This is a genomic window from Rhizobium sp. YTUHZ044 (genome assembly GCF_051123975.1).
Taxonomy (GTDB): Bacteria; Pseudomonadota; Alphaproteobacteria; order Rhizobiales; family Rhizobiaceae; genus Rhizobium.
Window position 1 is genome coordinate 4,600,750 of the sequence record NZ_CP101426.1, and the last position, 54,713, is coordinate 4,655,462.

Annotated in this window: 56 protein-coding genes and 3 pseudogenes (2 of these 59 only partly in view); 20 read left to right on the forward strand and 39 right to left on the reverse strand. The window is 62.9% G+C overall.

Going from position 1 to position 54,713, the window contains the following annotated elements:
• The 3 genes in view from NL154_RS22475 to NL154_RS22485 are tightly spaced (at most 41 nt apart) and all read right to left on the reverse strand, a layout consistent with a single transcriptional unit that may run on beyond the window.
• On the reverse strand, positions 1 to 668 hold the 5' portion of the coding sequence (locus NL154_RS22475; RefSeq protein WP_434733369.1) for an SDR family oxidoreductase. 67 nt of this gene lie to the left of the window's left edge; the window shows 668 of its 735 coding nt (coding positions 1-668); it begins with the start codon at positions 666 to 668; its stop codon lies off the left edge, out of view.
• Positions 669 to 706: 38 nt separating this feature from the next.
• Entirely contained in the window at positions 707 to 1,558 is an 852-nt protein-coding gene (locus NL154_RS22480) for an oxidoreductase (protein WP_434733370.1), read from the reverse strand.
• Positions 1,559 to 1,599: 41 nt separating this feature from the next.
• Positions 1,600 to 1,974: an Atu4866 domain-containing protein gene (locus tag NL154_RS22485; protein ID WP_434733371.1), complete on the reverse strand. Its 375-nt coding sequence runs from the start codon at positions 1,972 to 1,974 to the stop codon at positions 1,600 to 1,602.
• Between the two features lie 122 nt (positions 1,975 to 2,096).
• Between NL154_RS22485 and NL154_RS22490 the strand changes: the two genes are divergently transcribed.
• From NL154_RS22490 to NL154_RS22500, 3 genes are all read left to right on the forward strand, one after another.
• Positions 2,097 to 2,993: a LysR substrate-binding domain-containing protein gene (locus NL154_RS22490; protein WP_434733372.1), complete on the forward strand. Its 897-nt coding sequence runs from the start codon at positions 2,097 to 2,099 to the stop codon at positions 2,991 to 2,993.
• A gap of 143 nt (positions 2,994 to 3,136) precedes the next feature.
• The gene (locus tag NL154_RS22495; RefSeq protein ID WP_434733373.1) at positions 3,137 to 3,991 is read left to right on the forward strand and encodes a helix-turn-helix transcriptional regulator; all 855 of its coding nucleotides are present in this window, start codon (positions 3,137 to 3,139) and stop codon (positions 3,989 to 3,991) included.
• Between the two features lie 39 nt (positions 3,992 to 4,030).
• A complete protein-coding gene (locus NL154_RS22500; RefSeq protein ID WP_434733374.1) occupies positions 4,031 to 4,576 on the forward strand; it encodes a YbhB/YbcL family Raf kinase inhibitor-like protein in 546 nt (181 codons plus the stop codon).
• Positions 4,577 to 4,692: 116 nt separating this feature from the next.
• Here NL154_RS22500 and NL154_RS22505 read toward each other — a convergent pair whose 3' ends face one another.
• On the reverse strand, positions 4,693 to 5,223 hold the full coding sequence (locus NL154_RS22505) for a dihydrofolate reductase family protein (protein WP_221165254.1): 531 nt from the start codon (positions 5,221 to 5,223) through the stop codon (positions 4,693 to 4,695).
• Between the two features lie 107 nt (positions 5,224 to 5,330).
• Between NL154_RS22505 and NL154_RS22510 the strand changes: the two are divergent.
• Positions 5,331 to 5,958: pseudogene (locus tag NL154_RS22510) on the forward strand (AraC family transcriptional regulator); the annotation flags it as partial.
• Positions 5,959 to 5,983: 25 nt separating this feature from the next.
• Here NL154_RS22510 and guaA read toward each other — a convergent pair.
• The 3 genes from guaA to NL154_RS22525 all read right to left on the reverse strand — a co-directional run bounded on the left by guaA (position 5,984) and on the right by NL154_RS22525 (position 8,741).
• On the reverse strand, positions 5,984 to 7,546 hold the full coding sequence (gene guaA, locus NL154_RS22515; protein ID WP_085776651.1) for a glutamine-hydrolyzing GMP synthase: 1,563 nt from the start codon (positions 7,544 to 7,546) through the stop codon (positions 5,984 to 5,986).
• Between the two features lie 110 nt (positions 7,547 to 7,656).
• On the reverse strand, positions 7,657 to 8,295 hold the full coding sequence (locus NL154_RS22520) for a 5'-methylthioadenosine/S-adenosylhomocysteine nucleosidase (protein WP_285191959.1): 639 nt from the start codon (positions 8,293 to 8,295) through the stop codon (positions 7,657 to 7,659).
• Positions 8,292 to 8,741 carry a PaaI family thioesterase gene (locus NL154_RS22525; protein ID WP_085776653.1) on the reverse strand — a complete coding sequence of 150 codons (450 nt, stop codon included), beginning with the start codon at positions 8,739 to 8,741 and terminating at the stop codon, positions 8,292 to 8,294. Before NL154_RS22525 ends, NL154_RS22520 begins: the two co-directional genes overlap by 4 nt.
• Before the next feature lie 242 nt (positions 8,742 to 8,983).
• On the opposite strand from NL154_RS22525, the gene NL154_RS22530 reads away from it, so the two are divergent.
• Positions 8,984 to 10,060, forward strand: coding sequence for a DUF2252 family protein (locus tag NL154_RS22530; protein ID WP_434733375.1), 1,077 nt, complete (start codon positions 8,984 to 8,986; stop codon positions 10,058 to 10,060).
• On the opposite strand, the gene NL154_RS22535 is transcribed toward NL154_RS22530, so the two are convergent.
• From NL154_RS22535 to NL154_RS22575, 9 genes are all read right to left on the reverse strand, one after another.
• Positions 10,042 to 11,139 carry a DUF1513 domain-containing protein gene (locus NL154_RS22535; protein WP_434733376.1) on the reverse strand — a complete coding sequence of 366 codons (1,098 nt, stop codon included), beginning with the start codon at positions 11,137 to 11,139 and terminating at the stop codon, positions 10,042 to 10,044. The genes NL154_RS22530 and NL154_RS22535 overlap by 19 nt on opposite strands.
• A gap of 4 nt (positions 11,140 to 11,143) precedes the next feature.
• Positions 11,144 to 12,244, reverse strand: a complete 1,101-nt coding sequence (locus NL154_RS22540) for an imelysin family protein (RefSeq protein ID WP_434733377.1) — start codon at positions 12,242 to 12,244, stop codon at positions 11,144 to 11,146.
• A complete protein-coding gene (locus NL154_RS22545; RefSeq protein WP_434733378.1) occupies positions 12,244 to 13,818 on the reverse strand; it encodes a di-heme oxidoredictase family protein in 1,575 nt (524 codons plus the stop codon). Before NL154_RS22545 ends, NL154_RS22540 begins: the two co-directional genes overlap by 1 nt.
• A 138-nt stretch (positions 13,819 to 13,956) precedes the next feature.
• Positions 13,957 to 15,231 carry an imelysin family protein gene (locus NL154_RS22550; protein WP_434733379.1) on the reverse strand — a complete coding sequence of 425 codons (1,275 nt, stop codon included), beginning with the start codon at positions 15,229 to 15,231 and terminating at the stop codon, positions 13,957 to 13,959.
• Positions 15,232 to 15,437: 206 nt separating this feature from the next.
• Positions 15,438 to 16,727 carry an RsmB/NOP family class I SAM-dependent RNA methyltransferase gene (locus tag NL154_RS22555; RefSeq protein WP_210629504.1) on the reverse strand — a complete coding sequence of 430 codons (1,290 nt, stop codon included), beginning with the start codon at positions 16,725 to 16,727 and terminating at the stop codon, positions 15,438 to 15,440.
• A gap of 143 nt (positions 16,728 to 16,870) precedes the next feature.
• Entirely contained in the window at positions 16,871 to 17,233 is a 363-nt protein-coding gene (locus NL154_RS22560; protein ID WP_184457978.1) for a septal ring lytic transglycosylase RlpA family protein, read from the reverse strand.
• Positions 17,234 to 17,631: 398 nt separating this feature from the next.
• Positions 17,632 to 18,501 carry an SDR family oxidoreductase gene (locus NL154_RS22565; protein ID WP_210629503.1) on the reverse strand — a complete coding sequence of 290 codons (870 nt, stop codon included), beginning with the start codon at positions 18,499 to 18,501 and terminating at the stop codon, positions 17,632 to 17,634.
• On the reverse strand, positions 18,501 to 19,652 hold the full coding sequence (queG, locus tag NL154_RS22570) for a tRNA epoxyqueuosine(34) reductase QueG (protein ID WP_434733380.1): 1,152 nt from the start codon (positions 19,650 to 19,652) through the stop codon (positions 18,501 to 18,503). Before queG ends, NL154_RS22565 begins: the two co-directional genes overlap by 1 nt.
• Positions 19,653 to 19,664: 12 nt before the next feature.
• A complete protein-coding gene (locus tag NL154_RS22575) occupies positions 19,665 to 20,357 on the reverse strand; it encodes a glutathione S-transferase family protein (RefSeq protein WP_210629501.1) in 693 nt (230 codons plus the stop codon).
• 258 nt (positions 20,358 to 20,615) lie between these two features.
• Here NL154_RS22575 and NL154_RS22580 point away from each other — a divergent pair, with 258 nt between their 5' ends.
• Complete coding sequence (locus tag NL154_RS22580) at positions 20,616 to 21,413, forward strand: undecaprenyl-diphosphate phosphatase (protein ID WP_434733381.1); 798 nt, start codon at positions 20,616 to 20,618, stop codon at positions 21,411 to 21,413.
• 232 nt (positions 21,414 to 21,645) lie between these two features.
• Here the strand turns inward: NL154_RS22580 and NL154_RS22585 are convergent, their stop codons facing one another.
• The 8 genes from NL154_RS22585 to dnaN form a co-directional block, all read right to left on the reverse strand.
• Entirely contained in the window at positions 21,646 to 21,798 is a 153-nt protein-coding gene (locus NL154_RS22585; protein ID WP_041678526.1) for a hypothetical protein, read from the reverse strand.
• 328 nt (positions 21,799 to 22,126) lie between these two features.
• Complete coding sequence (locus NL154_RS22590) at positions 22,127 to 23,107, reverse strand: complex I NDUFA9 subunit family protein (protein WP_210629499.1); 981 nt, start codon at positions 23,105 to 23,107, stop codon at positions 22,127 to 22,129.
• Positions 23,108 to 23,217: 110 nt separating this feature from the next.
• Positions 23,218 to 23,505, reverse strand: coding sequence for a DUF1330 domain-containing protein (locus tag NL154_RS22595; protein WP_221145761.1), 288 nt, complete (start codon positions 23,503 to 23,505; stop codon positions 23,218 to 23,220).
• 25 nt (positions 23,506 to 23,530) lie between these two features.
• A complete protein-coding gene (gene pyrF / locus NL154_RS22600; protein WP_210629497.1) occupies positions 23,531 to 24,238 on the reverse strand; it encodes an orotidine-5'-phosphate decarboxylase in 708 nt (235 codons plus the stop codon).
• A complete protein-coding gene (locus NL154_RS22605; RefSeq protein ID WP_434733382.1) occupies positions 24,217 to 24,825 on the reverse strand; it encodes a histidine phosphatase family protein in 609 nt (202 codons plus the stop codon). The genes pyrF and NL154_RS22605 overlap by 22 nt, the downstream gene beginning before the upstream one ends.
• 1 nt (position 24,826) lies before the next feature.
• Positions 24,827 to 25,426: a phospholipid N-methyltransferase PmtA gene (gene pmtA, locus NL154_RS22610; RefSeq protein ID WP_210629495.1), complete on the reverse strand. Its 600-nt coding sequence runs from the start codon at positions 25,424 to 25,426 to the stop codon at positions 24,827 to 24,829.
• 96 nt (positions 25,427 to 25,522) lie between these two features.
• Positions 25,523 to 26,428: a DUF72 domain-containing protein gene (locus NL154_RS22615; protein WP_434733383.1), complete on the reverse strand. Its 906-nt coding sequence runs from the start codon at positions 26,426 to 26,428 to the stop codon at positions 25,523 to 25,525.
• Positions 26,429 to 26,484: 56 nt separating this feature from the next.
• Positions 26,485 to 27,603 (reverse strand): DNA polymerase III subunit beta, encoded by a 1,119-nt coding sequence (gene dnaN, locus NL154_RS22620; RefSeq protein WP_004673935.1) that lies wholly within the window; start codon positions 27,601 to 27,603, stop codon positions 26,485 to 26,487.
• A 259-nt stretch (positions 27,604 to 27,862) separates the two neighbouring features.
• Between dnaN and rsmI the strand changes: the two genes are divergently transcribed.
• From rsmI to NL154_RS22645, 5 genes are all read left to right on the forward strand, one after another.
• Positions 27,863 to 28,780: a 16S rRNA (cytidine(1402)-2'-O)-methyltransferase gene (gene rsmI / locus NL154_RS22625; RefSeq protein ID WP_210629493.1), complete on the forward strand. Its 918-nt coding sequence runs from the start codon at positions 27,863 to 27,865 to the stop codon at positions 28,778 to 28,780.
• Positions 28,770 to 29,138, forward strand: a complete 369-nt coding sequence (locus tag NL154_RS22630; RefSeq protein WP_210629492.1) for a YraN family protein — start codon at positions 28,770 to 28,772, stop codon at positions 29,136 to 29,138. Before rsmI ends, NL154_RS22630 begins: the two co-directional genes overlap by 11 nt.
• Positions 29,139 to 29,255: 117 nt before the next feature.
• Positions 29,256 to 29,759, forward strand: a complete 504-nt coding sequence (locus NL154_RS22635; protein ID WP_210629491.1) for a cupin domain-containing protein — start codon at positions 29,256 to 29,258, stop codon at positions 29,757 to 29,759.
• An 87-nt stretch (positions 29,760 to 29,846) separates the two neighbouring features.
• The gene (gshB, locus tag NL154_RS22640) at positions 29,847 to 30,794 is read left to right on the forward strand and encodes a glutathione synthase (RefSeq protein WP_210629490.1); all 948 of its coding nucleotides are present in this window, start codon (positions 29,847 to 29,849) and stop codon (positions 30,792 to 30,794) included.
• Positions 30,795 to 30,948: 154 nt separating this feature from the next.
• A complete protein-coding gene (locus tag NL154_RS22645) occupies positions 30,949 to 32,481 on the forward strand; it encodes a YifB family Mg chelatase-like AAA ATPase (RefSeq protein ID WP_434733384.1) in 1,533 nt (510 codons plus the stop codon).
• Between the two features lie 95 nt (positions 32,482 to 32,576).
• Here the strand turns inward: NL154_RS22645 and cysK are convergent, their stop codons facing one another.
• The 3 genes from cysK to NL154_RS22660 form a co-directional block, all read right to left on the reverse strand.
• Complete coding sequence (gene cysK / locus NL154_RS22650) at positions 32,577 to 33,539, reverse strand: cysteine synthase A (protein ID WP_221145771.1); 963 nt, start codon at positions 33,537 to 33,539, stop codon at positions 32,577 to 32,579.
• A 144-nt stretch (positions 33,540 to 33,683) separates the two neighbouring features.
• Positions 33,684 to 34,301, reverse strand: coding sequence for a LysE family translocator (locus tag NL154_RS22655; protein WP_210629487.1), 618 nt, complete (start codon positions 34,299 to 34,301; stop codon positions 33,684 to 33,686).
• Between the two features lie 114 nt (positions 34,302 to 34,415).
• The gene (locus NL154_RS22660; RefSeq protein ID WP_434733385.1) at positions 34,416 to 35,315 is read right to left on the reverse strand and encodes a DMT family transporter; all 900 of its coding nucleotides are present in this window, start codon (positions 35,313 to 35,315) and stop codon (positions 34,416 to 34,418) included.
• 112 nt (positions 35,316 to 35,427) lie between these two features.
• Here NL154_RS22660 and NL154_RS22665 point away from each other — a divergent pair, with 112 nt between their 5' ends.
• Entirely contained in the window at positions 35,428 to 35,892 is a 465-nt protein-coding gene (locus NL154_RS22665; RefSeq protein ID WP_210629485.1) for an Lrp/AsnC family transcriptional regulator, read from the forward strand.
• Positions 35,893 to 35,971: 79 nt separating this feature from the next.
• Here the strand turns inward: NL154_RS22665 and NL154_RS22670 are convergent, their stop codons facing one another.
• Both NL154_RS22670 and dut read right to left on the reverse strand, forming a co-directional pair.
• The gene (locus tag NL154_RS22670; RefSeq protein ID WP_210629484.1) at positions 35,972 to 36,745 is read right to left on the reverse strand and encodes a hypothetical protein; all 774 of its coding nucleotides are present in this window, start codon (positions 36,743 to 36,745) and stop codon (positions 35,972 to 35,974) included.
• Between the two features lie 56 nt (positions 36,746 to 36,801).
• A complete protein-coding gene (gene dut, locus NL154_RS22675) occupies positions 36,802 to 37,272 on the reverse strand; it encodes a dUTP diphosphatase (RefSeq protein WP_221145776.1) in 471 nt (156 codons plus the stop codon).
• Positions 37,273 to 37,362: 90 nt separating this feature from the next.
• Here dut and NL154_RS22680 point away from each other — a divergent pair, with 90 nt between their 5' ends.
• Positions 37,363 to 38,946 (forward strand): peptide chain release factor 3, encoded by a 1,584-nt coding sequence (locus NL154_RS22680; protein WP_210629482.1) that lies wholly within the window; start codon positions 37,363 to 37,365, stop codon positions 38,944 to 38,946.
• Positions 38,947 to 38,976: 30 nt separating this feature from the next.
• Here NL154_RS22680 and NL154_RS22685 read toward each other — a convergent pair.
• Positions 38,977 to 39,261, reverse strand: a pseudogene (locus tag NL154_RS22685) (HlyD family type I secretion periplasmic adaptor subunit); the annotation flags it as partial.
• A 101-nt stretch (positions 39,262 to 39,362) separates the two neighbouring features.
• Between NL154_RS22685 and NL154_RS22690 the strand changes: the two are divergent.
• The 4 genes and pseudogenes from NL154_RS22690 to NL154_RS22705 all read left to right on the forward strand — a co-directional run.
• A pseudogene (locus tag NL154_RS22690) lies at positions 39,363 to 39,497 on the forward strand (DUF1236 domain-containing protein); the annotation flags it as partial.
• A gap of 382 nt (positions 39,498 to 39,879) precedes the next feature.
• Positions 39,880 to 40,146 carry a BON domain-containing protein gene (locus NL154_RS22695; protein WP_168295355.1) on the forward strand — a complete coding sequence of 89 codons (267 nt, stop codon included), beginning with the start codon at positions 39,880 to 39,882 and terminating at the stop codon, positions 40,144 to 40,146.
• 130 nt (positions 40,147 to 40,276) lie between these two features.
• Entirely contained in the window at positions 40,277 to 40,672 is a 396-nt protein-coding gene (locus tag NL154_RS22700) for a DUF1236 domain-containing protein (protein ID WP_221153594.1), read from the forward strand.
• A 101-nt stretch (positions 40,673 to 40,773) separates the two neighbouring features.
• A complete protein-coding gene (locus tag NL154_RS22705) occupies positions 40,774 to 41,547 on the forward strand; it encodes a DUF1236 domain-containing protein (RefSeq protein WP_221136311.1) in 774 nt (257 codons plus the stop codon).
• Between the two features lie 296 nt (positions 41,548 to 41,843).
• On the opposite strand, the gene NL154_RS22710 is transcribed toward NL154_RS22705, so the two are convergent.
• The 4 genes from NL154_RS22710 to NL154_RS22725 form a co-directional block, all read right to left on the reverse strand.
• Positions 41,844 to 42,245, reverse strand: coding sequence for a GFA family protein (locus tag NL154_RS22710; RefSeq protein WP_221163611.1), 402 nt, complete (start codon positions 42,243 to 42,245; stop codon positions 41,844 to 41,846).
• Between the two features lie 10 nt (positions 42,246 to 42,255).
• Entirely contained in the window at positions 42,256 to 43,782 is a 1,527-nt protein-coding gene (locus NL154_RS22715) for a S10 family peptidase (protein WP_210629479.1), read from the reverse strand.
• A gap of 88 nt (positions 43,783 to 43,870) precedes the next feature.
• Positions 43,871 to 45,160 (reverse strand): CynX/NimT family MFS transporter, encoded by a 1,290-nt coding sequence (locus tag NL154_RS22720; RefSeq protein ID WP_434733386.1) that lies wholly within the window; start codon positions 45,158 to 45,160, stop codon positions 43,871 to 43,873.
• On the reverse strand, positions 45,157 to 45,834 hold the full coding sequence (locus tag NL154_RS22725) for a FadR/GntR family transcriptional regulator (RefSeq protein WP_434733387.1): 678 nt from the start codon (positions 45,832 to 45,834) through the stop codon (positions 45,157 to 45,159). The genes NL154_RS22720 and NL154_RS22725 overlap by 4 nt, the downstream gene beginning before the upstream one ends.
• A 506-nt stretch (positions 45,835 to 46,340) precedes the next feature.
• Between NL154_RS22725 and NL154_RS22730 the strand changes: the two genes are divergently transcribed.
• Complete coding sequence (locus NL154_RS22730; protein WP_221145787.1) at positions 46,341 to 47,153, forward strand: class II glutamine amidotransferase; 813 nt, start codon at positions 46,341 to 46,343, stop codon at positions 47,151 to 47,153.
• Between the two features lie 37 nt (positions 47,154 to 47,190).
• Here NL154_RS22730 and coaBC read toward each other — a convergent pair whose 3' ends face one another.
• Both coaBC and NL154_RS22740 read right to left on the reverse strand, forming a co-directional pair.
• Entirely contained in the window at positions 47,191 to 48,399 is a 1,209-nt protein-coding gene (gene coaBC / locus NL154_RS22735; RefSeq protein ID WP_221153597.1) for a bifunctional phosphopantothenoylcysteine decarboxylase/phosphopantothenate--cysteine ligase CoaBC, read from the reverse strand.
• A 198-nt stretch (positions 48,400 to 48,597) separates the two neighbouring features.
• Complete coding sequence (locus NL154_RS22740; protein ID WP_210629474.1) at positions 48,598 to 49,362, reverse strand: SDR family oxidoreductase; 765 nt, start codon at positions 49,360 to 49,362, stop codon at positions 48,598 to 48,600.
• Positions 49,363 to 49,488: 126 nt separating this feature from the next.
• On the opposite strand from NL154_RS22740, the gene NL154_RS22745 reads away from it, so the two are divergent.
• Together NL154_RS22745 and NL154_RS22750 are read left to right on the forward strand one after the other, a co-directional pair.
• On the forward strand, positions 49,489 to 50,394 hold the full coding sequence (locus NL154_RS22745; RefSeq protein WP_210629473.1) for a LysR family transcriptional regulator: 906 nt from the start codon (positions 49,489 to 49,491) through the stop codon (positions 50,392 to 50,394).
• A gap of 33 nt (positions 50,395 to 50,427) precedes the next feature.
• The gene (locus tag NL154_RS22750; protein ID WP_434734125.1) at positions 50,428 to 51,666 is read left to right on the forward strand and encodes an MFS transporter; all 1,239 of its coding nucleotides are present in this window, start codon (positions 50,428 to 50,430) and stop codon (positions 51,664 to 51,666) included.
• Between the two features lie 80 nt (positions 51,667 to 51,746).
• On the opposite strand, the gene NL154_RS22755 is transcribed toward NL154_RS22750, so the two are convergent.
• The 3 genes from NL154_RS22755 to NL154_RS22765 form a co-directional block, all read right to left on the reverse strand.
• Positions 51,747 to 53,408, reverse strand: a complete 1,662-nt coding sequence (locus NL154_RS22755) for a urocanate hydratase (protein ID WP_210629472.1) — start codon at positions 53,406 to 53,408, stop codon at positions 51,747 to 51,749.
• Between the two features lie 67 nt (positions 53,409 to 53,475).
• Positions 53,476 to 53,805: a TfoX/Sxy family protein gene (locus tag NL154_RS22760; RefSeq protein WP_064800414.1), complete on the reverse strand. Its 330-nt coding sequence runs from the start codon at positions 53,803 to 53,805 to the stop codon at positions 53,476 to 53,478.
• A 3-nt stretch (positions 53,806 to 53,808) separates the two neighbouring features.
• Positions 53,809 to 54,713, reverse strand: the 3' portion of a protein-coding gene (locus NL154_RS22765) for a DUF917 domain-containing protein (protein WP_210629471.1). The gene runs 193 nt beyond the window's last position; 905 of the gene's 1,098 nt are visible here — the last part of the coding sequence; its start codon lies off the right edge, out of view; the stop codon is at positions 53,809 to 53,811.

Genomic DNA, 54,713 nt, shown 5'->3' on the forward strand with positions numbered 1-54,713 from the left:
GCATAGAGGATCGCATTGGCGACGGCTTTCGGGCTGATGGTGATCGCCCTGAAAGCCTTCATGGCGTCCCGCGCCGTCGTGTCGGTGATCGTGTCGGCAAGCTCGGATGTCGTCGTGCCGGGCGAGATGACGGTCACGCGGATACGGTCGGTCTCCTGCCGTAGCCCGTCCGAAATCGCCCGCACGGCAAATTTCGTTGCGCAATAGACGGCCGCGGTCGGCGAGACGCTGTGGCCGCCGATCGAAGACAGGTTGATGATCTGCCCCGATCCCTGTGCCTTCATGATCGGAAGCGCTGCCGCTATGCCGTAGAGGACACCCTTGATGTTGACGTCGACCATCCGGTCCCACTCGTCGACCTTGAGCGCGTCGAGCGGCGACAGCGGCATGACGCCGGCATTGTTGATGATGACATCGAGCCGGCCGAATTCGGCCTTGGCGAAGCCTGCAAAGGCTTCCACCTGGACACGGTCGGTGACGTTGAGCTTGCGCAGACGCACCGTTCCACCCCCGGCTTCGATTTCGCCGGCGAGCGCCTCCAGGCGGTCGCTGCGGCGCGCGCCGATCACGACTCGCGCGCCGGCGGCGGCCAGCACTTTTGCCGTGGCCTCTCCAATGCCGCTGCTGGCTCCGGTGATGGCAATGACTTTTCCTTCGATATCAGACATTTCAAACTCCATGAGCAGATTGAGGATTTTCGTGATGGTCAACTCGGAAAATCGGCGCTGAGAGTCGTCTTCGCCCACGCATCGAAATTGGCGCGCAGTGTGTCGAGCCGATCGCGGGCGATCTTTAGGGAGGCTGCCCCGAGCAGCAAACGCAGCGGCGGTTCGCCCGCCTCGAAGGCCGATATGATTGCGGTTGCCGCGCGTGCGGGATCGCCCGGCTGCTTGCCGGACACCGAGCGGGTGGCCTGCCGCCGCTTGCCGGCGGTCTCGGCATAGTCGTCGATGATCGTGCTGGATTCGACCATCGAGCGGCCGGCCCAATCCGTGCGGAAGCCGCCGGGCTCCAGGATCGTCACACGGATGCCGAGCGGCCCGACCTCATGGGCCAGTGATTCCGACAGGGCTTCGACCGCGAATTTGGTGGCGTGGTAGTAGCCGGTTGCGGCAAAGGCGACGAGCCCGCCCAGCGAGGAGACGTTGAAGATATGCCCCTGCCGGCGCGAGCGCATGCCGGGCAGAACCTCTTTAGTAACGGTGATCAACCCGAAGACATTGGTCTCGAACTGGGCGCGTATTTCCGCATCCTCACCCTCTTCAATGGCCGAGAGATAGCCGTAGCCGGCATTATTGACGAGGACATCGATGGCGCCGAAATACGCCTCGGCGTCGCGGACCGCAGCGGCGACGGAGTGGCCATCGGTCACGTCGAGGGTGAGAGCGAGCGCCCGCTCGCCATGCGCTGCCCTGAGGTCGCCGAGTGTATCGGGCCTGCGCGCCGTAATGGCAGCACGCCAGCCTCGCGCCAGCACGGCTTCGGCGAGTGCCCGGCCGAGGCCGGATGATGCGCCGGTGATGAACCAGACGGGAGTGGTGGAAGACATCGTCGTCATCCTTTCCGGCCGTCCTATGCGGCCTTTTCGGTGTGCGGGGGTCATTTGCGGCGAAGCACCATGCCGCCATGATGGAGCGTGTCATCGTCGACGAAATCGCCATCGGCGGTGAAGCCCGTATCGTCCCAATACTCGATATGTGTTCCGGTGACTTCGTAGCGTCCGCGATAGGCGCTCTCCCGGCGTCCGCGGGCCTCGTCGTAACGATTGTCGGGCAGGAGCTCGTGTCGGACGCGGCCGTCGTCGGTGATCCACATTCCGACATAGGGATGCTGCTGCATGGTGTTCTCGCTTGGCTGTTGGAATTTCGGTTTTAGGTCGTTGGGTGCGTCGGCCGGCAACGCCTGCATCGCTGCGCCGGTCAGAATGATGGCGGTGAAAAGATGCAGTACTTGGCTGCTGGAAAAATTTTGCATCGCTCTTCCTGTCGAAGCGGAGCGACAGACCGCTCTCGCTTTGATATCGGCAGCAAGATAGTCTTGCCGAGCGGCGTGTTTAAGTTGCCAATGCCGAATGGCTTGGTTAGCATTGCTAACCAATGGCCGATGATCTCGAAGGCATTTCAGTCTTTCTCGCCGTAGCGGAGGCACGGAATTTTCGGCTCGCCGGAGAGCGCCTCGGCGTGACCCGCTCCGCCGTCAGCCAGGCCTTGCAGCGCCTTGAGGATCGCCTTGGCGCTCCCCTGGTTCAGCGCACGACGCGCAGCGTCAGCCTGACCGAGGCCGGGGAAGTCTTCCTGGAGTCGGTTCGTCCTTCGGTCCGCCAGGTCAGGGATGCGATGCAGACGGTGCGCGACATGCAAGCGCGCCCGAGCGGCCTGCTGCGGATCAGCGTTTCCTCGATCGCGGAGCGCTTCCTGTCCGGGACTTTGCTGACCGAATTCCTGCAGGCCTGCCCCGGCATCAAGCTCGATATCACCATCACCGATGACGAATTCGACATCGTCGAAGCCGGCTTCGATGCTGGTGTGAGACTGGGCGAGGTGATCGAGCAGGACATGATCGCGGTACCGGTCTCGTCTCAACAGAGACAATGCGCCGCCGCATCGCCAAGCTATCTCGAGCGTCACGGTTCGCCTCGCCATCCCCGCGACCTGCAGAACCACGCCTGCGTCGGATGGCGGCCGCGCCCGGACACGGCCCCCTATCGCTGGGAATTCACCGAAAATGACCGCGACTTCGACGTCGCCGTCGATCCCGTGGTCACGACCAATGACATGGGAATGATGATCCGCATGGCCTGCGCCGGGGCCGGCATCACCTTCGGCATGGTGGAAACCTTCGCGCCCTATGTCGATCGCGGCGAGCTCATCCCGCTGCTGGAGGATTTCTGCCCGCCCTTTCCGGGTTTCTATCTTTACTACCCCAGGCGCCAGAGGCAGCCATTGAAACTGCGCGCGCTGGTCGACTATGTGCGCCGGTCGGCCGGTCGTTAGACCTACTCAGGTGCCGTGCCGCCGGCATGGTTGCTGCGAGCATGTGGTTTTGGTATTTCGAGCCTTCAGTTGGATGGCGAAGCGGGCGGCGTCATGCTGGCTGCTCCGGTCGCCGTTCTGACCATCCCGCTGGCGGAGAACATATGCTCGACGACGTCTTTCCCATTCCGACCAGGGCAGTAATCCGACAGGGTGGTCGAGCCTGTTTCCATCGCCTCGTCACCACCAGCCCGCTGCTGATCCAGGTCCAGTCTGGAACGAAGATCGTCATGTCGGATGACAAGCCTTTGCGCCTCGAGGCGGGCGATTACGGTCTGTTGCCCGACTACCGGCCGTTGACGATGGAGAACATTCCCAAGGCGCCGCAGAAATATCAGACCCTGACGCTTCCAATTCCGCGACAGCTTTTCGAGGACGCTTATGATAGGATGGGATCGGTCGCCGTGCCATCACGGCCTCTTCCGGCCAGCACCTCGAGGCTGCCGGAGGAAGCTGCTGCATTGTTCGAATACTGCAGTCAGCCGGGCAATCTGGCGCGGCTTCCGGGCGCCATAGCCAAGGCCCGTCTGATGGAACTCGTCACCTGGTTCGCGCTCTGCGGGGCGGTGCTCGGCCGATGCGAAAGCCCTCGGCTTGAGAACCGGCTGAGGCAGATGATTGAAGCTGATCCGGCCTTCGACTGGACGCTGGCGCATGCTGCGGGCTTGTTCAACATGAGTGAGGCGACGCTGCGGCGCAGGCTCTCCGCCGAGAATACCGGCTTCAGTGAAATCTTGAGCGATACCCGGATGAACCGTGCTCTGGCGCTCATTCAGACCACGACATTGCCGATGGCGCAGGTTGCGCTGGAGGTCGGTTACGATTCGCCTTCGCAATTTTCCGCGCGCTTCAAGGAGCGGTTTGGCGTCAGCCCACGCCATGTACGCGGCGGCCCCGGACACTTTGAGCGGATCGGGGCAGAAATTGAGCAGAGCGGGGCAGATGCGCTGGCGCGGTGACGATAGTTTCCCGGCATCGTCAACCACAGGAGAATAGCAATGCGATTGATCACAGCAGCACTTTTGGCCGCCTGCGTCTTCGGCGCCACTGCCGCCCATGCCGAAATGAAGCTCACCTCGAAGGATCTGACCGCCGGCAAGGCCATGGCCGATGCGCAGGTCTTCAACGGCTTCGGCTGCTCGGGCAAGAACATCTCGCCGGAACTGGCCTGGTCAGGCGCGCCCGAGGGTACCAAGAGCTTCGCCGTCATGGCATACGATCCGGATGCGCCCACAGGCTCCGGCTGGTGGCATTGGTCGGTGTTCAATATCCCCGCAGATATTTCGAAGATTGCCACCGGCGCAAGTGGTGGCAAGAAGCTTCCCGCAGGCGCCGTGGAAGGTCACACCGATTTTGGCACTTCCGGATATGGCGGCGCATGCCCGCCGACCGGCGATAAGCCGCACCGCTACCAGTTCACCGTCTACGCGCTCAAGGTGGACAAGCTTCCGCTTCCGGAGACGGCGCCGGGCGCCATGGTCGGCTTCTATGTCAGGGCCAACACGCTCGACAAGGCCTCGATCGAGGTGACTTACGGCCGCTGAAGCTGGCTCTGGATCCGCAACGTCCTTACACAATCAAGGCCGGCCGTGGTGACTGAACCTCGGCCGGCCTATGCGTGCCTTCCGTCTTCGCCGGCAACGTCACTTGCGGCTCCTCATTAGGCAGGAACATAGGTGAGCTTGATCACATTCTCGTCGATCAGATTATGGCTCACAAGACGAAGCGGCGGTCGGGGCCCGGCGAAATATGGTTTGCCGTGGCCAAGCACGACGGGATGCAGGTAGATGTGATACTCATCAATCAGGCCGAGTCCGGTAAGGCTTTGCGCCAGGTCCGGCCCGGCAACTTCGATCTCTCCGTCACGCTCGGCCTTTAGAGCGCGCATCGCGCCCTCGAGATCATCCCCGACAAGGCTGGCGTTGGGGCCGACCGACGTCAATGACCGCGAGACCACCCATTTCGGCTGCTTCCGCCACGCCGCTGCAAAGGCCTGTTCCTCTGCATTCCACTCGGGATGATCCTCATCCCAATAACGCATGACCTCATACATCCGGCGGCCGTAGACGCTGCCCGCCTGCCTCCGAGCCTGCTCGACGAAGTGGCGGAAGAGGATGGGGCTTGGCCCGAAGGCCGTGTGGTCGACGTAGCCGTCCAGCGACTGGTTCATCCCGAATACGAGCTTGGCCATGCCAACTTCCCTTTTTGAACGGAGCATCCACGTGCGTTCGGCTGCGCACCGATAGGAAACAGGCTAGATCAACTGATTTTAATTTGCAATTGGTTTTTGGCTATACGATGAAGGCCGGCTACACCGCACCGGATGCTTTCGCCCGCGCCTTTCGGCAAAGGTTCGGTCAATCGCCTTCGTCGTTCCGGAAGTCTCCCGACTGGGAGCCGTGGCTTGCGGCCTTCGGACCTCTCGACAACGCCAGGAGCAAGCTGATGCAGAAGACTTTTACCCCCAACGACATGACGATCCGCAATGTGCCGCCCACGCCGGTGGCGATCATGCAGCATCGGGGTGACCCGGCGATGCTCGCCGCCACCATCCAGCGGTTCATCGCCTGGCGCAAGGCCGCCGGTCTGCACCCCAGGACAAGTCCGACCTTCAACGTCTGGCGTTCAGAACGGCGCCCTGCTGAGCCTGCCGATTATAGCGTCGACCTCTGCGTGGGGACCAGCCGGCCGATCGAGGCGGGCGAAGGGATCAAAGCCGGCGAGATCCCCGGCGGGCGCTGCGCGGTGCTGCGCGTCCTCGGCAATACCGATAATCTGGAGGCCGGCACTCTACCTTTATCGCGACTGGCTTCCGGCGAGCGGCGAGCAAGCACGCGATTTCCCGATCTATTGCCAGCGGCTAAGCTTCTTCCCGGAGGTGCCGGAGCATGAGGCGGTGGCGGAGCTGTTTCTGCCGCTGAAATAGCGGTCTCGGACGGCGGCTTCTGCCCTCATTCCCATTCGATCGTGCCGGGCGGCTTCGATGTGACGTCGTAGACCACCCGGTTGATGCCGCGCACCTCGTTGATGATGCGAGTGGCGGCGCGGCCGAGGAATTCCATGTCGTAGTGGTAGAAATCCGCCGTCATGCCGTCGACTGACGTGACGGCGCGCAATGCGCAGACGAATTCGTAGGTGCGTCCGTCGCCCATGACGCCGACGGTCTGGACGGGCAGCAGCACGGCGAAGGCCTGCCAGATCGCGTCGTAGAGGCCGGCCTTGCGGATTTCGTCGAGATAGATCGCATCGGCTTCGCGCAGGATCTCGAGCTTCTCGCGTGTGATGCCGCCGGGGCAGCGGATGGCGAGGCCAGGGCCGGGGAAGGGGTGGCGGCCGATGAAGCTGTCGGGCAGGCCGAGCTCGCGGCCGAGCGCGCGCACCTCATCCTTGAAGAGTTCGCGCAGCGGCTCGACGAGCTGCATGTTCATCCGCTCCGGCAGGCCGCCGACATTGTGGTGCGACTTGATCGTCACCGACGGGCCGCCGGTGAAGGAAACGCTCTCGATAACGTCGGGATAGAGCGTGCCCTGGCCGAGGAAATCGGCGCCGCCGAGTTTCTTCGCCTCTTCCTCGAAGGTTTCGATGAAGAGCCGGCCAATGATCTTGCGCTTGGTCTCCGGGTCGCTGACGCCTTCGAGTTCGCCGATGAAACGGTCGGAGGCATCGACGTGCAGCAGATGCAGATTGTAGTGCTCGCGGAACATGGCGACGACATTGGCCGCCTCGTCCTTGCGCATCAGCCCGTGGTCGACGAGGATGCAGGTCAGCTGGTCGCCGACCGCCTCGTGGATCAGGAGTGCCGCGACAGAGCTGTCGACGCCACCTGAAAGCGCGCAGATGACGCGCTTGTCACCGACCTGCTTGCGGATCTCGTCGACCGCTTTTTGGCGATAGGCCGACATCGACCAGTCGCCCTTGATGCCGGCGACATTGTGAATGAAGTTGCCGATCAGCTTGGCGCCGTCGGGCGTATGCACGACCTCGGGGTGGAACTGTACGCCGTAATATTTGCGTTTCTCGTCGGCTATGAAGGCGAAGGGCGCGTTGGAAGAGGTGGCGACCACCTCGAAACCATCCGGCAGCGCCGTGACGCGGTCGCCATGGCTCATCCAGACCTGATGGCGCGAGCCGGAGGACCAGAGGCCTTCGAACAGCTGGCAATCCTTGTCGACATCCAGAAAGGCGCGGCCGAATTCACGGTGATGGCCGCTTTCGACCTTGCCGCCGAGCTGCATGCACATCGTCTGCTGACCGTAGCAGATGCCGAACACCGGCAGGCCGCTATCGAAGATGATCTGGGGCGCTCGCGGCGATCCCTCGTCCACGGTGGAAGCCGGGCTGCCGGAGAGGATCACCGCCTTCGGCTGCAGGCGCTTGAAGCCTTCTTCGGCGGACTGAAAGGGGACGATCTCGCAATAGACGCCGGCCTCGCGCACGCGCCGTGCGATGAGCTGGGTCACCTGGCTGCCGAAATCGACGATGAGAACGGAGTCGGGATGTGCTGTCTGGGTCATGGCGAGGCTTTAAAGAAAAGCGCTTCGCCTGGCAATCCGGGAAATCGACGGTGTCGGGTTTTTATTGTTCCGATTGTCCCCGCGCCGGAGAAGACGCGCGGCGCTAAACTCTAAAACCAGAAAACCCCGTCCTCCAGCGCCGTGAACAGACTGTCGACGCCGTAGGAAAGCTTGCGATCGACGATGTGCAGATATTCCGTCCAGCCGGAGATATGCTGCAGTTCGACCGCACCGTCGGAAATGCCGCGCAGGCCGATGAGCGGCAGCTTGTAGCCCTGGCAGGCGCGCAGCACCGCATAGGTTTCCATGTCGACCATGTCGGCGTCGATGTCGCTATAGGCGGTACCCGAGATGACGTTGCCGCCGGTGGAAAGGCTTGCCTCGGGAATGCCGGGGATGCGCAGCGGCAACTCGAGCGCAGCGGGCAGGTCGAGAAACGGCGTCCTACCCTTTTCGAAACCGAGCGGCGAAGCGTCCATATCGCGATAGGAGACCGAGCTCACCTGATAGACTTCGGTCTGCTCCAGTTTCGCCGAACCGGCCGACCCGAGCGATACCACGAGATCCGGCAGGTCGTCGGCCGCATCCAGCCGTGCCAGGGTTTTGGTCAGCGCGACTGCCGCCTCGACCGGGCCGACGCCTGTCATCAAGGGTTCGATGCGCGAACGCAGGAAGGAGCCGTATTCGGCCTCCGCCGCCATGACGAAAAGCATGGATTTGCCTGCGACCGACTTCAGCTCGAACTTCATCCTGTAATTCCTTCTCTCCCGCGGATGACCATCATCGTTCCGGTCATGGAGGCGATGAGTTTCGCCGGCCCGTCGCTGATCGCGTAGCCTCGCCCGTCGGCGACGATAATGGTGGAGCCGGGTTTGGTGATTTCCCCGCGAAACAGGAAGCGCTCGCCACGCCCCGGCGACATGAGATTGACCTTGAACTCGATTGTCAGGATCGAGGCTTCAGGGTCGATGACGCTGTAGGCGGCAAAGCCGCAGGCCGAATCCAGCGCCGCCGAAATGATGCCCGCATGCAGGATGCCGTGCTGCTGTGTCAGTTTGACGTCGAAGGGAAGCTCGATCTCGACGACGCCGTGCTCGACGCGCGTCAGCTCCGCGCCGATCGTCTGCATCGCCGCCTGGCGCGCAAAATTGCGGCGGATTCGCGCGCGGAAATCGCCCCTGTCAGTCTCGCTCATGGCTACCCCTCTCGAAGCCGGGAAAGTGGCATGGCGGGCCGGATTCGACAAGCTGGACCTTGCCGAAATCCGCCCGGCCGACGCCGGAAACCGCAAACCGTGTCGCCGGGGCAACCTTTCGCCATGCGTCGTTGCACGAACCCGCTTCTTCAGCGCCGCCAGCCTCGTGCAATGGCGATTGCAGCTTCGCGCGGAGCGCGTATTCTCGCATCCAAACTCGAAAGGATGGATGCATTAGCGGCATGACGACGATATCGCAATCTGTCCGGAATTTCGAGAACTGGCTGACCGGCGAACTCGGAGACGATCTCGTCAAGAAGGATCTCAGGGAAAAACATAAGAAGATGCGCAGCAACGCGTTCGTCTTCCTGCGCGCCACCTATTGGCGCTGGTGCGAAACCATCCTCGACATCTGCCAGGAACTTGCAGGCGTACCGGAAGTGCTGGCGATCGGCGACACGCATCTGGAAAATTTCGGCACCTGGCGCGATGTCGAGGGCCGGCTCGTCTGGGGCGTCAATGATTTCGACGACGCGGCGCTCATGCCTTATGCGCTCGACCTCGTTCGTCTGGCGGCAAGCGCCATCTTGGCGCGTGGCGACAACGGTCCGTCCGTTCGCATGATCGGCGAACTGATCCTCACCGGCTATCGCAGGGGCCTTGAAAATCCGCTGCCCGTCATCCTTGAGCGCGATTATAAATGGCTGCGCAAGGCATTGGTGCTGCCGAATGCCGACCGCCAGGAATTTTGGGAGAAATACGAGACGCTGCGTCCCGGCAAGAAACCGGTGCCTCCCGCCTATATCGAGGCGCTTACCGGTGCATTGCCATCCGGCACAGGTCGCTTCGTGGCCAAGCCGCATCGCGCCGGCACCGGCAGCCTCGGTCGGCCGCGTTTTGTCGCCTATAGCGAATGGCAAGGCGGGCCGGTTCTGCGCGAGGCGAAGGCGCTGGTGCCCTCGGCCTGGTCGCTTTGCCACGGGCTGCAGCATGGGACGATCAATGCAGGCAAGATTGCCGGAGGGCGGATGCGCTCGGCCGATCCCCACTATCAAGTCTCCGGGCGTATCCTCGTGCGCCGGCTCTCGCCGAATAGCCGCAAGATCGAGATCGACAAGCACCCGGAAATCCTGCTTGCGCCGACGATGCTCGAGCTGATGGGCTTCGAGATCGCCAACTGCCATTCCGACGATCCGGCGGCGGCCACGGCGATCCTGGAGGACCTACGGGCGCGCGGGAGCGAATGGCTGCATCAAGCGGCAAGGGCTGCGGCGTCGGCGATCAGTGCCGAGCAGAAGGCCTATGCGCGCGTCGGCTGAGAGATCCGAACGATGTGCTGATCCCAGGCGACGTCGCTGCGGGTCGACAGGAAGTCGCCATCATAGGAGGAGACGGCAAAGCCCTCTTTTGCCGGCACGATGCCCGCGGCATCCGCAATTGCCGTCTCGGCCAGCACCTTGCCCGTCCTCGCGTCGATCGTCACCGAGGCGCCGCCCTTCGGGGAGGTGATGCCGACGAGGCCTTCGCTGCGATTGACGGCGATCGCCCCGATGTAATTGGCAAGCCTGCGCGTCGTCTCCTCCGGCAGCTCGACGAAGGAAAGATCCTCGCCCTTGGCGAAATGGCCGACGAGCGGCGGCAGATCCTGGCGGTGGCCCTCGTACTGGCAGGCGAACCAGATGCGGCCCTCGCCGTCAAGGTCGACGTGGCGGGTCGACAGCTGCGACCATTCGGCCGGCAGCACATGTTTTTCGATCAACGCGCCCGTCGCCGCATCGATCAGGACCAGCGACGGCTGCATCGCCCGGAGATTGAGCTTGGTGCGGCCGAAGTCGGGATGGGTCTCGATGCCGCCATTGGCGACAATGAGAAGGCGTCCGTCATCGGACACGGTCATGTCGTGCGGGCCGATGCCATAGGTCTCGAATTCGCCGATGCGGGTGAAGCGGTCGGTCGCATCGTAGATGCCGATCATGCCGCGATTGCCGTCGAAATCGTTCTCGCTGGCGTAGAGAATGCGGCCATCGGGCGAGAACACGCCGTGGCCGTAGAAATGCCGGTCTTCCCGGGAGCTGATGACGATCGGCTGCCCCTTATTCCGTGGATCGAAGATCATCGCATAGGTGCCGGGCCGGCGCGCAAAGGCGACGGTCTTGCCGGTGGCGGCGCTGAAGGCCATGCCGTGAGCTCGGGCGGGAAGCGCCACCTGATCGACGATCTCGCCGCGCTCCGTCACCGTCGCGATGGCAAAGGAGCCGTCGGCTGCGCGAATGCCCGAGGCATAAACGGCGTCCGAGCGCTCCAACGCCATCAGCGATCTTGGCGTCAAGGCCGCAAGGAAGCCAATCCCTGCCGCCTTGACGAAGCTGCGTCGATCGATCTTGGTGCTTCGTATCATCGCTTCAGTCTCCGTCCGAAAAGGAAAAGCCGGCCGAAAGGCCGATGGCCGAGCCATATTCGTCGCTGATTCTGGTAATCAGCTGGCGGCTGTCGGCGAGCAACGCTTCGAGTTTGGCCTTCTCGGCATCGCTCACGGCGACGTCAATGTCGGGATTGAGCTTCGGCACGCTGTCGAGCAGCGATTTGAAATCCGCGTCGATCGAGGCGGCGACCGACCGCTTGTCCGTCGGCAGAAGCTCGGCCATGCCGGCCTTCTGCCAGAGCGTGCGCAGGCCTTCCAGATTGGCGGCCATCGATTTCCAGGTGTTCTTCGAACGCCAGTAGATGGCCATGCGCGGGCGCGGCGTGGTGTCCTTGCCCTTGTAGAACTGCTCCAGCCGCTGGTCGCGGACATTCTCTGCGCCGTGGACGAGAATGCCGAGCAGCGCAGTCACGGCTTCCTTGTTGTCCATGAAATCATTGCTCTGCGGGCCCGGATGTTTCCAGCTCGCCTGCACGCCATCGGGTTTTTCCCACGCCGCGACGACTTCGCCTGCCTCACGCTGGATATTGCCGGCGACCGCGGCACCGTAAAGGCAGCGGAAGCCGCCCTTCTGCTTGACGAGATCGTCGGAGCCGTTGCCATAGAGCACATATTCCAGCGCCGTCAGGCCCTGCAGCGCCACACTCTTGCCGGCGATGGCATCGACGGTCGCGTCCTTAGGATCGGCCTTGGCGATCAGCGCTTGCACCTGCTTCAGGCCGACACCCTTGCGGTCGGGATAGAACAGGATGTGCTCGAAGAGATTGTCCTGGATGACCGGCCCTGTCTGGACGATCTCGATGATCGACCAGTAGCGGATCGTGTCGTCGAAGGCGGATTTCGCCTTGTCGAGCGTCTGTTGCGTGCCGCCGTCACAGAGATCCTTCATCGCCGTCGTCAGTCGGGCGGCCGATTGCTGCATGTTGCGATAGCCGGGGCGGATCACCTCATCGACGGCGCGCTGCATGACGGCGGGAACGGCATCCTCATTCAGCCCTGCCGAAGGAGCGGCGGTCTCAGCGGCCGCCGATGTGGCGAGGCCGATCAGAGTGAGGCAGAGCAGGGGGTGCCAAAGGCGCATCAAAGTGACTCCAGGAATGTAATCAGGGCCGCCCGGTCGTCTTTCGACAGGAAGGAGAAAGCGTTGCTGGCCTTTTCAGCTTCGCCGCCATGCCAGAGAATCGCCTCGGTGACATTTCGCGCACGGCCGTCATGCAGGAAAAAGCTGTGTCCGCTGATAGTCCGGGTCAGTCCTATACCCCATAGCGGCGGCGTGCGCCATTCACGTCCGCTTGCAAGCCCGACCTGTTGCCCATCGGCCAGACCCTCGCCCATGTCGTGCAGGAGAAAGTCGGAATAGGGCCAGATCAGCTGGAAGGATTGCGCCTTTTCGGCTGCATCCCGGCGGGTGACGAATTTCGGCACATGGCAGGAAATGCAGCCGGTTTCGTAAAAAATCCGCTTGCCCCGCAGTGTCTCGGGAAAGCTCGCCTTGCGCCGCGCCGGCACGGCGAGATTTTCGGAATAGAAGGTCACGAGGTCGAGAACGGGGCCTGGGGCTTCTTCTGCACCCAGCCGTTTCTGCACCCCTGTCGGCATCTCAAGGCATTTTTCTTCCGGCTTGGTGCAATCGCCATGTGCATCCGGCTGGTCGGGCGTCGAGATGCCGATATCGTTGGCGAAGGCATCGGCGCTCTGATCGCGCACAGTGGCGTTTTGCGCCTTCCAGCCGAAACGACCGAGTGCGATCTTGCCGCTGCGATGGTCGCGCACGATCGCCGCCTTGCCCGAAATGCCGTCGCCGTCTGCATCATCAGGATCGGCATTGGCAAGAATGTCCGCTTCCGGAATGGCTTCGATCAGCCCAAGGCCGATCATCGCCGGCGCCACGCGCGCCGAAATGGTCGTCGCCGTGTCGAGCGGCCCGTAAGCGAGGTTCGTCGCCGTATAATGCGGCCGGCGAAGCGATACTTTTTCACCGTCGCCGAGCGTCACCGTCTCCACATCATAAGTGATCGCCATCCGGCCTTCTGCGGCAAGGCCGGGGACGGCAAGGTCCTGCAGTTGATGGCCATAGACCGGATCGGGAAAGTTCACGACGTCGGCATTGGCGATCGCCTTTTCTTCCTCCGGCGTGGTCGCCGCGCGTGCCAGACGCAGGAACATCGAGGTGGAGCTTGTGGCCCCCTCCGGCGGTCTGCCCCGGCCGTCATTGACATGGCAGCTCATGCAGGAGCGGGCGTTGAAGAGCGGCCCGAGGCCATCAGAGGCCTGCGTCGAGGAAGGAGCGGAAACCCAGAGCTTGCGAAAGAGCGCATTGCCGAGCTTGAAATTCTGCTCTTCCTCGAAGGGGATGTTGGCGGAAATATGCGAGAAGCTGTCTTCAGTGACGGGATCGATCGAGGTCGTGGCCCCCGCCTGCATCGCTTCGTATTGTTCGGCCTTGGAAAAATTCTCGGTCGGCCGCGTGACGTCGGCGACGCGTTTGAGATCGGTCTCGGAAAGGTCCGTTCGTCTGGTCGGCAGGTCGAAGCCGTAGGCGAGAGCGAGGGGCGCTCCTGCAAGGGCGGCGAAGGTGGCGATGCGGAGAGACAGGTGGGATTTTGAGGTGAGACGAGGGTGCCGCCCGGCAAACTCAACGGTGCTGGCGCGCATTGCCCGCACTACTCCCTCATTCCGTTCCTCAGGTTTCACCCTCGGGCGGAGCCCTGAGGACACAGGAATGAGGGAGGTAACAGACGGCATTTCAAGAGTCCGGGCCGCTCCGGCTGTCGAGGCGGCCCGCCTTTTTGCTTATTTGAAGACGGCGTTAGGATTATCCAAGCTGTCGGAACCTTCAAGCTGAACCGTGCCGAGATCGAGTGCGGCAATAACGCGCTGAATCGACTTCGTCTGGTCGATCAGACCGTCGATGGCGGCCTGGACGACCGCGTTGCCTTCCTTGTTGCCCTCGGCGATCATCTGGTCGTACTTCTCGACCGTCTCGCCGCGCTTTGCCATGGCATTCATCGCATCGAGCGTCTTGTTGAGCTTGCCTTCCATCTCGGCATCGAGCGCCTTGTCCTTGGCGGCGACGAGGTCTTGCAGCGACGGGCCGCTGAGCTTGGTGCCGTCGACGCGGGTATAGTTGCCGGTATAGGCGGCGGCGATGCCGATCGCGTCGTTGAGATGCGAATTGTAGGTATTGTCGGAGAAGCAATCATGCTCTTCCTCCGGATCGTGCAGCAGCAGGCCGAGCTTCATGCGCTCGCCAGCAAGTTCGCCATAGGAAAGCGAACCCATGCCGGTCAGGATGGCGACGAGGCCGGCCTTCGGATCTGCTTCGACGGTCTTCGTCGCCACCCCGTCCGGCTTCCAGTCATCGGTCATTTCCTTGAGGTCGGAAACGAGCAGGGTGGAGGCGGACTTCAGATATTCGGCGCGCCGGTCGCAATTGCCGTGCGTGCAGTTCTTGAGGTCGTAATCGGTGGCCGGGCGGTTGCCGGCGCCCGGTCCGGTGCCGTTCAGATCCTGGCCCCAGAGCAGGAATTCGATGGCGTGGTAGCCGGTCGCGACATTGGCTTCGATGCCGGCGGCTTCGGCGAGCGTGCCGGAGAGGAATTCCGGCGTCAGCTTCGAGGCGTCAACATCCTTGCCGTCGATCTTGATCGTCTTGTTGGCGATGACGTTGGCCACATAGAGCGAGTTTTCGTCGCTCTCGGTGCCGTAGGAGGCGTCGACATAGTCGATCAGGCCCTCGTCGAGAGGCCATGCGTTGACCTTGCCTTCCCAATCGTCGACAACAGGATTGCCGAAGCGATAGACTTCGGTCTGCTGATAGGGTACGCGCGCCTTGATCCAGGCATCCCTGGCGGCCTTCAGCGTCTCGTCGGTCGGCGCCTTCAGGAAGGCGTCGATGGCGGCGTCGAGCGCCTTGGCCGTCGTCAGCGAGTCCTCATATTTGGCATGCGCCACCTCGGCATAATGTTTCACCACGGCGCCAGCATCGGTCTCGGCCTGCGCGGGAAGGGCGAGCAGGGCGGCGGGGGCAATCGCCAGCACGGCTGCGCGGAATGTATTGAGCTTCATAATCCTCTCCTGTGACGGATCTTCCGTCTAATCGGGCTCCGTCTCTTCGCGCAAAAGTAAACTGGTGTCAAACGCTCTAGTTTGGAATGATTTTAAGAATGGCGCGGGCCGGCGCACCCCGGTCTTTCAGGTGCATTTGGCTGAAGATCAGCACTTCACGTCGAAATGACGGGCCCCAGTCTGCGCATGCAGCGGGGGGGGGGGCGTCAGCCCTTCCGCTGCATGCGGCAGAAGAAGAAGCCGTCCGTGTCGGTGGAGGCGGGCGTCAGCGTCACGGTCAGGCCATCGGAAGAGTGCGGACGCGGCGCCTGCTTTCCGAACAGGCCGTCCCAGGCGGGCAGGGCGCCGACGATCTCAAAATCAGGGTTCCCGGCCGTAAAGCGGCGCACCTGTTCCTCATTTTCCTGCGGCAGCACCGAGCAGGTGACATAGATCAGTTCGCCGCCCGGTTTGACGAAGCCGCTCGCCTGCGCCAGCGCGTCCTGCTGCTGGGCGGTGCGTTCGTCGAGGTTCTTCGCCGTCAGCCGCCATTTCGTGTCGGGGCGGCGGCGCCATGTGCCGGTGCCGGTGCAGGGCGCGTCGACCAGCACCTTGTCGCAGCGCCCGGCAAGACCCGACAGCCCCCTGGCGTCGTCATGCACCTGGACATTGCGCGTGCCTGCCCGCTTCAGCCGCTCAATGATCGGCGCCAGCCGTTTGCGGTCGGCGTCATAGGCGTGCACCTGACCCTTGTTCTGCATGGCGGCGGCCATGGCGAGCGTCTTGCCGCCGCCGCCGGCGCAATAATCGAGGATCTGTTCGCCCTCGCGCGCGAGCACCAGATCGGCGACGATCTGCGAACCTTCGTCCTGAACTTCGAACCAGCCTTTCTGGAACGAAAGCTCGGCTGTCACGTTGGGAAGACGCGAGGCGCCTTCGCCGGCGGCAATCCGGATGCCGTAGCGGGCGATCTTCGCGGCATGCGCGCCGGCTCTTTCGAGCGCCTTGACCGCCTTGTCGCGCGAAGCCTTCAGGATGTTGGCGCGCAGATCAAGCGTCGGGCGGGCGGCAAGCGCCTGTGCTTCGGCGAGCCAGCCGGCGCCGAAAGCCTGTTCGAAGGAGGATTGCACCCATTCGGGAATATCGCCGCGGATATGCGGCGGCGCGTCCTCGAGCGAGCGGCTTGCAAAGGCGGCTGCGGCCTCGGGTGAAAGCGGCGCCGGCGCGAACTTGTCGTCGGCGAGTTCGGCGGCAAGACTGTCTGGGGTGAAGCCCCATTGACGGAACATGACGGCGTGGGCAATGGCCGCAGCGCTGTCGTCATTCATCAGCCAGGCATGCGAAAGCCGCATGCGCAAGGCGTCGTAGACGATGTTGCCGATTGCCGCACGATCGCCGGAACCGGCGAAGCGATGGGCAAGGCCCCAGTCCTTGAGTGCGTCCGCGACGGGTCGCTTGCGGGCATCAATGTCCGCGAGCACAGAAATCGCCCCTTCGAGGCGGCCGCCCAGACGCATTCACATATCTCCTGTTGCCGTGCCGTGTGAACGATCCGCACACAGTGCCGGGCGGATGGTTTACAGGTTTCAACCGCGTGGTAACCGCGATTGGCGGCAAGAGCAAGCGCCGCTGACGGCGCAGGCGGTTGCAAGCTCCGGGCTTAGCTGATCACCTGGTAGCAGACCTTCGCCGTGCCGGAGCTCACCATGCCGATATTCTGTGCGGCGGCGCGCGACAGATCGAGCACACGGCCGCGGATGAACGGACCGCGATCATTGATGCGAACGACGACGGTGCGGCCATTGTTGCGGTTGGTGACCTTGACCTTGGTGCCGAATGCGAGCGAACGATGCGCGGCAGTCAAGACGGCGGGGTTCATACGTTCTCCGGAAGCAGTTTTGGAGTGAAGAGCGTACCATGAAGCACCGCCGCAGCCATTTGCAGCAAAACCTTCCGCCGGAAGCAGGGAAGAGCAGGCCGCAATAGTTGCCGCAGCGATAATAGAACGGCTGATTTTCTTCAAAACGGAGTATCCCTCAACTATTGAACACACGCCTTTGCAGGCGGCGGGGCTTAAATCCGTCGAAAAATGGCAAAAAAGTGCCGCTCACGATCACGGAATGTTGCATTCTGTAATATGTGTGATGCTATTGATAAAATTTCGGAATTTGCCCCATGCGGTCGGACGTAGAAAAAACCTAATGGAATCAGCTAAAATTCAAATGAATTTTCCGACGAAGCGTTGAACTGCGCGGTCCTCACGGAAATCACGAAATTTTTTTCCCGCCTTCGCCATATTTGCTGCCACATTTGAGCAAATTCAAAGGCTGTTAACCATAAGATGCGGCGAGAATTGTTCGTAAGAGTGCCGAAAGTAGGAATTTCCTACTCATTTTGGGTGATAACTCTGGCCGACCGGATCTAACCGCGCCAGCGCCTGTCCAGCCACAATTGTGCAAGCGACATCGGATAGTTCGGGAATGAGAATTCGAAACCGGCCGCCTTCAGTTTTGCGTTGGAAACCCGCTTGTTCTCGCCGTAGAAAGAACGCGCCATCGGCGTCAGCTCGGCGGTTTCGAAGGCCTGTTCCGGAGGCGGTTCGACGCCCATCAGCCGTGCCGCCTCGACGATCACGTCCTGCGGCGGCCCCGGTCGGTCGTCGGTGATATTATAGATGCCGCCGAGGCCGCGCTCCGACAGGAAGCGCGCCGCCGCGCCGATATCCTCGACGCGGATGCGGTTGAAGACCTGGTCCTTCTTGATCAGCCGCCGCGCCGTGCCCTTTTCGAGATTGCAGAAGGCGTTGCGCCCCGGCCCATAGATGCCGGAAAGACGCAGCACCGCCGCCGGCACGCCACGCTCGCGGCCCATTGCCAGCCAACCCTCTTCGGCCTCAAGCCGCTCCTTCGACCGCCCGGAAACCGGCAGGCACGGCGTGTCTTCGCTTACCCAGGCGCCCTGGTGATCGCCATAGACGCCGACGGTGGAGAGATAGCCGATCCATTCGAGCCTCGGCAGCAGGCTCGCGCCGTTTTTATTGAGCAGTCCCAGCAACGGATCGGCCTTTCCAGGCGCGATCGACTGCACGACATGGGTGACATCGGCCAAAGCCCGGACGAGTTCCTCTTCCATCGTCTCGCCATCGAACAGGAATGCCTCGATGCCGGCGCGGCGGAGCGCTTCCATCTTCTCTGCGGAACGGGTCGTTCCGGACACCCGCACGCCGTCGCCGGCGAAGGCCTTGGCGATTGCCGTGCCGGAATAACCGCAGCCAAAGATCATCACATGCATCAGCCCACTCCCGCCAGCCGCCATTCGTTCAGCACATTTTCGTCGCTCTCGTCGGTCCTTTGTGCGGCAAAGGCGGAGAATTCGCCAGCCTCCATCAGCCGGGAAAGCGCCCAGACAGCCATGCCGCGGACCGCCGGGGCGGAATCGCCGGCGAGCGCACGACATTGCGCAATGAGCGCCGTCTCGCCGGAATTGCCGGCAGCGATCAGCACGTTGCGGATGAAACGGTCGCGACCGATCCGTTTGACCGGCGAACCACTGAAGAAGGCGCGGAAGGCGGCATCGTCCAGCGTCAGCAGAAAGGCGATCGACGGCTCCTTCAGCTCTTCGCGCGCCTGCAACTTCATTTCGGAGGCGGAGCTTGCGAACTTGTTCCAGGGACAGGCGGCGAGACAGTCGTCGCAGCCATAGATGCGGTTGCCGATCAGCACCCGCAGGTCGGGGTCGATTGGTCCCTTGTGTTCGATGGTGAGATAGGAGATGCAGCGCCGCGCGTCGATCTGGTAGGGCGCCGGGAAAGCGGCGGTCGGACAGACATCGAGACAGGCGCGGCAGGAGCCGCAATGATCGATCTCCGGCGCGTCGACGGCAAGATCGGCGGTGGTGAACATCGAGCCGAGAAACAGCCAGGAGCCTCGTGTGCGGCTGACGAGATTGGTGTGTTTGCCCTGCCAGCCGATACCGGCCGCCGCCGCCAACGGCTTTTCCATCACTGGCGCGGTGTCGACGAACACCTTCACATCGGCGCCGGCGCGTGCGGCAAAGCGTGTGGCGATCTCCTTCAGCCGGCCCTTGATGATGTCGTGATAATCGCGATTGCGGGCGTAGACGGAGATTGCCGCCCTGTCCGGCTTGCCGAGGACGTCGCGCGGGTCCTCCTCCGGAGCATAATTGAGGCCGAAGACGACGACGGACCGGACCTCGCTCCAGAGCGTCAGCGGATCGCCGCGCCGCTCGCGCGTCTCCGCCATCCACTCCATCGTCCCGTGGCGTCCGGCATCGATGAACTCACCGAGACGCTGTTTGGCTTCGGGGATCGCGTCAGGGCGGGTGACGCGGCAGAGATCGAAGCCCTTGGCGGCAGATTCCGCCCGGACGAACTCGGTCAAATTGTCGCGGCGGCGGCGCTCTTTGTCATCATTGTCGGGCATGAGGCGCCCTCGTCAGAAATCCAGATCGGCATAATGCGAAACCGGGGTCAGGCCGCGCACCCGCTCGGTCAGCATCGGCCGGAAGGAGGGGCGCGATTTCAGCCGCTGGTACCATTCCTTGACGACCGGAGCCTCGGCCCACTCGATCTCGCCGAGATAATCGAGGATCGAGATCGAGGCGGCGGCGGCAAGGTCGGCATAGCTCATCCGCTCGCCCGCCAGCCACTGACGCGAGCCGGCAAGCCAGGTGAGATAACGCATATGCTGGCGGATATTCGCGCGGGCCGTGCGCAAAATCTTCGAATCCGGCGCTCCGCCGCCCTGATCGGCGGTCATCTGCAACTTGTAGACACGCTCGCGGGCGAGCGGCTTCGTCACGTCGTTTTCCATTTTCTGCATGAACCATTCGCTCAGCCGGCGGATTTCCGCCCGCTGGAACGGATCCTCGGCGAGCAGCCGCCGGTCGCGCTTCAAGACCCCGTGCGTCTCGTCCAGATATTCGGAAATGACGCTCGCGCCACAGAGCGCACGCATGCTGTCGTCGACATAGACCGGCAGCGTACCGGCCGGATTGAGCGCCAGGAAATCGCGGCGCTTCTCCCATGTCTGCTCTTCGATCAGATCCGCCTGATAGCCGTATTCCGCCAGGATCAGCCGGACGAAGCGAGATGCGGAGGACATGGGATGATGATAAAGCGTGGGCATCGATACTCGGGCTTTATGATTGCTGTTACAGGACTGTGTGGCAGCTCGTTTATAGCGCCTTAGTCATGACTCATTGGTTGAAGCTATAGGAGTTTGGCCCGGCCAACACAAGCGAATCGGCTTTCACGCCATCTGACAAGGGACAAAACACACGTCTTGCGCACGAGGATAACGGCTGCTTGATCGGCTCAGACGCAGCTCCGAGCATTTCCCGCAGGAAGTGCTCGGTCCGAACGACCTTTAAACCGGAGACAATTTATGGACTATATCAATGCCGCCATTCTCGGTGTCATCGAGGGGATCACCGAGTTTCTGCCGATCTCCAGCACCGGCCATCTCATCATTGCGGAGCAATGGCTCGGCCACCGGTCGGACATGTTCAACATCGTCATTCAGGCGGGCGCCATCCTTGCCGTCACGATCATCTACTGGCGCCGCCTGCTGGATCTGGTGCTTGGCTGGCGCGAGCCCGAGAATCGGGACTATGCCTCCAAACTGATCGTCGCATTTCTCATCACCGCAATCCTCGGCCTCGCCGTCAAGAAGCTCGGCTTTGAACTTCCCGAGACCGCGACGCCGATCGCCTGGGCGCTCATCATCGGCGGCATCTGGATGATCTTTGCCGAATGGGCCGCCGCGCGCCGGCCGCCGCATAAGCAGATCACCTGGCTTGTCGCTATTCTGGTCGGCATCGCCCAGATCGTTGCCGGCGTCTTTCCGGGGACGTCACGCTCCGGCGCCACGATTTTCGTCGCCCTGCTGGCCGGCACCGGCAATCGCGCCGCGGCGACCGAATTTGCCTTTCTCGTCGGCATCCCTACGATGTATGCCGCAAGCGGCTATGAGTTGCTGAAGACCTTCAAGGATGGCGGCGCGGCAGGTGAAGACTGGACGGCGCTCGCCATCGCGTTCGTGGTCTCCACGATCGTCGCTTTCATCGCCGTCAAATGGCTGCTCGCCTATATAAGGAGCAACCGCTTCACGCTCTTTGCCATCTACCGCATCATTCTCGGCGTCCTGCTGCTCGGCATGGCCGCGACCGGCATGATCGCCTGAGGCAGCTGCAACTGCATTCGCGCAACTCCCGGCGCGAATGCATTGCGCTGTCGGAAGTTTGCGCACAAGGACCCGCTCGCCGGCAAACGTCGAGTTTTCAGATCTATCTTGAGGAAGGACGCTCGTCGCCGCTTTGAAGCAGGCAATATCGAGCCTTCATTGCGGAACGCCTGGTTCGGCGTTCCCGACGGCTTGTCTTCGTGGATGCCGGCGCAAGGTGCCGGCCTTTTCGTCAGTGGCTGATCGAAGCCGTCGAGCAAGGATCGACGCCGTAGGCCGGCGAGCAGTCGCCCTTGACCGCCGCGACCGAACCGGGCGCAACGAAGGAGCCTGCCATGATAATCAGCGCCGCACACGCAAAAAGGAGCGCGATTGACTTGCCCATCGATAAATGCCTTTCACAGTGATTGCCGCACGCCTTCGCAGACGTTGAGTCCGTTGGAAGACGCGGGGTTTGGTAGTCAGTGGAATGACAAATAGCAATAAACGTTCCTGCTAAATTTGGCGTTAATTCCACAAAATTTCCGCTGCGCCTTTTATGCAACGCTGCTCGATACAGCCGGCAGGAAAACAGGCCGAGCTTGCGCCGGCATCGCGGCGCCGCGCGCCGTTCAGGACGCGCAAAGGACGCCGCAACTGTTAAGGTGCTGCGGCAAAGCAAAACGCCGCCCGCGGGATCGGCGGACGGCGTTATCGTTCCTCGGGAAAGATGGTCAGGCGGCCTTGCCGGAGCCGGTATACTGGCCGTGCGGACGGTACTGCACGAGATAGGAGCCGAGCACCGATGCCGGCATGGTGGGCGTAATGCCGAGTCCCTTCAATGTGCGGCCTTCCGCCTCGGCCTCTGGGGATACGACGTTGTCGCGCTTGAGCAGGCGCACCTGGTCCGGCGTGATCGGCGGTGTCACAAAGGGGATCAGCGAGGCGATGCTGCCGATCAGCGAAGCCAGGCCGAAGGGCAGGGACACCAGCGGGTTCTTGCGGCTCGTCACCTTCAGCATCATCTCGAGACATTCGCGGAAGCTCAGCACCTCGGGTCCGCCGAGCTCATAGATCTTGCCGCCGGCAACCTTGCCGTCGACGGCGCGGGCGACCGCCTCGGCGACGTCCTCGACATAAACAGGCTGGAATTTCGTCCTGCCGCCGCCGACCAGCGGCAGGACAGGCGACATGCGCGCCATGTCGGCAAACTTGTTGAAGAAGCTGTCCTCCGGTCCGAAGACGATCGACGGACGGAAGATCACCGCATCGGACTTGATGGAGAGAATGGCCGCTTCCGCGCGGCCTTTGGTGCGGCCATAATCCGAATCGGAATTGGCGTCGGCGCCGATCGCCGAAATATGGGTGAGAGTCGCGCCGGCATTGCGCGCCGCTTCTGCAACCGCGCGTCCGCCGAATTCCTGTACCGCGTCGAAAGTGTTGCGGCCGGTCTGATGCAGAATGCCGACGCAGTTGATGACGTGGCTGGCGCCCTCGACGGCACGGTCGATCGAGTTGCGATAGCGCAGGTTCGCCTGCACGAAGGAAATCTGGCCGACATTGCCGAGCGGCTGCAGGAAGCCGGCGAGATCAGGTCGGCGCACGGCGACCCGGATGCGATAGCCGCGCTTGGCGAGCGCCCGCACCACGTGCCTGCCCACGAAGCCGGAGCCTCCGAACACGGTGACGAGCGGCGGCAGGTTGGCAAGGGTCATGGCAGGCTCCTCGAAAGGCTGTGCGGGATGCTGTATCGGCTCCGTCTTAGCCGAATCCCGGCGCGACGGGAAGGCCTATCGCGCTGCGAGTTTTGCGGATGCGAAGGGACTCAGACGCCTTCGACGACCACCATTTCCGCATCCGCCACCTCCTGGCGGATTTTCGCGGCGATCTGGTATTCCGGCGAGTTGTAGCAGTCGACCGCATGCTGCATCGACGGGAATTCTATCACGACGTTGCGGGCGCGCGCCTTGCCCTCGAGCTCGGTGATGGCGCCGCCGCGCGCCAGGAAATTCGCGCCGTATTTTTCGAAGGCCGGTTTGGCCGCCGCCACGTAATCCTTGTAGCGCTCGGCGTCAAGAACGTCGACGCGGGCGATCCAATATGCCTTGGCCATGATCTTCTCCCTTGTGCTTTTGAATTCAGCGGTTTGCCGGCCAGAGCGCGCTCACCATCTCGTTGAGGACGGCGCGGGCCGCCTCTTTCGGATCGGGCGCCTTGACGATCGGCCGGCCGACGACGAGATGGGTTGATCCCGCCTTCAGCGCATCGAACGGCGTCATCACCCGCTTCTGGTCGCCCTTGTCGCTGCCGGTCGGGCGAATGCCGGGCGTGACGATCGCCATGTCGGGACCGACGACCTCCCGCACCTCGGCCGCCTCCGCCGCCGAGCAGACGATGCCGCCCATGCCGGCGACGCGCGCCTGTCCGGCGCGACTGAGCACCAGGCTGTGCGGGTCCTGGCTGTAGCCGGCCTCGGCAAGGTCCTCGGCATCCATCGAGGTCAGCACGGTGACGCCGAGCAGGCAGAGACCGGAGCCGGCCGCCGCCTCCACCGCCGCCCGCATCGCCTTCGGATAGGCATGCAGCGTCAGCATCGACATGCCCATCTTGGCGATATTCTCGACGCCTGACGCGACCGTGTTGTCGATGTCGAGCAGTTTCATGTCGAGAAAGATCTTCTTGCCGCTTGCGGCAAGGTCGCGGGCGAATTCGAGGCCGCCGGCAAAGACCAGCTGATAACCGATCTTATAGAAGAGAATGTCGTCGCCGAGCGTGGAAACCAGTCCTTCTGCCTCGCCGATCGTTGGGACATCCAGGCCGACGATCAACCGCTCGCGTGCATCCATGTGAAGTCACCCCGCCAGTTTTCGATGGACGTCCAGTCGCATGTCAGGCCGAGATCCGCAAGGCTGAAAGCATAGAGATTGCCGCCGCCGGCCGGCTGGTCGCGGTCGCGGGCGATCGGCCGTCCCGCCAGATGGCATTTCAGCAGCGTGCCGACGCCGCCATGGCCGACGAAGGCGATCGGTGCGGCCGCATCATGTGTGGCGAGAACGGCCTTGACCGCCGCGACGATGCGGGCCTGCGCGTCGACGGCGCGCTCCCAACCTTTGAAGCTTTGTTCCGGATTGTCAAAGAACCAGTTTGCCGCCTCTTCGAACTGCGGCGGCGGCAGGAAGCCGGTGGCCGAGCGGTCGTTCTCGTGCATGCCATGGACGATCTCGACGCTGATGCCGGAAGCGGCCGCCAGGCTTTCGGCCGTTTCGATCGCCTTCGTCTCGTCGCTGCAGACGATGCGGGTCAGCCGGCTGGCCCAATCGCTCTCGGCAGCTTTGCGGGCGCGGGCGGCGCCGACCTCGGAAAGGCCCCATTTCGGCACCGGAACATTCGCATCGATCTTGACCTGCGGATGGGTGATATAAAGGCCGAACATCTCAACCGCGCCGGTAGATCCAGAGCTGCGCCGGCGGGATGTTGCGCATGACGAAGTCGAAATGCTGAATGTGATAGCGGTCGGGATTGGCGGCGATCGGCGAGATCGCGCCATAGGAAATCTGCACCACCGGTCGGCCGGCGGGCAGGCGGTCGAGCAGGCTTTCGAGCAGCGAGACGCGCATCGCCATCGGGAAATTCAGCAGCGGAATGCAGGAAATGACGCAATCGAACGTCCGGTCGCCGTAGTCGCCGAGCGTGGTCTGCAGATCGAAAGCATCGCCGTTGATGAAGTGCACGCCGGGATAGGTCCGCAGCAGATGCTGGTGGAAATCCGTCGAATATTCGATTGCGATGAGATTTTCCGGTTTCACGCCGCGGCCGAGGATGGCCTTGGTGATGGCGCCCGTGCCCGGGCCGAGTTCCAGCACCGGCAGCCCCGAATGCATATCGATGACGCTGGCCATGCGCTTGGCGGTAATCGAAGAGGTCGGCACGATCGAGCCTACCGTCTTCGGCCCCTGCATCATGCCCCGGAAGAAACGGATTTCCTCATCAAATCTCTTCCCGAGGTGTTCCTTCACCTTGACCCGTAAGCGCATTCTCCACCCATCCGCACGTTGATCGACTGTCTTACATATGCTGCTTGTCGCTCCCGGGACAAGGATTTTCGCAACGAGGACATCGGCATCAACAGCTCATGCGGCCTTTCGCTGGGTATGAGGCATGAGGTCGGCAAGTCTTTCGCTCAAATGGCCAGCGTCGACAGGGGCGCGCAGTTTCTTATCGGTGTTGTCGAAATAAAGATAGACGTCGCGGCCCTTGGCGCGCGCCGGCAGCGGCGCAACTATCCGCGTCGCATTCTCCGGTTCTCCGCCCTGTGCCCAGGCGCGGATGCGCTCGGCCCATAGATCGAGCGCTTCGTCTTCATAGCCGCTGACATAGAGCTGTTCGGATCCATGCAGGCGGCAATAGATGAAGTCGGCGGTGATATCCATCAGCAGCGGCCATTTCACCGTATCGGCGCAGACGAGCGCCGCCTTGTGTCGCCGGAGCATCTCGATGAACTCGACTGAGCGGAAGCTGTCGTTGCGGATTTCGAACGCATGGCGGATCGGCTGGTGTCCGTCGCTTTTGAGCCAGGCCTGTTTGAGGCGCTCGTCATGCCGCTTGGCAAGCGTTATCGCCGCATCGTGATCATGCGGCAGCAACGACAGGAAATATTCGAAGCGATCAGGATCGAAGACCATATTGGCCGGAAACTGCCAGAGGATCGGCCCGAGCTTGGGGCCGAGCCTGAGCAGGCCGGAGGCGAAGAAATTGGCAAGCGGCGCCTCGATCTCCCTCAATCGCCGCACATGGGTGAGGAAGCGCGGCCCCTTGACCGCAAAGACGAAATCGTCAGGCGTTTCATCCCGCCAGCGGCCGAAGATCTCGGGCCTCTGCAATCCGTAGAAAGTGCCGTTGATCTCGATCGAGCGGAAGTGACGGGCGGCGTAGGAAAGCTCCTGCTTCTGCGGCAGTCCCTCCGGATAGAATTGCCCGCGCCAGGGCGCATAGGTCCAGCCTGAAATGCCGATGCGCACCGCTCCCGTTTTTTTCATTCTGGAATCCTCCTGTTTGACAGGAGGAAAACCGGAAGCAGACGCCTTCGTTCCCGTCAGACGCGCATCGGCATCAAGACGTAGAGCGCGTCGTCACCGGCGGTGTCGCGGATCAGCGTCGGCGAGCCGGCATCGGCCAGCAGGAAGATCGCTTCCTCGCCGGAAAGCTGCGCGGTGATGTCGAGCAGATATTTGGCGTTGAAGCCGATTTCCATCGCATCCGTGTCGTAGCCGACGGCGACTTCTTCCGTGGCGCTGCCGGAATCCGGATTGTTGACGGTCAGCATCAGCTGACCTTCGGACAGCGCCAGCTTCACGGCGCGCCCGCGCTCGGAGGAGATCGTCGAGACGCGGTCGACGGCCTGGGCGAAGGTCGTGCAATCGACGCGCATTTCCTTGTCGTTGCCGGTGGGGATGACGCGCTGGTAATCCGGGAATGTGCCGTCGATCAGTTTCGAGGTCAGAACGATCGAGCCGATCGTCATGCGGATCTTGGCGTCGGAAACCTCGACGGTGACGATTGCTTCCGGATTGTCGACCAGCTTCTGCAGTTCGCCGACCGTCTTGCGCGGAATGATGATGCCGGGCATGCCCTCGGAGCCCGACGGCGCGTCGACATCGGCGCGGGCCAGCCGGTGGCCGTCGGTCGCGACCGCCCTGAGCTTCAGCTCACCATTGCTCTCGATCGTGTGGAAGAAGATGCCATTCAGATAATAGCGAGTCTCTTCCGTCGAGATCGCGAACTGGGTGCGGTCGATCAGCATCTTCAGATCGGTCGCCTTCAGCTTGAAGGAATGCGTGAAGGTGCCGGCGGTCAGATCCGGGAAATCGGATTCCGGCAGGCACTGCAGCGAGAATTTCGAGCGGCCGGACTGGACGGTCATCGAGCCGCCATCGGTGCTGGTCGCCAGCAGCACTTCCGAGCCGTCGGAAAGCTTGCGCACGATGTCGTAGAGAAGATGGGCGGGAACGGTGGTGGCGCCTGCTTGTTCGACGCTTGCCGGCGTCGCCTCGGTGATTTCGAGGTCGAGGTCGGTCGCCTTCATGTCGAGGTTCTGGCCGTCGGCCTTGAGCAGTACGTTGGACAGGATCGGGATCGTGTTGCGACGTTCGACCACACGGTGGACGTGGTTCAGCGATTTCAGAAGGTTTGACCGCTCAATAGTAATACGCATGGGATGCTACCGCTTTCGACCGTGACTGCCCGGGCGCATCGAAGGCCCGAAGAATGCTTTCCCGATTTAGGTCGGGGGAGTGGACGGGCAAAATGGCAGACTTCAGCATTGGATGGCAAGAGGCATGGACGGCCGAGCCCTCGCATTTCAGGTTTTCCGGAGCAATCCTCACAGAAATCCCAACCCTTGCCGAAGCCGCAGCGCTCGCCCATAAAGGCCGATGAACCGGCAAGGCGCCGGCGGCACGAAGGCAAAGGGCATGAACGAGCAAACCACAGCCGAGGACGCCACGAGGCGAAGCTTCCGCCTGCACAACATGGCGGTGCCGGCGCGGCCGCTGGAGCCGGCGCTCTATCTGGTTGCCACTCCCATCGGCAATCTCGGCGACATCACGCTGCGCGCATTGGAAACGCTGGCCGGCGCCGACGTGCTGGCATGTGAGGATACGCGCGTCACCCGCGTTCTGCTCGACCGCTACGGCATCCAGAACCGCCCCTTCGCTTACCACGAGCACAATGCCGACGAAGCCGGCCCGCGGCTCATCCAGGCGCTGGAAGCCGGCCGCTCGGTAGCGCTGGTGTCCGATGCCGGCACGCCGCTCGTCTCCGATCCCGGCTACCGGCTGGCCCGGCAGGCGATTGCCGCCGGTTACCGCGTCATTCCCATTCCAGGCGCCTCGGCGCCGCTCGCCGCCCTTGTTGGTTCCGGCCTGCCGAACGACGCCTTCCTCTTCGCCGGTTTTCTGCCGCCCAAGGACAAGGCCCGCCGCGATCGTCTCGGTGAATTGGCCGCAACTCCAGCGACGCTGATCTTTTTTGAATCGCCCCATCGCATCGGCGCGACGCTGTTGGCTGCCGCCGATGTGCTCGGCCCGGAGCGGCCGGCTTGCGTCTGCCGTGAATTGACCAAGACCTATGAAGAATTCCGCCGCGGCACGCTGGCCGAACTCGCCGCCCATTACCAGCAGGTGGAAAACGTCAGGGGCGAGATCGTCCTCGTCGTCGGTCCGCCGCAGCCGGCGGAAACGTCCGAGGCCGATGTCGAGGCCGTGCTTGCCGACCTGTCGACGTCGATGCCGACGGCAAAGGCTGCGACCGAGGCCGCCCGTCTCACCGGCCTGCCGCGCAAGGCGCTCTATCAGCGCCTGCTGGAGCTGAAGGGCGGCAATGGGCGATAAAGACCCCACTGCCATCAAAAGGAAAGCGCTGCGCCGTGGCCGCATGTCGGAATATGTCGCCGCCGTCTTCCTGATGCTGAAGGGATACCGCATCCTGGCGCTGCGCCACCGCACCCGGCTCGGCGAGATCGATATCGTCGCCCGCAAGGGCGATCTCGCCGTCTTCGTCGAGGTCAAGGCCCGGTATGGCGAGGCTGCGGCCATCGACGCCGTCTCTCTCGCCGCGCAGAAGCGGATCCGGGCGGCAAGCGATCTCTGGCTCGCCCGCCAGGCCGATCACGCCCGCCTTTCCCAGCGCTACGATATCGTCGCGGTCATGCCCGGCCGGTTGCCGCGGCACTTTCCCGACGCCTTCTGAGCGCTTTGCCCGGCCGAGTTTCCGGATTGTTAAAATTTTAGTCCCGGGTTGAACGAGCTCCTTACCTCTCTCTGCTACCCACCATCGCGGTAGGGATTAAGAATTGGGGGTTGTTGCGTGGCCTGGAAGATGATGCTTGCAAGTGCGGTCGGCATGGCTGCGCGCTCGGTGCCTTATATCGCGCTGAAGCCGGCCGGGAAGTCCTTCGTCGCGCATGCGAGCGACCACCTGCCGCTGAAATCGACGCCGATCAATCCCGACTGGATCATCAGCGGCAATCCGGAAGCCCGCACCGCCGAACATTCGCGCGGCCATGACGAGGCGTCGCTGACGGCGATCTGGGACTGCACGGCGGGCGAATTCCGCTGGTATTTCGGCTGGGACGAGACCGTGATGATCCTCGAAGGCGAGGTCCATATCACCGCCGAGGACGGCACGGAACGGACCCTGTGCGCCGGCGACGTCGCCTTTTTCGCAGGTGGAACCTGGGCGAGCTGGCGGGTCGACAGTTACGTCCGCAAGGTCGCCTTCCTGCGCAAGCCTTTCCCGAAGCCTTTGGCAATCGCCTACCGTCTGCGCAACATGCTGCGCAACGGCGGCAGCCAGGGCATCGCCGCCTGAAAATGGCGACTGCCGCAAGCCTTCGATGACCGTTGCGTTTGATGCCGGGCCGACCTACATCTGTCCGGCATTCAGCGAGGGACGGAAATGGCCAAGATCACCAATGTAGCGGTCCAGATGGATCATGTCGCCGGCATCAATATCGCAGGGGACTCCACCTTCGCCATGAGCCTGGAGGCGCAGGCGCGCGGCTACAGGCTCTTCCATTATACCCCCGAGCGCCTGAGCTTCCGCGACGGCAAGCTCTTTGCCAGCGTCGAGCCGATGCTGCTGCGTGACGTCAAGGGCGATCACTTCGAACTCGGCGCGCCCGAGCGCGTCGATCTCTCGACCATGGACGTGGTGCTGCTGCGCCAGGATCCGCCCTTCGACATGGCCTATATCACCTCGACGCATCTCCTCGAGCGCATCCATCCGAAGACGCTCGTCGTCAACGATCCGGCTTGGGTGCGCAATTCACCGGAGAAGATCTTCGTCACCGAATTCGCCGATCTGATGCCGAAGACGCTGATCACCAAGGATCCCGCCGAAATCCGCCGCTTCCGCGACGAGATGGGCGACATCATCTTGAAGCCGCTCTACGGCAATGGCGGCGCCGGCGTCTTCCATTCGACCCGCGACGACCGCAACCTCTCCTCACTGCTGGAAATGTTCGGCCAACTCTTCCGCGAGCCCTTCATCGCCCAGCAATATCTGCCCGACGTGCGCAAGGGCGACAAGCGTATCATCCTTGTCGACGGCGAGTTTGCCGGTGCCATCAACCGCGTGCCGGCCGAGCATGACAGCCGCTCCAACATGCATGTCGGCGGCCGCGCCGAGGCGACCGAACTGACGCCGCGCGAAAAGGAAATCTGCGCCCGCATCGGCCCCGCGCTGAGGGAACGCGGCTTCCTGCTCGTCGGCATCGACGTGATCGGCGATTACATGACCGAGATCAACGTCACCTCGCCGACCGGCATCCGCGAGGTCAGGAAGTTCGGCGGCGCCGATATCGCGGCCCTGCTCTGGGACGCGATCGAGCGCAAGCGCGGCTGAGGCTGCGATCGGGTACAACCGCGATTACTGCTGCTTATCCGCCTGCGTTCTTTTATTGTTCTTGTTTTAGTCCTGCTTCCGTGCCAGATTGCAACCGCTGGCTTTCAACGGCCACGGGGCGGTCTCTAAGAGTTTGCGGGACAAGGGTGGGCATATGGTCGCGCGTGTCAGTACGGTAGCATTCCAGGGCATCGAAGGCGTGCCGGTCGAGGTCCAGGTCATGATCGCGCCTGGCAAGGTCGGCATGCAGATCGTCGGCCTGCCTGACAAGGCGGTCGCTGAAAGCCGCGAGCGCGTTCAGGCCGCCCTTCACGCCTCCGGCCTGGCGCTGCCGGGCAAACGGGTGACCGTCAACTTGGCGCCCGCCGATCTGCCGAAGGAAGGCTCGCATTTTGATCTGCCAATCGCGCTGGCGCTGATGGCCGCTCTCGGCGCCATTCCCGCCGATGCGCTGTCGGATTTTGTCGTCGTCGGCGAGCTCAATCTCGATGGCACCATCGCCGCCATCGCTGGCGCGCTGCCGGCCGCGATCGGCGCCAATGCTCTCGGCAAGGGGCTGATCTGCCCGGCCGAAAGCGGCGCCGAGGCTGCCTGGGCCGGCGCCGAGGTCGATATTCTCGCACCGCGCAGCCTGATTGCCCTTGCCAATCATTTTCGCGGCACGCAGGTGCTCTCCCGGCCGGAGCCGTCGATCCGCGCCAATGCCGCCAACCTGCCGGATCTTGCCGAGATCAAGGGCCAGGAAAGCGCAAAACGTGCGCTCGAGGTGGCGGCCGCCGGCGGCCACAATCTCCTGATGGTCGGGCCTCCCGGTTCCGGCAAATCGATGCTGGCGTCGCGGCTGCCGTCGATCCTGCCGCCGCTTTCGCCCGCCGAACTGCTTGAAGTGTCGATGGTCCATTCGATCGCCGGCCAGCTCACCGGCGGCAAGCTGTCCGATCGCCGGCCCTTCCGCACCCCGCATCATTCCGCCACCATGGCCGCCCTTGTCGGCGGCGGTCTGCGCGCCCGGCCGGGCGAGGCCTCGCTCGCCCATCACGGCGTGCTCTTCCTCGACGAGTTTCCCGAGTTCACGCCGCAGGCGCTCGATGCGCTGCGCCAGCCGCTCGAAGGCGGCGAATGCGTCATTGCCCGCGCCAATCACCGCGTCTCCTATCCGGCGAAATTCCAGCTGATCGCGGCGATGAACCCCTGCCGCTGCGGCATGGCCGGTGAGCCCGGCCACACCTGCGCCCGTGGCCCGCGCTGCATGAGCGATTACCAGGCCCGCATCTCCGGGCCGCTGATGGACCGCATCGATATCCGCATCGATGTGCCGGCCGTCTCCGCCGCCGATCTCATCCGCCCGATGGCGGCCGAGTCCAGCGCCGACGTCGCCCGCCGCGTCGCCCGCGCCCGCGAGATCCAGCAGGAGCGCTTCGCGCGCGCCGGCGCCAGGGATATCGGCACCAATGCCCGCTGCTCCACATCAATGATCGAAAAACTCGCCGAACCCGATGCGAGCGGCCTGCAGCTCTTGCGCGACGCCGCCGACAAGATGAAATTCTCCGCCCGCGGCTACCACCGCGTCCTCAAGGTCGCCCGCACGCTGGCCGATCTCGACGACAAACCGACCGTTGGCCGTTTGCATCTGGCTGAGGCGATCTCCTACCGGATCGCCGGCGAGAGGTTGACGGCGGCCGCCTGAGCGCAAGCGAATAGGGAGTTGCGAATAGCGACTAGTTAATCGGCTTGCCCGCCGCAAAGCAGGTTACATCCTATTCGCTATTCGCTATTCGCTATTCAGCTCCCCAACCCCTCAAACAGCGCCGTCGACAAATACCGTTCCGCAAAAGACGGTATGATGATGACGATATTCTTGCCGGCATTCTCCGGCCGGCTGCCGACCTTGATCGCCGCCGTCAGCGCCGCGCCGGAGGAGATGCCGACCGGCACGCCTTCGAGCCTTGCGATGAGGCGGGCCTGTTCGAAGGCCTCGTCATTAGTGACGGTCACGACCTCGTCATAGATGCCGGTATCGAGGATCTTCGGCGCGAAGCCGGCGCCGATTCCCTGGATCTTGTGCGGGCCGGGATTACCGCCTGAGAGCACCGGCGAATCGGCAGGCTCGACGGCGATGATCTGGATCTCGGGCTTGTGGCTCTTCAGCACCTGGCCGACGCCGGTGATCGTGCCGCCGGTGCCGATGCCCGAGACGACGATATCGACCGTGCCGTCGGTATCGTTCCAGATTTCCTCGGCCGTCGTCTTGCGGTGAATCTCGGGATTGGCCGGGTTTTCGAACTGCTGCGGAATGATGGCGTCGGGAAGGGAGGCGGCGAGCTCCTCGGCCTTGGCGATGGCGCCCTTCATGCCCTTCGACCCTTCCGTCAGCACCAGCTCGGCTCCGAGCAGCGCCAGCATCTTGCGGCGTTCGACCGACATGGTCTCGGGCATGGTGAGGATCAGCCGGTATCCCTTGGCGGCGGCGGCAAAGGCGAGTGCGATGCCGGTATTGCCCGAGGTCGGCTCGATCAGCACCGTCTTGCCTGATGTGATCTTGCCTTGCGATTCCAGGCTTTCGATCATTGCCACACCGATGCGGTCCTTGACGGATGCGATCGGATTGAAGAATTCGAGCTTGCCGATCAGGTTTGCCACCACGCCCTTTTCCCGCGCCAGCTTGTCGAAGCGCACCAGCGGCGTGTCGCCGATGGTCTCGGTGATCGAGGAATAGATGCGGCCGCGGCCGGGTTTGTGCGACATGGTTCTCTCCCTTTGGACTTCATTCCCTGAAATCGAGGAGGAGAATAGGGTCAAAGACGGAATGAGACCAGAGCGCGTTCGCGCCGGGCGGGGGTGGCGGAGAGAAAATAAGCTTTGAAAACCGCCTCTTGGCGGATGTTTATTTCAGGCTGCCCGCGTCGCGATGAACGCCGCCGTGCCCGCAAGGATGCCGGCTGCAACCCGGTTCAGCGCCCGCAGGGCGCGCGGCTGTTTCAGCATCGTGCGGGCGCGCGCGGCAAGCAGCATATAGGGCACCAGCACGGTGATCAGCACCACGAAGGTGACGGCGAGCAGAAGCGCATAGTCGCGCAGGGTGATATTGCCGATATCGATCAGCGTCGGCGCCAGTGCGACATAAAACAGCATCGTCTTCGGGTTGCCCAGCGTCACCAGCAGGCCGGAGAGGAAGGACAGGCCGACATTGCCGGATTTTTTCGCGGCAATATCCTGCGGCAGCAGCCCTGCCGTCCACAGTTTCCAGGCGATGTAGCCGAGATAAAGAGCGCCGGCGACCTTGATGATGAGGAAGACTTCCGCGAAGGTCTGCGCGACGAAAGCCAGGCCCAGAATGACCGCTGTGAGATAGGTCATATCGCCGAGCACCAGGCCGAGGCCCATGAAGAAGGTCTCGCGGAAATTCGAGCCGAGCGCACGCGCTACGATGGCGGTGATGCCGGGGCCGGGAATGGCCGCGGCGATGAACAACGCTCCGGCATAGGCAAGCAAGGCGGCAAAGCTCATGGGGTGGCTCCTCTTCCCCGCCGTTTTATATCCGCTGGGCCGTGCCATCAATCCACCGGCGCTGATGGATGCATCACCAGAAGGAATGCCTGCCGCCGCGTGCCTGCCGATACCTCAGCCCTGAAGCGCCCTCGGCCGCAGCCATCTTGGGCTCCAGCCGAGGTTCATGCCGGCGGCGGCAAGCAGGATGATTGCAGCGCCTGCGATCTGCATCGGCTGCAGCGCGTGGCCGAAGGCCAGCCGGTCGACGAGGATCGCGGCGATCGGATAGAGGAAGGACAGCGCCCCGGTCAGATGAGTCGGCAGCCGCTGGATCGCACCGTAGAGCAGCACATACATCAGCCCGGTATGGACGACGCCGATCGTCACCAGGATCGCCCAGCCGCCGGCATCGCCGGGAAGCTGCGAAAACGTCGTCATCGGCGCCAGCATCAGCATGCCGGTTGCGACCTGGATCAGCGCGATCAGATGCGGCGGCGTTCCTTTCAGCCATTTCGCGGCAAGGGCTGCCAGCGCGTAGAAGAAGGCCGCACCCAGCGCCATCAGGATGCCGAGGCCGTAGCCGTCCGATGCCCCGCCGGCCTCAGGTTTCGCTTCGACGATGGCCGCCATGCCGGCAAAGGCGAGCGTCAGCCAGAACAGCTTGGCGGCGGTGATCTTCTCGCCGAGGAACAGCGCCCCGAGCACCAGCAGCATGAAGGGCTGGGTGTTGTAGACGGTCGTGGCGATCGAGATCGTCGCATGCGAATAGGAGGCGAAGAGCAGCAGCCAGTTGACGACGATGGCGACGCCGCCGAAAACCGCGATGCCGAAGGCGCGCAGCGTGATGATGCCGGGCCGCAGCAGCCCGAGGGCGCCGCAGATGACGAGCAGCGTCAGCGCGCCGAACAGGCAGCGCCAGAAGACCACGCCGCTGACCGGTTGACCCGACATGACGACGAACCAGCCGATCGTCCCCGAGATCAGCATCGCTGCCGTCATTTCCACCGAACCTCTTTTGATATCGCTGCTCATGATCGCCTCCGTTTTTGCTGAGGTGATAATATTGCGGCCCTACGCGAAATTATATAAAGATAGGAATGAATTTCCCCGATATTGCCTAATAATAAAAGGAAAGGAAACGCTGATGCCTAACGGCGCCCAGATGCTTGATGAAATCGATCAGACCATTCTCGAAGCGCTGGCCGGCAATGCCCGCATCTCGCTGAAGGAGCTGGCACAGCAGGTGGGCCTCTCCTCGCCCAGTGCCGCCGAGCGTCTGCGCCGGCTGGAGGAGCGCGGCGTCATCAAGGCCTTCACAATCGATCTCGATCCGGCCGCCGTCGGTTATCCGCTGCAGGCGATCATCCGCGTGCGGCCGCTGCCAGGACAGCTGCACATCGTCGAGCGCCTCATTCAGGAAATTCCCGAGATCGTCGAATGCGACAAGGTGACGGGCGAGGATTGTTTCATCGCCCGTCTGGTGGTGCGCTCGATGACCGAGCTCGACGGCATCCTCGACAAGGTTGCCGAACGGGCAGAGACCAACACCTCGATGATCAAGTCGTCGCCCGTCAAACGCCGTCTGCCGCCGCTTTCACGTGGGAAATAGATATAGTCCGGGCGGCCCTCAAGTCGCCATCAACGAAAGCTGAAAAAGGGAAGTCTTCGTGATGGACGCGCTTAGGCGCTCACCATTTGCCGGCGTCCAGAACATCGCGCAGGCATTTCTCAAACGGATCTTTTCCACCGATAAGGGATCGGCACTCATGAATGGCATATGCTGCCGCCATTTCGCCATTGCGCCTGAAGCCCGGAACGTCTCCGGCGCGATATGTTGCTGCAACCCCACCGAAAGGTCCCTCAAGTCCGATCGACTGCAGCAGAACCGTGTAAAGGCAGCCTACCGGATTGATATCGCGGTCGACGATCACGTTGATAACCGGATATCCTTTCCGGCGCTCATGGTAACATTCTAATGAGTCCGGCTTGCTTCGAAGCGTGTCTATGTCGTGGACTGCTATTTGGCCCAATTTTGCAAGCTTGAGCGCATCACGATCAACGAACACTTCGACGGTCTGGGTGTTTGACGGCTGGTTTTGATTGCCAAAAGGGGTATATGGCGATCCAACTGAGTAGTCGATCGAATGGCTCGCGTCGAAATTGAGACGAACGTCTGTGTAAGCCATGAGCCCAAAAAACACGCGCAAAAACTCGAGCTGCAAATCTTGAACATCGCTCCGCTCCATACCCTTTGCATTGAGGATGATGTTCATCTCGATTGTTTTGTCGATGTCGAGAATCGGCGCTGTCGACTTCGCCATGGCAAAAGCCACGATCTCTTCCACAGACAAAGATGAGCGAATTGACTGAAGCTTTGTTGAATCGATCGCAAGCGCCGGCGTCGCAATCAGCGCTGCCGCTAGACCCATCACTACGCCCCATCGCGCTTTCTTGAATAGCATAAGCGCCCCCACAACGCTGCTCATCAACCGTTCGGCTGCTTCATTCGAACCGTTGATCAAACGCCGGTGGAGCCGAAGCCGCCTGCGCCTCGTATGGTCTCGCTCGCTTCGGTGATCTCCAAAATCCGCGCCCTTGTCACCGGCGCGATCACCATCTGGGCGATGCGCATGCCGCGCTCGATGGTGAAGGCTTCCTCGCCGAGATTGGCGAGGAGCACCTTCACCTCGCCGCGATAGTCGCTGTCGACGGTGCCGGGCGAATTCAGGCAGGTGATGCCGTGTTTGAAGGCAAGGCCGGAGCGCGGCCGCACCTGTCCTTCGAACCCTTCGGGGATTTCGAAGATGAAGCCGGTCGGCACCAGCGTCCGCTTGCCGGGCGAGAGCGTCAGCGGTTCGCCGTCGGCGACGGCGGCGCGCAGGTCCATGCCGGCCGCCCCTTTGCTTTCATAGGCGGGCAGGTCGAGGCCCTCGCCATTGGCCAGGCGGATGAGGTTCAGCGTCGGGCTGAGATCGTGATGAATGGTCATGGCCCATTACTTTGCGCGTGAGCGGCCGGGGTCAATTGCAATCGCGGCCTTTAATCGCTAGTTAAGCGGCAATTCCACAGGATTCACATCATGGCCGAAAGCCTCGCCGAGGCGGTCTCCCGCCGCCGCACATTCGCTATTATCGCCCACCCGGACGCGGGTAAGACGACGCTCACCGAGAAGCTGCTGCTGTTCGGCGGCGCCATCCAGCTTGCCGGCGAAGTCAAGGCAAAGAAGGACCGCATGCAGACGCGCTCCGACTGGATGAAGATCGAGCGTGAGCGCGGCATCTCGGTCGTCACCTCGGTGATGACCTTCGAATATAACGACAATGTCTTCAACATCCTCGACACACCAGGCCACGAGGATTTCGCCGACGACACCTATCGTACGCTGACGGCCGTCGACGCCGCCGTCATGGTCATCGATGCCGCCAAGGGTATCGAGCCGCGCACGCTAAAGCTCTTCGAAGTCTGCCGCATGCGCGATATCCCGATCATCACCTTCATCAACAAGATGGACCGCGAGAGCCGCGATCCCTTCGAGATCCTCGACGAGGTCGAAGAGAAGCTGGCGCTGGATACGGCGCCGATCACCTGGCCGATCGGCCGTTCGAAGACCTTCTGCGGTTCTTATCATCTCGCCAACAGCACCGCCCGCGGTTCCGACACCGAAGTCGAGACGACGCCGGTCAACGGCCCGCAAGCCGTCGCCGACAGGCTGCCGGAAAATGAGCGCCAGGCCTTTATCGACGAGACCGAGCTTGCCATCGAGGCCTGCCGCCCCTTCGACCGCGATTCTTTCCTCGAAGGCCATATGACGCCCGTCTTCTTCGGCTCGGCGCTGCGCAATTACGGCGTTCGCGACCTTATCAACGCGCTCGGTGAATTCGCGCCGCCGCCGCGCGACCAGGTCGCCGACACCAGGACCGTGCATGCGACCGACGACAAGATGACAGCCTTCGTCTTCAAGATTCAGGCCAACATGGATCCGAACCACCGTGACCGCATCGCCTTTGCCCGCATCTGCTCGGGTAAGCTCGAACGCGGCATGAAGGCGAGGCTCGCCCGCACCGGCAAGCAGCTCGGCCTGACGGCGCCGCAATTCTTCTTCGCCTCGCAGCGCCAGCTCGCCGACACGGCCTATGCCGGCGATGTCGTCGGCATCCCCAACCACGGGACGCTCCGCATCGGCGATACGCTGACCGAAGGGGAATCGCTGGTCTTCCAAGGCGTGCCGAACTTCTCGCCGGAAATTCTGCGCCGCGTGCGTCTCGAAGATGCGATGAAGGCGAAGAAGCTCAAGGAAGCGCTGCAGCAGATGGCCGAGGAAGGCGTCGTCCAGCTGTTCTCGCCGGAAGACGGTTCGCCAGCGATCGTCGGCGTCGTCGGCGCCCTGCAGCTCGATGTCCTGAAGGAGCGGCTGATGGCGGAATATGGCCTGCCGGTCTCCTTCGAAATGTCGCGTTTCTCCGTCTGCCGCTGGATCTCCGCCGATCAGCCGGCCGATCTCGACAAGTTCCTCACCGTCAAGCGCGGGGATATTGCCCGCGATCTCGACGGCGATCCGGTCTTCCTCGCCCAGGATGCCTTCTCGCTACGCTACGAGGCGGAGCGTTACCCGGCGATCAAGATGGTCGCCATCAAGGAATATCACGCCGCGAAGGCGGCGTGATCGGGATTTTGGGAAGCGTGCGGGCTGCGGCTATTTTTCCCGCATCGCCCGGCGGAAGTTCTGTGTGATCGGCTCGGCGAGGTAAGAAAGCACGGTGCGGGCACCCGTCCGGATCATTGTCTCGCTCGACATGCCGGGCAGGAGTTTGCGGCCGTCCAGCTTGGCAAGCTCGCTCTGGTCGATCACGACGGTCGCGGCGAAATAAGGCGCGCCGCTGCGCTCCTCCACCATCATGTCGGCCGATACGATCTCCACGACGCCGTCGAGCAGCGGCAGGTTGTAGCGGGCAAAGGCCGGGAAACTGACGCGCGCCGGCTATCCGGGAGCGACATGCCCGCAGGCATTCCGTGTAGCGGAGGAACCATATCCTATCGGTAGCGCTCTGCCGGGACACTCAAGATCCCTCGGAGGATAACATAAAAATACTGGTCATCTCTGCCGTATCGGTGTTTCTATCACTTGGGGGAGTTGCGGTCGCGCAGACTGCGACGCTTGTCGTTCCTGGCGAGGTCAAAACCTATGTGATGAACCAGGAAACGCCATCCGTCACTGTCGGCCATACCGCGACAAGGGCTCCGGCAACCTTGCCAAGCGATCGGATCAACCATTCTTTTCTTGACCGCTCGTTGCAAGCATAGGAAGGGCGAAGCTTCGCTTCTATGCCAATCCACTATCCAATCGTTTGCATGAAGAGCCCCTTTACTCTCAAAAAGCGACGCCCGACATGGGTCGACAACGCTTCACCAGCGAAGTTCTGACTGAATACGGCAACATCGCTAAAACCTCTCTCCTTTCAGCAGGGATGAGGAAACCTAGCCTGATCGTGCCGACGGAAAGACGGACCTAAGTCGGACTGGCCGTCTCAGGACGGGCTGCGCATATACTGATTCAAATAACGTGAAGGTCCGCGGAGGGGTGTATCAGGAGGAGGATATGAAGTTCGGCGCCAACAATCATGAGGAGCGTTGCTCGGAAGGTCATCGCTCTGCCTCGATCATCGCAACGATCAAAGCAGCCCTTTCTGCCGATCCGGACATCGACAGCAGCGCCATCGAGATCAGGATGCTCGGCCCTGTCGTACTACTCGAAGGCTATATCACAAAAGCCGCAGACCGTGACAGAGTCATCTCGGTTGCCGCGCTGATCGTGGGCGGGGAGAACGTCCACGACCGGATGCTAAGCCGCTTCCCGACGCAGTAATGGACTGTACTTGCGGGCTAGGACTAAAGTCCGACAACGTCCACGGCACGAAGTCCCGGTGCCGGAACACTTGTTCCGGTTTCAGGTTTGACCCTCCAGCGGAATCAACCGCATCAAAGGAGGAAAACACATGGATATCAAAGCAGTAGGAATTGCCGCTAGTATTCTATTGGCATCGACGTCTGCCTTCGCTCAGTCATCTACGGTGACTGGTGCTGCAGGTGGCGCTGCAGCGGGTGCAGTTGTCGGCGGCCCGGTGGGCGCGGCGGTTGGCGGCATTGTCGGCGGTGTTGCGGGCAGCGTCATCGATCCGCCGCCGCAGAAGGTCGTCACCTATGTTCAACAGGCTCCCGCCCCGACCAAGCGCGTCGTCGTGAAGGAAAAGGTCGTCGTCGGACAGCCTCTGCCGGAGACCGTCGTCGTGACGCCGGTTCCCGATGATCCGAAATATGCATACGCGATCGTCAACGATGAGCGTGTGATCGTCGAACCTTCCTCCCGGAAGGTGATCCAGGTCCTTCAGTGACCGAAGGGCAGCTCCCGCCGCCCCTTCCAAATAATCAGGGCATGCATGTGGCGCATTGGAATGCGGACTGCAGGGCGTGTTCGAACGTTGGAGAATGAATTATGAAAAGCAACCATTTTGCCATGCTCGTGGCAGCACTGTCACTCAGCGTATCGCCGCTGGCGACACTGCCGGCTGTAGCCCAGCAGGACACCAAGAGCGGCAATCAAGCCCAATCCGGTTCCCAGAGCACGGACTCCGGTTCGCAGGCGGGCTCCGGCAAGACCGGCACCGACTGCACCCCCGACGCTTCGGGAGCCTGCCCACAGGGCAAGGCTCAGTCATCGCAGCAGAAGTCCGGCAGTTCGGACACCCAGAAGAGGGCCGAGCAGCCTGCGACCGATAGCTCGACGAGCGGAACTGCTTCCGGTAAGGCTTCAACGGAAACTAAATCCGGATCGCAAGACGCCGGCGGTGGCACCACCACCGAACAGAAGCCCACCGCCAAATCCGGCAGCACCGAGACCAGCGGCGGGGCCACCTCAGGGGCAAAAAGCACCACCACGCAGGGCGGCGATGCGACGAAGCAGTCGACCGACCAGAATGCGACGACAAACAAGAGCTCGTCCGAAACCAACGTCAACATCTCGGTCGAACAGCAGACCGAAATTCGGTCGGTGGTGAAGGAGGTCCATGTAGCGCCGGTGAAGGAGGTTGACTTCACGGTCTCCCTCGGGGTGAAAATCCCGAAGAAGGTGCGGCTCGAACCACTGCCGCCGCGCATCGTGAAGATCGTTCCGCAGTATGAAGGCTATCGCTTCTTCATCCTTGCGGATGGCCGGATCGTTATCGTCGATCCGAATGCTTTGACGATCGTCTACATTATCGAGGCCTGACGCCCGGGTCTTGGCGGCGTTTGCCGATCGACATCTTGCCTCGCTCCATGTCGAGGCAGCCGGCCAACAAGCAAAATGCCCCGCAAATTGCGGGGCATTTTGCACTACCCGTGCCGCCGGCCGGAGGGACTCGACAACGTAGAATAGGATGACATGGTTCAAAGATGGTCAATTAGCTCTGAGTTACTAACCTTATTGCGAAACTTCTCTCGCGCTGAGATCAACTCGATGGATAACCTTAGACCCCAGCGTTCCTTGCCGGTTATAGTTGGGCCCTCGCAACCTCCTTCGGCTAGCTAGTCCTCGCCATCAAACCGCGGCAGCGGCTGAATATTTTCCGCCCAGGCCAGAGCCGACCGGCACCATATCTGTTTCTTTGGCGTCAGGTCCCGCCGCTGGTCGATGCTGCCGAGACGGATACCGATCGAGCCGCCTTCGCCATCGGTTCGATAGAGCGGTGATCCGCAATTCGCACAGAAGAATTGCCGGCTGAGGGCGCCGCTGTCGCCATGTTTCGGATAGCTGCGCGGTTCACCCGAAACAAGCGTGAAGCTTTCCGGTTGCGCCGGCGCGGTGACGCGGTAGGCCGAGCCCGTCAGCCGCTGGCAATCGGTGCAATGGCAGATCGAAACCCGCTCCGCGTCGATTTCCGCCTGATAGCGGATCGCGCCGCAATGACATCCTCCCGTTATATGCATCGGCAACTCCTCAATCCGCCGGCTGTGCGGCCGGGCGGGCGGCATAGAAGGTCTTGGCATCCGCCGTAAAGGCGGCCCGTTCATCGGCACTTGTGTAGAACATATGGCCGCCATGGTAGAGTTTCAGCCCGACACGGACACTGGCGAGCGATGGCGGCAGGTGGTCGACCACATAGCGGCTGACGCTGTACGGCGTCACCAGATCGCTGTAGCCATGTGCGATCAGCAGATGGAAGGCCGCGTTCGAAGCGAGCAGCTGCCTGATGTCGTCGGTGGCGCTCGCCTGGAGGCGTGACCCGCCGCGGCCGCCGCCCCAGTCCCAGCGCCGGCTGATGTCGCTGTCGAGCAGCGAATAGGTCATTTCGGTTTTGAAGCCGAGCTCGTTACGGGCATAATCGGCGAAGGCGCCGCCATAGGCGCGCGTGAAGCCATCGAGGATGGCGTCATCGCCGCGGTCGTAATCGGATTCCGGATAGGGATCGGGCGCCGCGAAGGAAGCATCGTAGGGGCTTGCCACCTGGCCGCCGCCGTCCGAGTGCTTGACGAAGGAATTGCCGAGGAAACCGCGATTGCGGGCGACGATATCCTGCGGAATGCCGGTTAGCCCGGCGATTCTGCCATAGAAGGCTGCGGCATCGGCGCCCGTCGGCGGCGGGCCGGCGAGCGTCGTCAAATAGTCGCCGAGCGCGAAACGCTCCGCTTGCCTCTGCTTCTCCTCGGTAAAGCCATTTTGCCGGTCGAGTTCGGCCGCAGCCAGCGATGGTAGCTCGAGCGCCGCGCCGAGCGCGAACTGGTCGGCATTGAACATCAGCTGCCCTTCGAGCAGCGGCGAGAGCATCACGGCGCCGGCGACGACGATGCCCTGGCTTTCCTGCAGGGCGGAGGCGACCTTGGCGGCGCGGAAACCGCCATAGCTTTCGCCGAGCAGATATTTCGGCGAGTTGGAACGATTATTATGCGCGACATAGAGCGCGATCGCCTTGGCGATGCTCTGGGCATCCGAGTTGACGTTGTAATAGTTGGAGGCGTCGTCCGCCTTCGCCGTCCGGCTCCAGCCGGTCCCGATCGGATCGATCAGCACGAGATCGGTAAAATCGAGCCAGCTTTGCTCGTTATCGACGAGTTTCGCATGGGCGCCGTCACGTGCCTGCGGCCCGAAATCGAGCACTTTGGGCCCGACCAGCCCGAGATGCAGAAAGGCGGAGGCTGCGCCCGGCCCGCCGTTGAAGGCAAAGGTCAGCGGCCGATCCGACCCGCCACCGCTGGCGACATAGGCGGTGTAGAAGATCGCGCCGGTTTGCGCTCCGTCCTGACCGAAGAGATCGAGAGTGCCGGCGGTCGCGGTGTAGGCGATCTTCCGGCCGTCGACCGTCAACTCGTGCTCCGTGACGGAGTCGGCCGGCAGCAGCTTCAGCACGCCGTCGCGCGCACTGCGCTCGACATTTGCCTGGCGCCCGCCGCTTTCCTGCGCTGGGGAAAGGGCAGGCCCCAGCGACGCCATCAACGCGGTGAGCAGAAACAGGGTTCGTATGCGCACGATTTGTCCTCCGGGCGGATGCAGGCTGAGATAGCGTAGCATCCGCGGCTGACGACCGGCATCAAGAGATGGTGATGGACAGGTGGGGCTAGACTTTCTCGACCGCGTGCACATTCACCTCCAGCGCTCGGCCGGCCCTCCAGCCGTTGATCGCGGCCCCCAGCCCGAGCGCGATGAACAGAACCGCGCACCAGGAAAAGCTTCCGGTCCAGCCACGGATGAGGCCGACGATCAGCGGGCCGATTGCGGCGAGCAGATAGCCGACGCATTGCGCCATGCCGGAGAGATGGGCGGCCACATCGGGATCGCGCGAGCGCAGCACGATCGTCGTCATGGCGGCCGCGATCAGTCCGCCCTGGCCGATGCCCTGCAGCACCGCCCACAGCCAGACGCTCGAAAGCGGCGCAAAGAGCAGCCCGAGCAGAGCGGTGACGGCGACGCCGCAGAGGCCGGCATTGATCAATCGCTGATCGCGGCCGCGCACGGCGATATGCGGCACAACGAGGCAGGAGGCCGCCTGCACCATCACCGAGAGCGAAACGATCGCCCCGGCCGTGACGCCGTCGAGCCCGCGTTCGCGCAGGATGGGAACCAGCCAGCCGAAGACGCAGTAGGCAAGCGCCGATTGCAGCCCCATGAACAGCGTCACCTGCCAGGCCAGCCGGTCCCGCCAGAGTCCGTCGACGCGAAAGCCGTTTCGCCTTGCTTCGGCACCGCCGCGAAGGACCTGCGGCAACCAGATGAGGCCGACGGCGAGCGCCGGCAGCGCCCAGGCGGCGAGCGCGCCTTGGAGAGAGCCGCCGAGCGCATGTTCGATCGGCAGCGTCAGCCCGGCCGCACTGGCAGCACCTGCGCAGAGCGCCATCGTATAAAAGCCGGTCATCAGCGCGGCGCGCGTGGGGAAGTCCCGCTTCACCAGTCCCGGCAGCAACACGTTGCCGACGGCGATGCAGGCACCGGCAAGGGCCGTGCCGATAAAGAGCAGCGGCACGGAGGAAAGCCCGCGCATGGCTGTGCCGAGCGCAAGCAGCAGGACAACGCCGAGCAGTGTGCGTTCGGTTCCGATGCGCTGGGCAAGACGAGGCGCAAGCGGCGAGAAGACGCCGAGGCAGACGACCGGAAGCGTCGTCAGCAGACTGGCGCCAAGCGCGCTCAGCCCGAGTTCGGAGCGGATCTCCGGCAGCAGCGCCGAGGCGCTCGAAAAGACCGGGCGCAGGTTGAAAGCGATCAGCACGAGGCTGGCGCCGAGCAGCAAACTGTCTGCTCCATCCCATACCGGCACTGCCTGCGGGGCGGGAAAGCTGCCTGCCTCGGCATCGATCAGCCATTCGTCGGCCACGTCAAGCGTGATGGCGGCATTGTTGGAAGGCGTGTTCATGACAGGATCATCCGATCGAGTGCAGCAAGAACGGGCGCCATGAATCGGCGCACCGCCGCATCCGCCTGTCCGGGATCGCCGGTGTCGATCGCATCGACGATATCGACATGCGCCTGCATGTCGGGTTCGGGAATATCCTTGCCGAGCGTCGCCGCAATCGTGTCGGCGATCGAAGCCGAGAAGAAATCGTAGATCTCGATCATCGCCCGATTGCCGGAAGCAGCGATGACCGCCTTGTGGAAGGCGAGGTCCCGTTCGATGAAGGCGGCTTCATCGCCGTCGGCGTAACTGCCGCGTTCGTTCAGCAGCCGGCGCAGCTCGGCAATCGTCTCCGGCGTCTTGCGCATTGCTGTCAGTCGTGCCGCCTCGACATCGAGTGCTAAGCGCGCTTCGAATTGATCGCGCAGGCTGGCGCGCCGCGCCATGGTCAGCGGCCGGCCGGCGTCGCTGGTCGAACGCACATAGGTGCCCGACCCCTGCCGGGTTTCGAGATAACCCTGGGAGACAAGAACCCGCACTGCCTCGCGCACCGTGCCGCGGCTGACGGAGAGCATGGCCGACAACGAGGCCTCGTTCGGCAGCTTGTCGCCGACTGCCCAGCGCTTGCCGACAATGTCGCTGCGGATTGCCTCGATCGCCTCATCGGCGAGATTGGTCTTGCTGAGCGCCTGCATCTTCTACTCATAAAGTCATCAGATGACTTTATGAGTAGAAGAATTCCGATCATGCGTCAATGTCGGAAACTCAGGCAACAAAAAAGGGCCGCCTCGGCGACCCTTTCCATGAGTTTGGCCTCGAACTGGCCTTGACTGTCAAAGCAGCCCCAGGAAGGCGGGTCTTAGAGCGAGGGCTGCCTCGCTTTCATCACCACTTCCATGCCCGATACGAGGTCCGAAATCTCATTAGACATTGGATCACCTTCCTTTCGTTCTGTTGCTGATAGGGAAAAGGTAGGACGATTCGCGCCAGATGCAAGAAGAAATTGCACTCGAGACATCCACCTGGGTCGGACCCGCGTTCACAAAAGAACACAGGCTTTTGCCGAATTTGAAGTTCCACTCGGTCACCAAACCGTCATGATCGGCCTGCAAATCAGTCGCGCGTTAAGCTGTTATTAGCCGTGGCGTTCGACAATTTAGAGCATGCCCGCCGATGCCGCGGGTTCCGGAGCAAAAGAGCCATGTGTCGCTGGGCAGCCTATCGCGGAGACCCTCTCTACCTTGAGGAGCTGGTATCCTCGCCCGCCCATTCGCTGATCGAGCAGTCCCATTGCGCCACCCGCGCCAAGACGGCGACCAATGGCGACGGCTTCGGCATCGCCTGGTATGGCGACAGGCCCGAGCCCGGCCGCTACCGCGATATCCTGCCGGCCTGGTCGGATTGCAATCTCAAGAGCCTGGCGCGGCAGATCCGCTCGCCGCTCTTCCTCGCCCATGTCCGCGCCGCCACCGGCGGCGGCACGCGCCGGGACAATTGCCATCCCTTTACCCACGATACTTGGTCATTCATGCACAACGGCCAGATATCGGGCTTCGAGCGCTTGCGCCGGCCGATGGAGGCGACGCTTGACGACGAGCTGTTCAATGCCCGCAGCGGCACGACCGATTCCGAGCTGATGTTCTTGCTGGCGCTGCAATTCGGCCTGCGCGAGGCGCCGATCGCCGCTATGGCTGACATGATTGGTTTCGTCGAGGATCTGGCCGAAAACACCATCGGCTCGATCCTGCTGCGCTTTACCGCCGCCTTCTCCGACGGCAAGTCGCTCTATGCGATCCGCTATGCCACGGATCGCAAGGCGCCGACGCTCTATGCCTCGCCCGTCGGTGCCGGCTACTGCCTGGTCTCCGAACCGTTGAACGACGATGTCGACGCCTGGGCGGAGATTCCTGATGGCAGCGCCGTCATCGTCGGCAAAAACAGTATCGATGTCGCGGAATTCCGGCCGGAAAAGCCGAGCAAAGCCAAATCGCAACGCATGGCTGTCTCGGCATAATCCTTTCCGAAAAACGGGATCGATTTTCGATGAGGGATTATGCGCGGAAGCGTTCGGTGATCAGCGCCGCCAGCCTTTCGGCGACCTCTTCCTTCGTCAGGTCTGGCCATTGCTCGACGCCGTCGTGGCGAATGAGTTTGACGCTGTTGCGGCTGCCGCCCATGATGCCGGTCGCAGGAGAAACGTCATTGGCGACGATCAGGTCGGCGCCCTTTCGCTCGAGCTTCGCCTTGGCATTGCTTTCCACGTCCTGCGTCTCGGCGGCAAAGCCGATCACCAGCCTCGGTCGCATCGTGTGATGTCCGAGGGTCTTCAAGATGTCTGGGTTCTCGGTCAGCGCCAGCGTCGGAATGGATTCACCCGGATGTTTCTTCAGTTTCTGGTCGGCGGCCGAGGCCACCCGCCAGTCTGCCACCGCCGCCACCATCACGGCGATATCGGCCGGCAGCGCCGCCAGCACGGCATCGCGCATCTCCTCGGCCCGCTCGACATGGACAACATTGGTGCCGATCGGGTCGGCGATCGACACCGGCCCGGAGACCAGCGTCACGTCGGCTCCGAGCTTCGCCAGGGCTGCGGCGATCGCGTGCCCCTGCCGGCCGGAGGAGCGGTTGGCGATATAGCGCACCGGATCGATCGGCTCATGGGTCGGTCCCGAGGTGACGATCGCCTTGCGTCCTTTCAGCGGCTTTTCCCCCTCCTCGAGCATGGTGTCGGCCGCCGCGACGATCGCCAGCGGCTCCGCCATCCGGCCGAGCCCCGCCTCCCGGCTCTCAGCCATCTCGCCGGCCATCGGTCCGACGAAACGCACGCCGTCGTCCCTGAGTCTCGCCGCATTGCGCCGTGTCGCCGGATGCGCCCACATTCTGGGGTTCATCGCTGGTGCGGCCAGCACCGGCCTGTCGGTCGCGAGAAGCACGGTCGAGGCGAGATCGTCGGCTAGGCCGTTCGCCATCTTCGCCATCAGGTCGGCGCTGGCGGGGGCAATCAGCACGAGGTCGCAGTCGCGCGCCAGCCTGATATGGCCGACATCCTGTTCGTCCTGCCGCGAAAACAGATCGACAAAGACGTGGTCGGCAGCCAGAGCGCCGACGGCAAGCGGCGTGACGAATTCCTGCGCCCCCTTGGTCATGACCGGACGCACGCTCGCGCCGCGCTCCCGCAGCCGGCGGATCAGATCCAGGCTCTTATAGGCGGCGATGCCGCCCGAGATGATGAGGAGGATGCGTTTGCCGCTGAGAGCCATGGTCTTGTACCCGTCGCTTTTCTGACCGGCCTCGACCCTAAGCCTTTGGCGGAGAACATGCAATCGCGCGGACGACAGGTATCGGATCTGCTCGAGACGGGCGACTGGTTGCGTCGGCGAGGACCCCTCCCCAACCCCTCCCCACAAGGGGGAGGGGTCTTTCCGCGCCCGACCCTGGTCGATGGCGGCAGCCCGGTCTCAACTGCGGGTGATCGAGATGCCGCCGTCGACCAGCGAGGCCGTACCGGTGACGAAGCTCGCATCGTCGGAGGCGAGGTAGAGTACCGAGCGGGCGACTTCATCCGGTGTCGCGACGCGTTTCAGCGCGTGCATATTGGTGATGGCGGCCTGCTTGTCGGGCGTATTGTTCACGTCGCGGTACATGTCGGTATCGACGGCGCCCGGCAGGATGGCGTTGACGCGCACGCCCTGCGGTCCGAACTCGGCGGCCAGCGCCTGCGTCAGGCCGATCAGGCCGGATTTGCTGGCGGCATAGGCGGCAATGCCGGGAAAGGCGAAGCTGTAGCCGACGAAGGTCGAGGTGAAGATCACGGAGCCGCCGCCATTGTTCGTCATCGCGACGATCTGATGCTTGGCAGCGAGAAAGGAGGCGGTCAGATTGACGGCCAGTGCCTCGCTGAAGCCTGCTTCCGAGATACCGGTGCTCGGCCCAGCTTCGCCGATGATGCCGGCATTGTTGAAGGCGATATCGAGCTTGCCGTAGTTGGTGACGGCAGCCGCGACCAGCGCCTTATGATAATCTTCCGAGCGGACGTCGCCTGCAACGGCAATGGCTTTGCCGCCTTCTGCCTCGATCTCCGCGACCAGGCTGTCGAGTTCACGCTCGCGACGGGCGCCGACGACGACCTTCGCACCTTCGGCCGCAAAGAGCTTTGCCGTGACGCGGCCGATGCCGGAGCTTGCGCCGGTAACGATCGCGACCTTGTTGTTTAAGCGGTTCATGGTTCCATCTCCTGTTGTTGATCCGAGGCGGCCCCTGCCGTCCCTTTCGTTGACCAGAAGATGGCATGTTCATTTCGTTCGGGTTAGTCTCCAGATTAAGGAACTCGAATTCGGAAATACCGAACGATGATCAGGATAGAAGGCATTGCGGCTTTCGTCGCCGTGGCGGAGGCAGGCTCGGTCAGCGAGGCGGCCAGGAGGCTGCGGCTCTCCAAGTCCGTCGTCAGCGAAAGGCTGGCGGAATTGGAGAAGTCGTTGGGCGGCGTCCTGCTGCACCGAACGACCCGCAAGCTCACCTTGACGGAGGACGGATCTGCATTTCTCGAGCGCGCCGCGCGCATCGTGCGTGAGATTGACGAGGCCGCCGCCGACATGGCCGAGCGGCGCGGCACGCTGTCCGGCCCGATCCGCATCGCCGCCCCGGTCACGTTCGGCCGCATGCATCTCGGCCCGGCGCTCTACCCCTTTCTTGCCGACCATCCCGACATCGAGTTGACGCTCGACATCGATGACCGCCGCGTCGATGCGGCCTCGGACGGCTACGACGCCATCATCCGCAACGGCCCGATCGCCGACAGCCGACTGGTCGCCTGGAAGCTCACCCGCAGCCGCCGGCTTCTCTGCGCTTCGCCGGATTATCTCGCCCGCGAGGGAACGCCATCGTCGCTCGCCGATCTGAACCGCCATCGCGGCGTCTTCTATACCAATCGCGGCGTTGCCGACTGGCGCTTCGAGACCCCGGAGGGGGCGGTCGTCGTCCGCGCCAAACTGGCGCTCGGCATCAACAATGGCGACATGCTGCGCGATGCCGCGATTGCCGGCCTCGGCATCGCCCTGCTGCCGGCCTTCATCGCCGGCCCGGCCATTCGCGAGGGCCGGCTTGCCGAAATCGATGTCGGTCACAGGCCGGAGGCCGAATTCATCTATTTGGCCCATCCCGAGGGCCGAAATCCCTCGGCCAAGCTCCGCGCTATCGCCGATCACTTGAGGAAGAGCTTCGGGGATCCGCCCTATTGGGATCCAGCGGGTTAACACATGAATTCGAACGCCCACCAGAATGAAGATATGCCGCCGCCAGCGCGAACCGTGAAAACCGTGATCGCAGGAGAAAAGCATTACCTGACGCGCGGCACAGGCGCCTATCGCCGCGCCAGCCTGGCGCTCTTTCTCTCCGGTTTTTCCACCTTCTCGCTGCTCTATTGCGTGCAGCCGCTGCTGCCGGTCTTATCGCAGGAGTTTTCCGTCAGCCCGGCCGGAAGCTCGCTGTCGCTGTCGCTCTCCACCGGTTTCCTGGCGGTTGCCATCGTCTGCGCCGCCGCCGTCTCGGAAGGCCTTGGCCGCCGCAGCCTGATGTCGATATCGCTGGTCGGTGCGGCGTTGCTGACGATTGCTACGGCTTTCGCCCCGAATTGGCATCTGCTGCTCGTCATCCGCGCCCTCCAGGGTCTCGTTCTCGGCGGCGTGCCCGCCGTCGCCATGGCCTATCTTGCCGAGGAGATCGATCCCCGCGGCCTCGGCGCCACCATGGGCCTTTATGTCGGCGGCACGGCCTTCGGCGGCATGTCCGGCCGCGTGCTGACAGGCATCTTCGCCGAATATCTTGGCTGGCGCCCGGCGCTCTTCTTGATCGGCGCCATCGGACTTGCCGCGGCGATCGGCTTTATCGCCCTCCTGCCGCCGTCAAAGAATTTCGTCCGTCGGCCGGGTTTCGATCCGCGTTTTCACGCCAGAGCCTGGCTTGGCCATCTCAGAAATCCGGCGCTGCCCTTCCTCTTCGCCATCGCCTTCCTGGTGATGGGCTCCTTCGTGACGATCTACAATTACGCTGGTTTCCGCCTCATGGCGCCGCCTTACGGCCTCAATCAGACCGAACTCGGCTTGATCTTCACCGTCTATCTCTTCGGCATCGGCGCCGCCTCGATCGGCGGCCTGCTGGGAGACCGGATCGGCCACTTTCCGGTGCTTCTCTTCGGCCTCGCGCTGACGGCCGCCGGCAGCGCATTGACGCTCTTCGCGTCGCTGCCGTCGATCATCCTCGGTATCATCGTGCTGACGACCGGCTTCTTCATGAGCCATTCCATCGCCAGCGGCCTTGTCGGCAAGCTTGCCCTCGGCAACAAGGGGCACGCTTCATCGATCTACATGCTGGCCTATTATGTCGGCTCCAGCCTCATCGGCTCGGCCGGCGGCTGGTTCTTCGCGGTCGAAGGCTGGGCAGCCGTCGTCATCTTCACCCTTGCCATGCTGGCGCTCGCCTTTATGTCGGCCTGTGTCGCGCACCACTTCGCAAGGAGAAAGGCATGATCAGCATCGACCGTCTCGGCCATCTCGTGCTGACCGTCGCCGATATCGCCGTCATGCTTCAGGTAAGGCCCGCCCTTGAATCAATCTAGTCTGAGATAGGGCACGTCCTTCCTCGCCACCTCATCAAGCGCCTCGTCATATCCGGCATCGGCATAGCGCATCACGCCGAGCGCCGTGTCGTTGGTGAGCGCGTGGTCGAGCCGTTCTTCGGCGGCATCGGTGCCATCGGCGATCACGGTGACGCCGCAGCTCGTCATGTAGCCGGCATAGCCGCCGCCGCCGGAATGGACGACGACGAGATCGGCCATCGAGGAGCAGAGCATCATCGCATCGATCAGCGGCCAGTCGGCGATCGCGTCGGACCCGTCCTTCATCCGCTCGGTCATGATATTCGGATGCGCCATGGCGCCGGCATCGAGATGGTCGCGGGAGAAGGCGACGGGACCTTTCAGCACACCGCTCGCCACCAGCGCATTGACGCGAAGAGCAAGCGCCGTACGTTCGCCATGTCCGAGCCAGGCGATGCGTGCCGGCAGCCCCTCGAAGGGCACGTGCTCGCGCGCCAGCCGGATCCAATTGGTGATGATCTTGTTGTCGGGAAACATCTCGATGAGCAGGTCGTCAATCCGGGCGATATCGCTCTCCTCGCCCGACAGCGCCATCCAGCGGAACGGCCCGATCGCCCGGGCAAAGAGCGGCCTGAGATAGGCCTCGGTGAAGATCGGAATATCGAAGGCGTTGGCGACACCGCCCTCTTTCGCCTGCGTGCGGATGAGGTTGCCATTGTCGAAGACTTCGGAGCCCTTCTTCTGGAACTCCAGCATCGCGGTGACATGATCAACGATCGAGGCGCGGCTTGCCGCCATCAATTGCCCCTGGCCGTCGTCGCGCAGGCCTCTGACCTGATCAAGGCTCATGCCCTTCGGTACGTAGCCATAGACGAGGTCATGCGCCGAGGTCTGATCGGTGACGATATCGGGCACGATGCCGCGCCGAGCGATCTCGGGATAAACCTCCGCCGCATTGCCGACGAGGCCGACGGACAGCGCCCGCTTCTCCTTCGCCGCCGCATCGATCATTTCAAGCGCGGTATCGAGATCGGGAGCGATTTTCTGGAGATAGCCGATCTGCTGGCGTTTTCGCGCCCGCTCCGGATCGATGTCGACGCAGAGGATCGCCGCGCCTGCCATGCGGCCGGCGAGCGGCTGCGCCCCGCCCATGCCGCCGAGGCCGGCCGTCAGCACGAATCGGCCATGGAGATCGCCGCCGAAGCGGCGTTCGGCGATGCGCATGAAAATCTCGTAAGTACCCTGGATGACGCCCTGACTGCCGATATATTGCCAGGCGCCGGCCGTCAGCCCGCCCCAGCAGATCAGCCCTTTGCGCTGCAGCTCGTAGAACACTTCGGCCTTTGCCCATTGCCCGACGATGTTGCAGTTCGCCATGATGACGAGCGGCGCCTTTGCATGGGTCTTTACGACCCCGATCGGCTTGCCTGACTGGATGAGCAGCGTCTGGTCCTCATCCATCTCCGTCAGCGCCTTGACGATGCCCTTGTGCGCCGGCCAGTTGCGCGCTGCCTTGCCGAGCGCGGCATAGACGATCAGATTGTCGGGATCCTCGCCGACGGCGAGCACGTTTTCGAGGAGCCGCAGCAGCGCCTCCTGTCGCCAGCCCTTGGCACGCAACTCCGGTCCGCCGGGAATTGGAAATTTCGGATGGCGTGGATTGGCCTTCGGCATCACGGGTTCCTCGCTTGGTTCTCTGCTTTTTCCTTCTCCCCGCTGGGGAGAAGGGGAAGCTAATTGGTCACTTGCCCGGCAGCGATTCCACATAGGCAAGCGCCGCATCGAGCAGACGCCGTCTCAGGGCATCGTCGCCGTAAGCCTCGGCGGAGGCGCGCAGCCAGCCGTGCATGACCCGCTCGCCCATCAGCATCCGGATTACGCCGGGCAGCGCCAGCGCCCAATCATCATTGCCCTTGCCGAGACGGATCAACATGCCGTCACTGCGCGCGCCGCAGAGAAGATTGCCGTTCAGCAGGAAGGCGCGGCCGCCGAACATGGATTTTTCGCTGAGGCCAGGACGATCGCCGAGTTCCTCACGCAGCAGTTCTTCAAGGCCGGGATCGCGTGCCATGGCTCAGGCCTTCGCCGCCAGTGCATAACGCGCGATCTCGATTCCCATAGCCTTTTCGACGACGGGATAAACTGTCGGATCGAGCACGCTAGCCGACAGCGGAATGATATCCATCGGCACATGCAGGATGAAGACATGCATGCCTTCCTGCAACTGCCCGACGCTCAGCGGCTCGCCCTCAGACGACAGCGTAGTGATCACGGCGGGGAAGGTCGCAAGCCGCCCGCCGCCCGCATCGTCCACGGCCATATATTCGTTCATCACATGCAGCGTCACCGATTTATCACCCGAGCCGACGGCGATGGTGCCGATATCGAAGGCTTCCTTGGTATAGACGACGTCCTTCCGGCTGATGACGCCTTCGGCGAGGACATGCCCGCCCGTCGTCCTGCAGATCGCATCGATGACCGCTGGCCCGCCCCGCTTCTCCGCCGCAATGATCGCTTCTCCGAGCGCAAGCGCCATCGAGATGCCGCCGAGGGCCGCATGCGCCCTGATATAGGAGGCCCGGAGCGGATTGCGGCAGCTGGCGATGAAACCGCCGGACTGATCGGCGGCGGCGCGCAACACCGGCGAGATCTTTGCCGTCGCGCCCTTCACCACCAGCTCGATGTAACGGTTTTCGGCCCTGTTGCCGCCGACGGCGGTCTGGATCATCGGCTCGGGTGAGGCGGCCATGCCGATCGAGCCCATGTCGCCGGTCGGGTGGGCGCGGATATCGCCGACGGCATCGACCACCTTGGTGCCGAGGATCGCCGACGGCAGCCAGCCGTTCAGCGTCGAGGATTTGCCGTTCTGGCCGATGATCAGCCCGGAGAGCCTTTCGCCGAGCGCCTCCTGCAGCAATTGCACCGCCTTCACATAATCGACGCCCTGCATTTCCCAGGGCGTCGTGGAGGCCGGCGCGC

Bases quoted from the DNA above. Each gene is read 5' to 3' on its own strand.
- guaA (WP_085776651.1), bottom strand. From the start codon at position 7,546: ATGACCCAGACAGCACATCCCGACTCCGTTCTCATCGTCGATTTCGGC.
- NL154_RS22670 (WP_210629484.1), bottom strand. From the start codon at position 36,745: ATGCTATTCAAGAAAGCGCGATGGGGCGTAGTGATGGGTCTAGCGGCA.
- NL154_RS22705 (WP_221136311.1), top strand. From the start codon at position 40,774: ATGAAAAGCAACCATTTTGCCATGCTCGTGGCAGCACTGTCACTCAGC.
- NL154_RS22710 (WP_221163611.1), bottom strand. From the start codon at position 42,245: ATGCATATAACGGGAGGATGTCATTGCGGCGCGATCCGCTATCAGGCG.
- NL154_RS22645 (WP_434733384.1), top strand. From the start codon at position 30,949: ATGGTCGCGCGTGTCAGTACGGTAGCATTCCAGGGCATCGAAGGCGTG.
- NL154_RS22740 (WP_210629474.1), bottom strand. From the start codon at position 49,362: ATGAACCGCTTAAACAACAAGGTCGCGATCGTTACCGGCGCAAGCTCC.
- NL154_RS22630 (WP_210629492.1), top strand. From the start codon at position 28,770: ATGGGCGATAAAGACCCCACTGCCATCAAAAGGAAAGCGCTGCGCCGT.
- NL154_RS22665 (WP_210629485.1), top strand. From the start codon at position 35,428: ATGCCTAACGGCGCCCAGATGCTTGATGAAATCGATCAGACCATTCTC.
- NL154_RS22615 (WP_434733383.1), bottom strand. From the start codon at position 26,428: ATGAAAAAAACGGGAGCGGTGCGCATCGGCATTTCAGGCTGGACCTAT.
- NL154_RS22480 (WP_434733370.1), bottom strand. From the start codon at position 1,558: ATGACGACGATGTCTTCCACCACTCCCGTCTGGTTCATCACCGGCGCA.
- NL154_RS22680 (WP_210629482.1), top strand. From the start codon at position 37,363: ATGGCCGAAAGCCTCGCCGAGGCGGTCTCCCGCCGCCGCACATTCGCT.
- NL154_RS22535 (WP_434733376.1), bottom strand. From the start codon at position 11,139: ATGATACGAAGCACCAAGATCGATCGACGCAGCTTCGTCAAGGCGGCA.
- NL154_RS22730 (WP_221145787.1), top strand. From the start codon at position 46,341: ATGTGTCGCTGGGCAGCCTATCGCGGAGACCCTCTCTACCTTGAGGAG.
- NL154_RS22745 (WP_210629473.1), top strand. From the start codon at position 49,489: ATGATCAGGATAGAAGGCATTGCGGCTTTCGTCGCCGTGGCGGAGGCA.
- NL154_RS22540 (WP_434733377.1), bottom strand. From the start codon at position 12,244: ATGCGCCTTTGGCACCCCCTGCTCTGCCTCACTCTGATCGGCCTCGCC.
- pmtA (WP_210629495.1), bottom strand. From the start codon at position 25,426: ATGCGCTTACGGGTCAAGGTGAAGGAACACCTCGGGAAGAGATTTGAT.
- dut (WP_221145776.1), bottom strand. From the start codon at position 37,272: ATGACCATTCATCACGATCTCAGCCCGACGCTGAACCTCATCCGCCTG.
- NL154_RS22760 (WP_064800414.1), bottom strand. From the start codon at position 53,805: ATGGCACGCGATCCCGGCCTTGAAGAACTGCTGCGTGAGGAACTCGGC.
- NL154_RS22605 (WP_434733382.1), bottom strand. From the start codon at position 24,825: ATGTTCGGCCTTTATATCACCCATCCGCAGGTCAAGATCGATGCGAAT.
- gshB (WP_210629490.1), top strand. From the start codon at position 29,847: ATGGCCAAGATCACCAATGTAGCGGTCCAGATGGATCATGTCGCCGGC.
- rsmI (WP_210629493.1), top strand. From the start codon at position 27,863: ATGAACGAGCAAACCACAGCCGAGGACGCCACGAGGCGAAGCTTCCGC.
- NL154_RS22520 (WP_285191959.1), bottom strand. From the start codon at position 8,295: ATGAAGTTCGAGCTGAAGTCGGTCGCAGGCAAATCCATGCTTTTCGTC.
- NL154_RS22530 (WP_434733375.1), top strand. From the start codon at position 8,984: ATGACGACGATATCGCAATCTGTCCGGAATTTCGAGAACTGGCTGACC.
- NL154_RS22725 (WP_434733387.1), bottom strand. From the start codon at position 45,834: ATGCAGGCGCTCAGCAAGACCAATCTCGCCGATGAGGCGATCGAGGCA.
- NL154_RS22695 (WP_168295355.1), top strand. From the start codon at position 39,880: ATGAAGTTCGGCGCCAACAATCATGAGGAGCGTTGCTCGGAAGGTCAT.
- NL154_RS22720 (WP_434733386.1), bottom strand. From the start codon at position 45,160: ATGAACACGCCTTCCAACAATGCCGCCATCACGCTTGACGTGGCCGAC.
- NL154_RS22590 (WP_210629499.1), bottom strand. From the start codon at position 23,107: ATGACCCTTGCCAACCTGCCGCCGCTCGTCACCGTGTTCGGAGGCTCC.
- coaBC (WP_221153597.1), bottom strand. From the start codon at position 48,399: ATGGCTCTCAGCGGCAAACGCATCCTCCTCATCATCTCGGGCGGCATC.
- NL154_RS22585 (WP_041678526.1), bottom strand. From the start codon at position 21,798: ATGGGCAAGTCAATCGCGCTCCTTTTTGCGTGTGCGGCGCTGATTATC.
- NL154_RS22580 (WP_434733381.1), top strand. From the start codon at position 20,616: ATGGACTATATCAATGCCGCCATTCTCGGTGTCATCGAGGGGATCACC.
- NL154_RS22500 (WP_434733374.1), top strand. From the start codon at position 4,031: ATGCGATTGATCACAGCAGCACTTTTGGCCGCCTGCGTCTTCGGCGCC.
- cysK (WP_221145771.1), bottom strand. From the start codon at position 33,539: ATGTCGCACAAACCCGGCCGCGGCCGCATCTATTCCTCGATCACCGAG.
- NL154_RS22565 (WP_210629503.1), bottom strand. From the start codon at position 18,501: ATGCATGTGATGATCTTTGGCTGCGGTTATTCCGGCACGGCAATCGCC.
- NL154_RS22575 (WP_210629501.1), bottom strand. From the start codon at position 20,357: ATGCCCACGCTTTATCATCATCCCATGTCCTCCGCATCTCGCTTCGTC.
- NL154_RS22550 (WP_434733379.1), bottom strand. From the start codon at position 15,231: ATGAAGCTCAATACATTCCGCGCAGCCGTGCTGGCGATTGCCCCCGCC.
- NL154_RS22750 (WP_434734125.1), top strand. From the start codon at position 50,428: ATGCCGCCGCCAGCGCGAACCGTGAAAACCGTGATCGCAGGAGAAAAG.
- NL154_RS22545 (WP_434733378.1), bottom strand. From the start codon at position 13,818: ATGCGCGCCAGCACCGTTGAGTTTGCCGGGCGGCACCCTCGTCTCACC.
- NL154_RS22660 (WP_434733385.1), bottom strand. From the start codon at position 35,315: ATGAGCAGCGATATCAAAAGAGGTTCGGTGGAAATGACGGCAGCGATG.
- NL154_RS22490 (WP_434733372.1), top strand. From the start codon at position 2,097: ATGGCCGATGATCTCGAAGGCATTTCAGTCTTTCTCGCCGTAGCGGAG.
- dnaN (WP_004673935.1), bottom strand. From the start codon at position 27,603: ATGCGTATTACTATTGAGCGGTCAAACCTTCTGAAATCGCTGAACCAC.
- NL154_RS22495 (WP_434733373.1), top strand. From the start codon at position 3,137: ATGCTCGACGACGTCTTTCCCATTCCGACCAGGGCAGTAATCCGACAG.
- NL154_RS22755 (WP_210629472.1), bottom strand. From the start codon at position 53,408: ATGCCGAAGGCCAATCCACGCCATCCGAAATTTCCAATTCCCGGCGGA.
- pyrF (WP_210629497.1), bottom strand. From the start codon at position 24,238: ATGGATGCACGCGAGCGGTTGATCGTCGGCCTGGATGTCCCAACGATC.
- NL154_RS22485 (WP_434733371.1), bottom strand. From the start codon at position 1,974: ATGCAAAATTTTTCCAGCAGCCAAGTACTGCATCTTTTCACCGCCATC.
- queG (WP_434733380.1), bottom strand. From the start codon at position 19,652: ATGCCCGACAATGATGACAAAGAGCGCCGCCGCCGCGACAATTTGACC.
- NL154_RS22700 (WP_221153594.1), top strand. From the start codon at position 40,277: ATGGATATCAAAGCAGTAGGAATTGCCGCTAGTATTCTATTGGCATCG.
- NL154_RS22505 (WP_221165254.1), bottom strand. From the start codon at position 5,223: ATGGCCAAGCTCGTATTCGGGATGAACCAGTCGCTGGACGGCTACGTC.
- NL154_RS22555 (WP_210629504.1), bottom strand. From the start codon at position 16,727: ATGCGTCTGGGCGGCCGCCTCGAAGGGGCGATTTCTGTGCTCGCGGAC.
- NL154_RS22655 (WP_210629487.1), bottom strand. From the start codon at position 34,301: ATGAGCTTTGCCGCCTTGCTTGCCTATGCCGGAGCGTTGTTCATCGCC.
- NL154_RS22595 (WP_221145761.1), bottom strand. From the start codon at position 23,505: ATGGCCAAGGCATATTGGATCGCCCGCGTCGACGTTCTTGACGCCGAG.
- NL154_RS22525 (WP_085776653.1), bottom strand. From the start codon at position 8,741: ATGAGCGAGACTGACAGGGGCGATTTCCGCGCGCGAATCCGCCGCAAT.